This is a genomic window from Paenibacillus sp. FSL H8-0048, assembly GCF_038002825.1.
Taxonomy (GTDB): domain Bacteria; phylum Bacillota; class Bacilli; order Paenibacillales; family Paenibacillaceae; genus Paenibacillus_AQ.
This window is the reverse complement of sequence record NZ_JBBODF010000001.1, coordinates 3,917,663-3,975,333: the sequence shown is the minus strand read 5'-3', so window position 1 is coordinate 3,975,333 and position 57,671 is coordinate 3,917,663. Positions and strand designations below refer to the sequence as shown.

The 57,671-nt window shown below is 54.5% G+C and carries 53 protein-coding genes and 1 pseudogene (2 of these 54 running past the window's edge); 44 read left to right on the top strand and 10 right to left on the bottom strand.

What is annotated here, in order from left to right; all coding sequences use genetic code 11:
• From NSU18_RS16825 to NSU18_RS16815, 3 genes are all read left to right on the top strand, one after another.
• A protein-coding gene (locus tag NSU18_RS16825; protein WP_341149600.1) for a lipoate--protein ligase family protein crosses the window boundary here: on the top strand, positions 1 to 41 show its end. The gene continues 883 nt to the left of window position 1, outside the view; 41 of the gene's 924 nt are visible here — the last part of the coding sequence; its start codon lies off the left edge, out of view; it ends in the stop codon at positions 39 to 41.
• A 114-nt stretch (positions 42 to 155) separates the two neighbouring features.
• Positions 156 to 302 carry a hypothetical protein gene (locus NSU18_RS16820; RefSeq protein WP_341149599.1) on the top strand — a complete coding sequence of 49 codons (147 nt, stop codon included), beginning with the start codon at positions 156 to 158 and terminating at the stop codon, positions 300 to 302.
• Between the two features lie 257 nt (positions 303 to 559).
• On the top strand, positions 560 to 1,792 hold the full coding sequence (locus tag NSU18_RS16815; protein ID WP_341148273.1) for an IS110 family transposase: 1,233 nt from the start codon (positions 560 to 562) through the stop codon (positions 1,790 to 1,792).
• A 356-nt stretch (positions 1,793 to 2,148) separates the two neighbouring features.
• Here NSU18_RS16815 and NSU18_RS16810 read toward each other — a convergent pair whose 3' ends face one another.
• Positions 2,149 to 2,931, bottom strand: coding sequence for a carbon-nitrogen family hydrolase (locus NSU18_RS16810; protein ID WP_341149598.1), 783 nt, complete (start codon positions 2,929 to 2,931; stop codon positions 2,149 to 2,151).
• A gap of 107 nt (positions 2,932 to 3,038) precedes the next feature.
• Between NSU18_RS16810 and NSU18_RS16805 the strand changes: the two genes are divergently transcribed.
• The 7 genes from NSU18_RS16805 to NSU18_RS16775 all read left to right on the top strand — a co-directional run bounded on the left by NSU18_RS16805 (position 3,039) and on the right by NSU18_RS16775 (position 9,062).
• Positions 3,039 to 3,467 carry a MarR family winged helix-turn-helix transcriptional regulator gene (locus tag NSU18_RS16805; protein ID WP_341014820.1) on the top strand — a complete coding sequence of 143 codons (429 nt, stop codon included), beginning with the start codon at positions 3,039 to 3,041 and terminating at the stop codon, positions 3,465 to 3,467.
• Between the two features lie 39 nt (positions 3,468 to 3,506).
• Entirely contained in the window at positions 3,507 to 4,142 is a 636-nt protein-coding gene (locus NSU18_RS16800; protein WP_341014819.1) for a nitroreductase family protein, read from the top strand.
• A 31-nt stretch (positions 4,143 to 4,173) separates the two neighbouring features.
• Positions 4,174 to 4,470 (top strand): putative quinol monooxygenase, encoded by a 297-nt coding sequence (locus NSU18_RS16795; protein WP_209993686.1) that lies wholly within the window; start codon positions 4,174 to 4,176, stop codon positions 4,468 to 4,470.
• Between the two features lie 187 nt (positions 4,471 to 4,657).
• Positions 4,658 to 6,286: a phospholipase D-like domain-containing protein gene (locus NSU18_RS16790; protein WP_341149597.1), complete on the top strand. Its 1,629-nt coding sequence runs from the start codon at positions 4,658 to 4,660 to the stop codon at positions 6,284 to 6,286.
• A 68-nt stretch (positions 6,287 to 6,354) separates the two neighbouring features.
• Positions 6,355 to 6,735 carry a hypothetical protein gene (locus NSU18_RS16785; RefSeq protein ID WP_341014817.1) on the top strand — a complete coding sequence of 127 codons (381 nt, stop codon included), beginning with the start codon at positions 6,355 to 6,357 and terminating at the stop codon, positions 6,733 to 6,735.
• A 115-nt stretch (positions 6,736 to 6,850) separates the two neighbouring features.
• Positions 6,851 to 7,177 carry an ArsR/SmtB family transcription factor gene (locus tag NSU18_RS16780; protein ID WP_036700195.1) on the top strand — a complete coding sequence of 109 codons (327 nt, stop codon included), beginning with the start codon at positions 6,851 to 6,853 and terminating at the stop codon, positions 7,175 to 7,177.
• A gap of 106 nt (positions 7,178 to 7,283) precedes the next feature.
• Positions 7,284 to 9,062, top strand: coding sequence for a SulP family inorganic anion transporter (locus tag NSU18_RS16775; RefSeq protein WP_341149596.1), 1,779 nt, complete (start codon positions 7,284 to 7,286; stop codon positions 9,060 to 9,062).
• 114 nt (positions 9,063 to 9,176) lie between these two features.
• On the opposite strand, the gene NSU18_RS16770 is transcribed toward NSU18_RS16775, so the two are convergent.
• The gene (locus NSU18_RS16770; protein ID WP_341018473.1) at positions 9,177 to 9,488 is read right to left on the bottom strand and encodes an ArsR/SmtB family transcription factor; all 312 of its coding nucleotides are present in this window, start codon (positions 9,486 to 9,488) and stop codon (positions 9,177 to 9,179) included.
• Positions 9,489 to 9,779: 291 nt separating this feature from the next.
• Here NSU18_RS16770 and NSU18_RS16765 point away from each other — a divergent pair, with 291 nt between their 5' ends.
• Both NSU18_RS16765 and NSU18_RS16760 read left to right on the top strand, forming a co-directional pair.
• Positions 9,780 to 10,091 carry a nuclear transport factor 2 family protein gene (locus NSU18_RS16765; protein ID WP_341014814.1) on the top strand — a complete coding sequence of 104 codons (312 nt, stop codon included), beginning with the start codon at positions 9,780 to 9,782 and terminating at the stop codon, positions 10,089 to 10,091.
• Positions 10,092 to 10,338: 247 nt separating this feature from the next.
• Positions 10,339 to 11,046 (top strand): DUF1361 domain-containing protein, encoded by a 708-nt coding sequence (locus tag NSU18_RS16760; protein ID WP_341014813.1) that lies wholly within the window; start codon positions 10,339 to 10,341, stop codon positions 11,044 to 11,046.
• On the opposite strand, the gene NSU18_RS16755 is transcribed toward NSU18_RS16760, so the two are convergent.
• Positions 11,043 to 11,408 carry an MGMT family protein gene (locus NSU18_RS16755; protein ID WP_341014812.1) on the bottom strand — a complete coding sequence of 122 codons (366 nt, stop codon included), beginning with the start codon at positions 11,406 to 11,408 and terminating at the stop codon, positions 11,043 to 11,045. The genes NSU18_RS16760 and NSU18_RS16755 overlap by 4 nt on opposite strands.
• Before the next feature lie 279 nt (positions 11,409 to 11,687).
• On the opposite strand from NSU18_RS16755, the gene NSU18_RS16750 reads away from it, so the two are divergent.
• The 10 genes and pseudogenes from NSU18_RS16750 (at position 11,688) to NSU18_RS16705 (ending at position 21,663) form a co-directional block, all read left to right on the top strand.
• Positions 11,688 to 13,235 carry a spore germination protein gene (locus NSU18_RS16750; protein ID WP_341149595.1) on the top strand — a complete coding sequence of 516 codons (1,548 nt, stop codon included), beginning with the start codon at positions 11,688 to 11,690 and terminating at the stop codon, positions 13,233 to 13,235.
• The gene (locus tag NSU18_RS16745) at positions 13,151 to 14,389 is read left to right on the top strand and encodes a Ger(x)C family spore germination protein (RefSeq protein WP_341149594.1); all 1,239 of its coding nucleotides are present in this window, start codon (positions 13,151 to 13,153) and stop codon (positions 14,387 to 14,389) included. Before NSU18_RS16750 ends, NSU18_RS16745 begins: the two co-directional genes overlap by 85 nt.
• Before the next feature lie 3 nt (positions 14,390 to 14,392).
• Complete coding sequence (locus tag NSU18_RS16740) at positions 14,393 to 14,596, top strand: hypothetical protein (protein ID WP_341149593.1); 204 nt, start codon at positions 14,393 to 14,395, stop codon at positions 14,594 to 14,596.
• A 27-nt stretch (positions 14,597 to 14,623) separates the two neighbouring features.
• Positions 14,624 to 15,748, top strand: a complete 1,125-nt coding sequence (locus NSU18_RS16735; protein WP_341149592.1) for a GerAB/ArcD/ProY family transporter — start codon at positions 14,624 to 14,626, stop codon at positions 15,746 to 15,748.
• A 142-nt stretch (positions 15,749 to 15,890) separates the two neighbouring features.
• Positions 15,891 to 16,490: a hypothetical protein gene (locus NSU18_RS16730; protein ID WP_341149591.1), complete on the top strand. Its 600-nt coding sequence runs from the start codon at positions 15,891 to 15,893 to the stop codon at positions 16,488 to 16,490.
• Between the two features lie 14 nt (positions 16,491 to 16,504).
• A pseudogene (locus NSU18_RS16725) lies at positions 16,505 to 16,801 on the top strand (antibiotic biosynthesis monooxygenase family protein).
• Between the two features lie 15 nt (positions 16,802 to 16,816).
• Positions 16,817 to 17,617: a phosphotransferase family protein gene (locus NSU18_RS16720; protein WP_341149590.1), complete on the top strand. Its 801-nt coding sequence runs from the start codon at positions 16,817 to 16,819 to the stop codon at positions 17,615 to 17,617.
• Positions 17,618 to 17,658: 41 nt separating this feature from the next.
• Entirely contained in the window at positions 17,659 to 18,204 is a 546-nt protein-coding gene (locus NSU18_RS16715) for a DUF1697 domain-containing protein (RefSeq protein WP_341014802.1), read from the top strand.
• Between the two features lie 174 nt (positions 18,205 to 18,378).
• Complete coding sequence (locus NSU18_RS16710) at positions 18,379 to 20,595, top strand: glycosyltransferase family 39 protein (protein ID WP_341149589.1); 2,217 nt, start codon at positions 18,379 to 18,381, stop codon at positions 20,593 to 20,595.
• A gap of 84 nt (positions 20,596 to 20,679) precedes the next feature.
• Entirely contained in the window at positions 20,680 to 21,663 is a 984-nt protein-coding gene (locus NSU18_RS16705; protein ID WP_341149588.1) for a glycosyltransferase family 2 protein, read from the top strand.
• Between the two features lie 192 nt (positions 21,664 to 21,855).
• Here the strand turns inward: NSU18_RS16705 and NSU18_RS16700 are convergent, their stop codons facing one another.
• From NSU18_RS16700 to NSU18_RS16690, 3 genes are all read right to left on the bottom strand, one after another.
• Positions 21,856 to 22,422 carry an FAD-dependent oxidoreductase gene (locus tag NSU18_RS16700; protein WP_341014796.1) on the bottom strand — a complete coding sequence of 189 codons (567 nt, stop codon included), beginning with the start codon at positions 22,420 to 22,422 and terminating at the stop codon, positions 21,856 to 21,858.
• 104 nt (positions 22,423 to 22,526) lie between these two features.
• On the bottom strand, positions 22,527 to 23,996 hold the full coding sequence (locus NSU18_RS16695; protein ID WP_341149587.1) for a sensor histidine kinase: 1,470 nt from the start codon (positions 23,994 to 23,996) through the stop codon (positions 22,527 to 22,529).
• Positions 23,993 to 24,679, bottom strand: coding sequence for a response regulator transcription factor (locus NSU18_RS16690; protein ID WP_341149586.1), 687 nt, complete (start codon positions 24,677 to 24,679; stop codon positions 23,993 to 23,995). The genes NSU18_RS16695 and NSU18_RS16690 overlap by 4 nt, the downstream gene beginning before the upstream one ends.
• A 423-nt stretch (positions 24,680 to 25,102) precedes the next feature.
• Here NSU18_RS16690 and NSU18_RS16685 point away from each other — a divergent pair, with 423 nt between their 5' ends.
• From NSU18_RS16685 to NSU18_RS16675, 3 genes are all read left to right on the top strand, one after another.
• Positions 25,103 to 26,266 (top strand): glucose-1-phosphate adenylyltransferase, encoded by a 1,164-nt coding sequence (locus NSU18_RS16685; protein WP_341014793.1) that lies wholly within the window; start codon positions 25,103 to 25,105, stop codon positions 26,264 to 26,266.
• 24 nt (positions 26,267 to 26,290) lie between these two features.
• Positions 26,291 to 27,394: a glucose-1-phosphate adenylyltransferase subunit GlgD gene (gene glgD / locus NSU18_RS16680; protein ID WP_341014792.1), complete on the top strand. Its 1,104-nt coding sequence runs from the start codon at positions 26,291 to 26,293 to the stop codon at positions 27,392 to 27,394.
• A 107-nt stretch (positions 27,395 to 27,501) separates the two neighbouring features.
• Positions 27,502 to 29,934, top strand: coding sequence for a glycogen/starch/alpha-glucan phosphorylase (locus NSU18_RS16675; RefSeq protein ID WP_341014791.1), 2,433 nt, complete (start codon positions 27,502 to 27,504; stop codon positions 29,932 to 29,934).
• A 329-nt stretch (positions 29,935 to 30,263) separates the two neighbouring features.
• Here the strand turns inward: NSU18_RS16675 and NSU18_RS16670 are convergent, their stop codons facing one another.
• A complete protein-coding gene (locus NSU18_RS16670) occupies positions 30,264 to 30,743 on the bottom strand; it encodes a GAF domain-containing protein (RefSeq protein WP_341149585.1) in 480 nt (159 codons plus the stop codon).
• 230 nt (positions 30,744 to 30,973) lie between these two features.
• Between NSU18_RS16670 and NSU18_RS16665 the strand changes: the two genes are divergently transcribed.
• The 3 genes from NSU18_RS16665 to NSU18_RS16655 all read left to right on the top strand — a co-directional run bounded on the left by NSU18_RS16665 (position 30,974) and on the right by NSU18_RS16655 (position 33,556).
• Positions 30,974 to 31,273 (top strand): hypothetical protein, encoded by a 300-nt coding sequence (locus NSU18_RS16665; RefSeq protein ID WP_341014789.1) that lies wholly within the window; start codon positions 30,974 to 30,976, stop codon positions 31,271 to 31,273.
• A gap of 180 nt (positions 31,274 to 31,453) precedes the next feature.
• Positions 31,454 to 32,032, top strand: coding sequence for a GNAT family N-acetyltransferase (locus NSU18_RS16660; protein WP_341014788.1), 579 nt, complete (start codon positions 31,454 to 31,456; stop codon positions 32,030 to 32,032).
• A 9-nt stretch (positions 32,033 to 32,041) separates the two neighbouring features.
• Positions 32,042 to 33,556, top strand: a complete 1,515-nt coding sequence (locus NSU18_RS16655) for an MDR family MFS transporter (protein WP_341014787.1) — start codon at positions 32,042 to 32,044, stop codon at positions 33,554 to 33,556.
• Positions 33,557 to 33,863: 307 nt separating this feature from the next.
• Here the strand turns inward: NSU18_RS16655 and NSU18_RS16650 are convergent, their stop codons facing one another.
• Positions 33,864 to 34,331, bottom strand: a complete 468-nt coding sequence (locus NSU18_RS16650) for a MarR family winged helix-turn-helix transcriptional regulator (protein WP_340757330.1) — start codon at positions 34,329 to 34,331, stop codon at positions 33,864 to 33,866.
• Positions 34,332 to 34,621: 290 nt separating this feature from the next.
• Here NSU18_RS16650 and NSU18_RS16645 point away from each other — a divergent pair, with 290 nt between their 5' ends.
• Positions 34,622 to 35,464: an ABC transporter ATP-binding protein gene (locus tag NSU18_RS16645; RefSeq protein WP_341149584.1), complete on the top strand. Its 843-nt coding sequence runs from the start codon at positions 34,622 to 34,624 to the stop codon at positions 35,462 to 35,464.
• A complete protein-coding gene (locus NSU18_RS16640; protein ID WP_341149583.1) occupies positions 35,461 to 36,711 on the top strand; it encodes an ABC transporter permease in 1,251 nt (416 codons plus the stop codon). Before NSU18_RS16645 ends, NSU18_RS16640 begins: the two co-directional genes overlap by 4 nt.
• A gap of 135 nt (positions 36,712 to 36,846) precedes the next feature.
• On the opposite strand, the gene NSU18_RS16635 is transcribed toward NSU18_RS16640, so the two are convergent.
• Positions 36,847 to 38,106 carry a BaiN/RdsA family NAD(P)/FAD-dependent oxidoreductase gene (locus NSU18_RS16635; RefSeq protein ID WP_341149582.1) on the bottom strand — a complete coding sequence of 420 codons (1,260 nt, stop codon included), beginning with the start codon at positions 38,104 to 38,106 and terminating at the stop codon, positions 36,847 to 36,849.
• Positions 38,107 to 38,267: 161 nt separating this feature from the next.
• Between NSU18_RS16635 and NSU18_RS16630 the strand changes: the two genes are divergently transcribed.
• The 3 genes from NSU18_RS16630 to nadE all read left to right on the top strand — a co-directional run bounded on the left by NSU18_RS16630 (position 38,268) and on the right by nadE (position 41,560).
• A complete protein-coding gene (locus NSU18_RS16630; protein WP_341149581.1) occupies positions 38,268 to 39,989 on the top strand; it encodes an ATP-binding protein in 1,722 nt (573 codons plus the stop codon).
• A 182-nt stretch (positions 39,990 to 40,171) separates the two neighbouring features.
• Complete coding sequence (locus tag NSU18_RS16625; RefSeq protein ID WP_341149580.1) at positions 40,172 to 40,606, top strand: BrxA/BrxB family bacilliredoxin; 435 nt, start codon at positions 40,172 to 40,174, stop codon at positions 40,604 to 40,606.
• A gap of 144 nt (positions 40,607 to 40,750) precedes the next feature.
• Positions 40,751 to 41,560, top strand: a complete 810-nt coding sequence (gene nadE, locus NSU18_RS16620) for an ammonia-dependent NAD(+) synthetase (protein ID WP_341014780.1) — start codon at positions 40,751 to 40,753, stop codon at positions 41,558 to 41,560.
• A gap of 299 nt (positions 41,561 to 41,859) precedes the next feature.
• On the opposite strand, the gene NSU18_RS16615 is transcribed toward nadE, so the two are convergent.
• On the bottom strand, positions 41,860 to 42,678 hold the full coding sequence (locus NSU18_RS16615; protein WP_341149579.1) for an alpha/beta hydrolase family protein: 819 nt from the start codon (positions 42,676 to 42,678) through the stop codon (positions 41,860 to 41,862).
• A gap of 290 nt (positions 42,679 to 42,968) precedes the next feature.
• Here NSU18_RS16615 and acpS point away from each other — a divergent pair, with 290 nt between their 5' ends.
• The 11 genes from acpS to NSU18_RS16560 all read left to right on the top strand — a co-directional run.
• Entirely contained in the window at positions 42,969 to 43,373 is a 405-nt protein-coding gene (gene acpS / locus NSU18_RS16610) for a holo-ACP synthase (protein ID WP_341149578.1), read from the top strand.
• A gap of 31 nt (positions 43,374 to 43,404) precedes the next feature.
• Positions 43,405 to 44,724: an A/G-specific adenine glycosylase gene (mutY, locus tag NSU18_RS16605; RefSeq protein WP_341149577.1), complete on the top strand. Its 1,320-nt coding sequence runs from the start codon at positions 43,405 to 43,407 to the stop codon at positions 44,722 to 44,724.
• A 322-nt stretch (positions 44,725 to 45,046) separates the two neighbouring features.
• Positions 45,047 to 45,283, top strand: coding sequence for a hypothetical protein (locus tag NSU18_RS16600; protein ID WP_341149576.1), 237 nt, complete (start codon positions 45,047 to 45,049; stop codon positions 45,281 to 45,283).
• A gap of 219 nt (positions 45,284 to 45,502) precedes the next feature.
• Positions 45,503 to 46,540 (top strand): LacI family DNA-binding transcriptional regulator, encoded by a 1,038-nt coding sequence (locus NSU18_RS16595; RefSeq protein ID WP_341014774.1) that lies wholly within the window; start codon positions 45,503 to 45,505, stop codon positions 46,538 to 46,540.
• Positions 46,541 to 47,103: 563 nt separating this feature from the next.
• Positions 47,104 to 48,519, top strand: a complete 1,416-nt coding sequence (locus NSU18_RS16590) for an extracellular solute-binding protein (RefSeq protein ID WP_341149575.1) — start codon at positions 47,104 to 47,106, stop codon at positions 48,517 to 48,519.
• 175 nt (positions 48,520 to 48,694) lie between these two features.
• On the top strand, positions 48,695 to 51,604 hold the full coding sequence (locus NSU18_RS16585) for an extracellular solute-binding protein (protein WP_341149574.1): 2,910 nt from the start codon (positions 48,695 to 48,697) through the stop codon (positions 51,602 to 51,604).
• Positions 51,605 to 51,676: 72 nt separating this feature from the next.
• Positions 51,677 to 52,582: a carbohydrate ABC transporter permease gene (locus tag NSU18_RS16580; RefSeq protein WP_445321864.1), complete on the top strand. Its 906-nt coding sequence runs from the start codon at positions 51,677 to 51,679 to the stop codon at positions 52,580 to 52,582.
• A 5-nt stretch (positions 52,583 to 52,587) separates the two neighbouring features.
• Positions 52,588 to 53,451, top strand: a complete 864-nt coding sequence (locus NSU18_RS16575; protein WP_341149573.1) for a carbohydrate ABC transporter permease — start codon at positions 52,588 to 52,590, stop codon at positions 53,449 to 53,451.
• A gap of 19 nt (positions 53,452 to 53,470) precedes the next feature.
• On the top strand, positions 53,471 to 54,913 hold the full coding sequence (locus NSU18_RS16570; RefSeq protein ID WP_341149572.1) for a tetratricopeptide repeat protein: 1,443 nt from the start codon (positions 53,471 to 53,473) through the stop codon (positions 54,911 to 54,913).
• On the top strand, positions 54,900 to 55,523 hold the full coding sequence (locus NSU18_RS16565; protein ID WP_341149571.1) for a Yip1 family protein: 624 nt from the start codon (positions 54,900 to 54,902) through the stop codon (positions 55,521 to 55,523). Before NSU18_RS16570 ends, NSU18_RS16565 begins: the two co-directional genes overlap by 14 nt.
• Before the next feature lie 18 nt (positions 55,524 to 55,541).
• Positions 55,542 to 57,671: the 5' portion of a DUF5696 domain-containing protein gene (locus NSU18_RS16560; protein WP_341149570.1), read on the top strand. Its footprint extends 411 nt past the window's final position; only the first 2,130 of its 2,541 coding nucleotides appear in the window; its start codon is at positions 55,542 to 55,544; the stop codon falls past the right edge of the window.

Below are 57,671 nucleotides of genomic sequence, written 5' to 3'. Positions count from 1 at the left end.
TTGAAGCAGCGCGTATGCTGCGCGAGAGGTACGCCCGCTGAGGCGGGCGGCTTCTGGCGGCAGCTGGTGGCGGGCTGTATGCTGAAAACAGCATACAATGGGCAGGCTGGGGTGCGCGCGGCCCGAATGTAATCGAAAAACCGATCACATTCGGCGTGCCGGAAGCGCGTGGGGCAAATGTAATCGAAAAACCGATCACATTCGGCGTGCCGGAAGCGCGTGGGGCAAATGTAATCGAAAAACCGATCACATTCGGCGTGGCGGAGGCGCGTGGGGCAAATGTAATCGAAAAACAGGCATGACAAGACAGAGACCTTGTCACCCCCAGGAATGAAAATAAGTGGGTGGCATCCGTCGCATCCATTCTAAAAGAGGCTGTAGTCGTCAACACTACATATACAAATCAAAGGGCGGAAACGGTTACTGGGATACACCCCGTGCGAAAAACTGTTCTATTGCGCTTTTCGAGCATCGCCTATTGTAGCCCCCAAAAGTACGTGTATTAAATTACACTCACTCGAGCGCATGATTTGTAAGCTGACGATGGAGGATGATTGGAATGGATGCTGTACGTATGTGTTGCGCCGGTCTGGACGTGCACCAGGAAACCGTTGTGGCCTGCGTGTTGAAAGGACCGATCGAACAGAAACCCCAATGTCACCTGAAAACCTTTGGGACGACAACCAAAGAATTGCTAGGCCTGCAAGATTGGCTGAGTGAACAAGGCTGTCGGGAGGTGGTGATGGAGAGTACGGGCGTGTTATGGAAACCGGTATGGAACATCTTAGAGGGCAGTTGTGATCTGGTCTTGGCCAACGCCCAGCGGGTAAAGAATACGCCGGGTCGAAAAAGTGACATGCAAGATGCGCGCTGGTTAGCGCAATTGCACCGTTGCGGGCTCATTGAAGGCAGTATGGTGCCCGAACAAGACATCCGGGATTTGCGAGACTTGACCCGTTACCGGAGTAAGATGGTGCAGGCGGTGACGGCGGAGAAAAACCGCATTCACAAAATCCTGCAGGATGCCAACATTAAGCTAACCACCTTTATGTCCGATCTATATGGGGTTTCGGGACGGGGCCTGCTCCAGAAGATCATGGACGGCGAGGTCATCGACGAAGGGACCGTTAAAAACCTGGTCAAAACCCGTTTGAAAAAGAAAGTTCCGCAGTTGCTAGACGCGCTCAATGGCAAGTTGCGCCGTCATCACCGCGAGATGATTCGAGACCACTGGGACCACTTGGTCTATTTGGAGAAAAGGATCACGGAGCTGGAAGCTCGAATCGAGGCGAAGGCAGAACCGTACCTGGAGGTGATTGAACAAATTGACTCCATTCCAGGAATTGAGCGGACGTCTGCCGTGACCATCTTTGCCGAAGTGGGGCCGCATGTCGCGGAAATGTTCCCGAGTGATGCGCAGTTTGCATCATGGGCGGGGGTGTGTCCAGGGAACAACGAAAGCGCGGGAAAGCGAAGAAAGTCAAAAACGATGCAAGGGAACAAGCATCTGAAAGGGGCCTTGTGTCAGGCGGCTTGGGCGAACTCTCGCTCCTCGAACCGGATCGGCCAATTTTTTCGACGAATACGTAAGAGAAGAGGCGATAAAAAAGCAAACGTCGCCACCGCGCATTTGCTGATTCGAATCCTCCATGCCCTGATGCGGGAGAAGAGGTCATACCAAGAAATAGACGTCTCACTAGGCGATGAGACGTCCAAGAAAAACACGTTAGATAGGTACGTGAACTATATCCAGCAGTTAGGATATAGCGTGCAATTAAATCCTATCCAATAGTCTTCCCTTTTTCAAAAAAAACGAAACGTTTTTTTGGGGCGGTGGGTCTTTTTTTGTCAAAACCCGTTCTGCTGCGCATTTTCCGGTACTTTTATTTTCGTATTAAACCGATCACATTCGGCTTCCCGGAAGCTCGTGGGGCAAATGTATGCGAAAAACAGCATACAATGGGGAAGTTGGGGTTTGTGCGGCCCGAACGTATGCGGAAAACAGCATACAATGTGCAGGCTGGTGTGCACGCGGCCCGAACGTATGCGGAAAACAGCATACAATGTGCAGGTCGGGGTGCGAGCGGCCCGAATGCATGCTAAAAACAGCATACAATGTACAAGTCGGGGTGCGCATACCACCCCCACCTACATATACAAGTCCGGACGCCGGTCCGCAAAGACCGGGATTTGCTCCCGTACCTCATGGACACGGGCGAGGTCAAGCTCTCCGCTGAGAATCTCTTCGCCGCCGGAGGCCTCGCTGACAATCTCGCCCCACGGGTCGATGATCAGGGAATGTCCAGCGAAGGTATTCGCCGGATCAGCGCCCGCCCGGTTACAGGCCACCACGTAGCACTGGTTCTCAATCGCCCGGCTGATCAGCATAGCCCGCCAGTGAGAGAGGCGGGGCAGCGGCCACTGCGCGCTGATGAACAGGATCTCGGCCCCTCCCGCCATATGGACCCGGACCCATTCCGGAAACCGGATGTCGTAGCAGATCAGCCCGGCACAGAGAATGCCGTCCAGCGTGAACAGTCCTTTCGCACCGCCGGGCTGGAGGTAGAGATGCTCCTCCATCAGCTTGAACAGATGCAGCTTGCTATACTCGCCCATGCACGCCCCGCTGCGGTTGAAGACATACATACTGTTCGTAATACCGCCGTTCTCCTGCCTGACGGCAATGGAGCCGGCAACAATATTCACGCCGTATTCCCGGGCCAGACCTGACATCAAGGCGCCGGTGGTATGTCCGCGGGGGTCAGCGATTTCGCCCAGCCGGGTCAGATCATATCCTGTTGTCCATAGCTCGGGAAGAATAATGCAGTCCGGCCGTCCAGCGGCAGCCTCGCGAATTTTGCGCCCGGCGGCAGCATAATTTACCTCCGGTTTGCCGAATGCTATATCAAGCTGAATCAGGGCTATTTTCATACAGCAGCCTCCTCCAATAATTATTAGTTGACGGGTCAATGAATTCGGTGTAAAGTATGTTTTGTCGAAAAGGTTTTGCACAATTTACTTGCGTGAGGGGGTTAATCTTGAGCAAAGTTCAGCCGGATGAACATAAGATTTTTCAACTGCTGCAGGCCCTGCACAAAGACATCGGTCCCAAATTCGAGCGCTGCGCCGGCATGACGCCAACCCGCTTCAGGCTGCTGCAAGAGCTGTACCGGACTTCCGAGATCAGTCAGATTGCACTGCAAAAGCTTCTGGAAATCGACGCAGCAGCAGTTACCCGCCATCTGAAGGGACTTGAAGAGAACGGGATGATTGCCCGCCGCAATAATCCATCCGATAACCGGGTGACGCTTGTCTCCCTGACCGGTCAGGGCCGCGATCATATCCATGACTACTGGGAGAGCAAGACTGAGTTCATCAGCGATCTGCTGAAAGGATTCAACGAACAGGAGCGCACGGTGCTCGCAGAGATGCTTACCCGGCTGCGGCATAATATCAATGTACTGTAGCCGTAACCTATAATCAAACCCATAAAGGAGCAATTTCACATGAACACTACCAAAAACAATGATTTCACCAGCATTATTACAGGACGTCGCTCGATCCGCAAATATGATCCATCGGTTAAAATCAGCAAAGAGGAAATGACAGAGATTCTTACAGAAGCTACGCTGGCTCCTTCATCCGTGAATATGCAGCCTTGGCGTTTTGTGATCATCGAAAGTCCGGAAGCGAAAGCCAAGCTGGCTCCTATTGCCAAGTTCAACCAGCTTCAAGTTGAAACCTCTGCAGCCATGATTGCTGTATTCGGTGATTTGAAGAACTTCGATTATGCTGAGGAAATCTTCGGAACTGCAGTAGAACGCGGCCTTATGCCTGCTGAAGTTAAAGAAAGACAAATGGCCGCTCTAGGCCCCCACTTCGCCAATCTGCCGGCCGATATTAACAGAGAGACTGTGATGATTGACGGCGGTCTGGTCTCCATGCAACTGATGCTGGTTGCCCGCGCGCACGGATATGACACCAATGCCATCGGCGGATTTGAAAAGGATCAAATTGCTGAAGTGTTCGGTATGGACAAAGAACGCTACATTCCGGTTATGCTGATCTCGATCGGCAAAGCGATGGATGAAGGCTACGCCTCCGTCCGTCTGCCAATCGACAAGATCGCCCAGTGGAAATAAGCTCAAGCCTAAACTTAGGAGGAATACACCAATGTTAATTATCCATGCGCTGCTTCATGTGAACCCTGCACGGGAGGAAGAGTTCCTGGCCACAGCGAAGCCGCTGATTGCCGCCACGCACGAAGAAGAAGGGAACTTGTCCTACGAGCTGTATAAGCATGCAGCAGACGGAAGTCTATATATTATGGTTGAGACCTGGCGTGACCAGGCCGCCGTTGCCGCTCACAACACAAGTCCTCACTTCACCGGCTTCGCCGCCAAAGCGGGCGAGTTCCTGACCGCGCCGCTTGATGTTAAGGTGTACAGCGCTGAGGAATTGAGCAAATAATGGAATCCGGGGATGCCCCGGCAGTCTAATGACTGCTGCGGCATCCTTTTTTTGTTTTGTGGGGGGATTTTGCAAGAGGTCATGCCGTTTATAAAACCTGCAAGCCGGGTATCTTACCTTACCCTGACTTGACTTGTCATTTGCTGGCGATACAAGGCGCGGGAAGAACGAAGGAGATGAAGACAGCATGACAAGTGTACATAACAATCACCGGTTAACCTCAATTCCTGCTGCTGCGGACCAGGACAAGCAGCTCCAGCAGGATCTAATGGACTACGTGAATTATCATATTTCGGGCGGCTCCCTGGCCTCGCTGACCGAAGGCACGGAGGAGGCTGAGCCGGCGTTTGCCCCTCTTTTGCAAAGTGATGCTGCGCGCGCTTACCGCCAGGAATGCGGGGGCGTCATAACGGATATGCAGCAGCTCAGGCAGCTGCCGGGTATAAGCCAGGAATGGCTTGATCAGCTTGCGGATACAGTAGCGGGACTCGATTCCGGCAAGCTCAGAGCCCTGGCCCCGCAGACCACCCGGCATAACCGGGTAGATCCTTATGTGAACGGGCCGCAATGTCTGGACATGCTGCTCGGCGAGATCCGCAAGGCTGAAAGTTATATTCATCTATCCGTGATGCTTTTCTTCAACGACCATTCGGGGAACCTTATCGCGGATGAGCTGCTTCATGCGCTTGAGCGCGGGGTCCAGGTCAGAATCATGGTGAATTATACGGTCACTGCGCTTGGATACGGACAGAATCTGGAGGTGGGGCAATTCTCCGGCATTGCCGGGCGTCTGGAGCAGGCGGGTGCGAAGCTCCTGGATACCTTCCACTCCTATTACGGTGCGGAGGAATGGGCTGCGAAGCGCAAGGTGCTGAAGTCGCAGGGCGTGCCTGAGAGCATCCTTTTTCTGCAGGATAAGGTTCAAGAGGATGTGGAGGTGACCGGACTGAATGTGATTGACCACCGCAAATTCATGATCATAGACGGAATAACTTCCGTTATCGGCAGTCTGAATATCGGGGACCAGTATACCTTTGCCACTCCCATTAAGGAATCCCCGGATCAGCAGGTGGATGGACGCCCGCTAGGTATCCCTGTCAAGGAAGAGGAATGGCATGACGGCTGCTTCCGCATTCAGGGGGCTGTGGCCCAGTCGCTGAACGCTGTTTTTCACTCCAGATGGCTGCTGCTTGGGGGAGATCACTTTGACCTTGCGTCACCCTTCTATCGTCCTGCGGTGGACTATGCGTTCGGGGAGGAGGAGTGTACGCTCTTCGCGAGCTTTCCCGGCAACCCGGTGAATCTGATTCAGCAGTATATTCTGGATGTGATCACCTATGCGGCGGATGAGACTCTTATTGTAAATCCGTATCTGATCGATCAGGCCTTCTGGAACCGGCTGGGTGAGGTGGGGCCGGAGCAAGCCAGCCATCTTGTCATTTGCAATCCGCTGGAGGTTAATGACCATCCGACGAACCGGGCGGCGGTGCGCAGCAATATGTACATCCCCTTTTGTAACGGCGTATCCTTCTATGATTATAGTGCGACAGAACACTTCTCCCACTGGAAAATCATCTACGACCACAGAGCGCAGGCGGTATTTCACGGCTCTTACAATATTAATGAACGGAGTGCCTGCCATGATTATGAGCTGGGCCTGCTGGTGAAGGGCAGAAAGCTCGCGGAGAAGGTGAAGCGCATGATTGATTATGACCTCAGCGTCTCCCGCAAGATCACCGATAAACACGAGTTCTTCAAGCATCCCTGGCTGCATCCCAGCACGTATCTGAATAAAGCAACGCAGAACTACACCTGATATCCTCATCCTACGTCCGGTCATGTATAATGACGTTATACCAATGAACGAAGATGGAGCTAATGAAGATGAACATACACATTCTTGGACAAGGCCCCCGGACCGGGGAAATCAGATTCGCGGCAGCGGAGTGGGGGGAAGCCAGAGCCATCTGGTGCGGGCCGCCTGTACAGACGGGAGAGGTCTGGGAAGCTGAATGGGAGCTGCCGGCGCTGTTCATGAGCTGGGTCGATATTGTGCCGGCTCCCGGCGGTTCTTTCGGCCTGCGTATCGAGGGAGACACGGTTATCCTGACGGGCGTGCTGGAAAATATTGAGGAGGACGGCGCGGGTTATCTGCGGATCGGCCGCGACCTGATTATGTTCGAATGTCTGGGTGAACCCATGGCACTGGGCGGGTTCGTTGAGCTGAGGACCCGTGAAGCGAGGCTGTATCCCGTGAATCTGTAAGGGCCGCAGGCCCCCCGGCTTACGAACGATTTCCTGCCCCGGCATAGCCACCTTCAGGCAAATGCGCTAATATATATAGATTGAAACAAGTAACAGCATAAGGAGCAGAAGTCTGATGAACAGCGATATTCAACAATTTAAGACGGAATTCTTCAAGGCGCTGGCTCACCCGATGCGAATTCGGATTCTGGAGCTGCTTAGCGAAGGCGAGAAGAATGTGAACGAGCTGCAGGCGATCCTGGGCTCCGAGGGCTCTGCGGTATCCCAGCAGCTGGCCGTCCTCCGGGCCAAAAATGTGGTCACCAGCGTCAAGGAAGGGACCACTGTCATCTATGCTCTCCGTGATCCTCTGATCAAGGAGCTTCTGGCTGTAGCCAGACAGATTTTCGACAATCATCTGGTGAGTACCATTTCCCTGCTTGAAGGCATCCGCAGCGAATAACCCCGGCTTCCGGGGGCGGATTACCCCGTTGACAAGAGCAGCGGGCAGGAGTAATGTGGGTATTATATTCAAATAATCAGATATTCAGAGAAAAGAAGGTTATAGGATGACAGGGTGGGGCCGATTCAAAGGCTATAACATTGCTTCGCTGCGCAAAGATATCATTTCAGGGACAATCGTCGGCGTTATTGCCATCCCGCTCGGGATGGCATTTGCTATTGCTTCCGGTGTGAAGCCGGAGTACGGAATTTATACAACCATTGTGGCCGGAATACTGATTTCCTTATTCGGCGGGTCCAGGTTCCAAATTGGCGGGCCTACGGGTGCATTCATTCCTATTTTGTTCGCCATTGCGATGCAGTACGGGTATGAGAATCTGCTGATTGCCGGAATGATGGCCGGGGTGATTCTTGTCTTGATGGGTGTTCTGCGGCTGGGGGTATTGATTAAGTTCATTCCGAAGCCGGTGACCATTGGTTTTACGGCCGGGATTGCCGTTATTATTTTCAGCGGGCAGATTGCGAACTTCCTTGGCCTGAGGGATATGAAGCGGCATGAGAGCTTTATCGATAATATGAAGGAGGTCGGGGCGCATCTCTCCACAATCAATCTGTATAGCATTCTGACTGCGGGGGTATGTCTCGCCGTAGTGGTGCTGGGGTTGCGGTTTGCCCCGAAGGTGCCGGGCTCTCTGATCGGACTGTTGTGTGCCACGGTTATCGCTGCCCTGTTCTTCAGCGGCAAGGTGACGACCATCGGCTCTGCCTACGGAGATATTCCGAATACACTCCCCAGCTTTCACTTCCCGGTCATTACGTGGGAGAAAATCAAGCTGCTGATCCGTCCGGCCTTTGTCATTGCGCTGCTGGGGGCCATTGAGTCGCTGCTCTCCGCAGTCGTGGCCGACGGCATGTCGGGCAGCCGCCATGACAGTAACCGGGAGCTGATCGGCCAGGGGGTCGCCAATATCGCTGCGCCGCTCTTCGGCGGGATACCGGCTACGGGTGCGATTGCCAGAACCGCTACCAATATCCGCAGCGGTGCCGCTTCTCCACTATCCGGGATCATTCACGGCGTGGTCGTGTTCCTGATCCTGCTGCTGTTCGCCCCGTACGCCTCCAGCATTCCGCTGGCAGCGATGGCCCCGATTCTGATGGTCGTAGCCTGGAATATGAGTGAACGCAAGGAATTCCTCCACCTGCTGAAGCTGAAGACCGGGGATTCGCTGGTGCTGGCGATTACCTTCCTGCTGACGGTATTCGCCGATCTGACCGTGGCGGTTGAGGTGGGGCTGATTCTGGCTGTTGTCCTCTTCGTGAAGCGTATGGGCGAGGTACACAGAATCTCCAAGGTGCTGCCTGACCCGTCTTCCGTCAAGGTTGAGGCCCATATGGTAACCGAGAGCCACGACTGTCCGCAGATCGGAATCTACAATGTGGAGGGACCGCTGTTCTTCGGAGCCGCTTACCGCTTCGACCACACCATGCCCGGGCTCGGCCCGGATCAGCCTAAGCTTATCCTGCTGCGCATGGGCAAGGTGCCGCTGATGGATACGACAGGCGAGGCTAATCTGGCAGCACTGGTGAAGGAATTGCAGGCGGCAGGCGGCAGGCTGATGATCTCAGGTATCCAGAGCCAGCCGCTGGAGCTGCTGAAGAGAACAGGACTGTATGACCGGATCGGTGCCTCACAGTTCTATGATCATACCGGCGAAGCGATCAATGATGCGCTGGGCAGCGTGAATCCCAGCCGTTGCCGGGGCTGCGCGCATGCGGCCTTCAGAGAATGCAGCGCCCTCTCGGGGCTGGAGGAATCTTCTTCGCGCAGCGCTGCTTTCAAGGGCCGCACTCCGGCAGTGGCCCGCAAGCTGAGCGGCGGGGTATAACCCTTATAATCAGCACAAAGAAATCGCCTTTTTGGTACAATGGAGGGTCACCTTCCATCCCCAAAGGAGCGATTTCTTTGTCGTTTACTATACATGTCCCCACTGTATCCTATATTATCCTAAGTCTCCTGTGTGCAGAATCATATCGACCAGACCTGGGAAACGGGTATTTAAATCATCTTTTCTGAGCGAATAAAAGTGTTGTTTGCCTTCTATGCGCGGCTGGATGATTCCAGCTTCACGAAGCATTTTAACGTGGTGGGACAATGTTGATTTTGAGATGTGGTCGACTTCGAAGGCGGAGCAGTGTCTCTCGCCAGAACTGGCTAAACAATAGGCAATCTTCATGCGCAACGGGTCACCTAATGCATTACAGACCGTGGTCAGATGCATCTCTGAAACTGCAGGTATCGGTAAATGTCTCATAAGGTAGATACTAGCATATTCAATATCTTCTTTCAATGTTCGATAATTTTCGAATTATTATTTACGTTGCTTTAGAAGTGTGATATAGTTCTTCTTGTGTTGAATAGTTCGAAAATATTCGAACTATAAAACCCGACTAAGTATAACACTACAGAAACTTCAGGAGGTAACAAAATGTCTAACACAACAACTGCCGGTAATACCACTAACGCTCAACACACGGATAAGAACATAACCATGTTAAATAACTATTTCCGTTTGTATGATGCCTCTCGCACCGACGATCGGGCTATGCAAGACTTATTGTCACTGTTCACGCCGGATGCTGAAATTGTGTCGGGCGGGAGAAGCCGCACAGGATTCGAGATAGTGATTAAGACTTTTTATGAACATAACAAAGACATTAAACATATGTGGGACGCATGGGTACTTCAGCCTGACGGCAGCTACCTGACCAACTGGGCAGTATGCGGACAAGCTGCCGACGGCACGGTCTATGCGAAGGCGGGTATAGATATTATGCGTGTGAATGATATGGGGCAGATTACGTATCTGAAGAACGTGCAGACGACTGAGGATGAGTACAGTCAATATAATTCGTAAGCGAAAAGTAATTCATATGAGGGTTGCTGCATAAGCCTGCGGTTAGGCAGTAACAAATTAGCTCAAAGCAAAAACCGGCGGGGAATTTACAGACGTAAATTTCCCGCCGGTTTTATTATGTCTTGTCCAATTGTCACCAGATTCCCCGTGAACCCTCCCGTATTAAACCCTCCCATATTGGACACTCCTGCCCCATATTTGTACAATTACATCATTCGACTATATCAAGGTAAGGGGATTATCCTTCATGAAAGAACTGAATTACACCAAGGTCTTCATCCTACTGGCTGCTATGACGGGGGCAACGCTTGCGGTGTACCGGGTAGTTTCGCTGCAGACGGATACGTTCTATGCCTTTCTGCTCTGGAATCTGTTTCTGGCCTGGGTGCCGTTCTTCTTCTCCATGGCCGCGCATGAGCTGGATAAGCGGAAGATCGGGGGACTGCTGATTCTGCCGCTGGGCGTAGCCTGGCTGCTGTTTTTTCCGAATGCGCCTTATATTATGACTGATCTGATCCATCTGACCGTCCGCAAAAGCAAGTATATCGTTGGCGGAACGATCCAGAACCGGTACTGGTATGATCTGACCACCCTCCTCCTGTTCACCTGGAGCGGCTGGCTGACCGGCTTCTTCTCCCTGTACCAGTTCCAGCACGTGATCTACCGCAAAAGCAACATGCTGCTCTCATGGATATTCGTTCTGTTCGCCTGTGTCATGGGCGGCTACGGCGTCCTGCTCGGCAGAGTCTACCGGCTGAACAGCTGGGATGTGCTGACGGACCGCCATCAGCTCTACCGGCTGGTCATGGACAGTCTGAACCGGCAGTCTGTGTTCTTCAGCCTGTTCATCGCCTTTGTGCTGCTGGTGATCTATGCCACGATGTATTGCCTGCTGAACGGGCTGGCGGGCGGGAGCCGCAGGAGTTATTCCGAGGGCAGGAGGAAGGCAGGTTAAGCTTCCCCTTCATCGCCGGAGTCAGCCGGAAGCTCCAGTTCCATGTCCAGCTCAAGAGCAGGAATATACTGGTAGCGGTCCAGGTCAACCACCCCCCGTTCATCAAAGACAATGCCCTCTCCGGTTAAGTACAGCCGCTGCAGGGAGGCGGATTCGTCTTCGGTGAGCGAGATCATGCCTTTGGCGTTGATGACCCTGTGCCACGGCAGTTTGTACTTCCTGCTCATGGAGTGCAGAATGCGCACGACCTGCCGTGCTGCCCGGGGGCTTCCGGCTGCCCGGGCAATTCCGCCGTAGGTCATGACGGAGCCTTCCGGGATCGATTGAATGATGAGGATAACCTTTTGCGTGAATGGTGTCATCTTACAGGCTCCTTTATTGTTCGTTCTCTGCTAATAACATACTGTACTAACCATAACATAAAGCGGCTGCTGTAAGGAGCTTTGGCACTAGTGGAGCAGCAACTGACGATCTTATATGAAGCTTGGCATAAGCCGGCCCCTCTGTTACAGAGCGGGCTTACTTGCTGTGCCGTTCAAGGGCGGGCGGCTTCTGCTCTTTTATCCAGCAAATTCTGGCGAATAGGAGTTAGAGAGACGGGGGATAATCAGAGCAATAGATCTCTGACAGGAGTGAGAGCGGTGAAGAACAAGCATTCTGCACTGAACAGTGAAGCTGCCGGTACCCTGTCCGCGCATCCTCCGCTAAGCCCTTTGCTGGAGGAGACGGTGGAACGGCTGCGGAAGATTTTCAATAACGACGGGACACTGAGAGTAAGGATCATAGAGAATAGCCAGGGAGCTCCCGTCCGCTGCGGATTAATCTATGTCGATGGAATGGTAGACCGGAATCTGATTCAAACAGGGATCATCAAGCCGGTACTTGCTTACCAGCCCGCAGAAGAAGAGTACCGGGACCCCAAAGTTCTGATGGAAAGAATCCGGATGACCGTTATTGATACGCCTGATGTCACGGCCACCGGGGAGCTGGAGGGATTGATCGGAGCGGTCGTCAGCGGGAAGGCGGTGCTGCTCCTTGATGGCTATGCCGGAGGGCTGGTTATCAATGTTCAGGGATGGGATTCCAGAGCGATAGAAGAGCCTACTACAGAAAAAGCAGTGCGCGGCCCCCGTGAGGGGTTCACCGAATCGCTGCTTGTCAATCTGACCCTGATCCGCCGCAGAGTGCAGGACCCGGATCTGAAATTTGAATTCACGCAAATCGGAACACGCAGCAGGACACAGACCTGTATCTGCTATATGGAGAGCCTGACCTCTCCTGCCATTATTAAGGAGCTGTATGACAGGCTGGAGAAGGTGGAGCTTGATCTGATTCTGGATACGGGTTATTTGTCCGAGCTGATCCGTGACGAGCCGTACTCTCCGTTTGAAACTGTCGGAAATACCGAGCGGCCGGACACACTGGTAAGCAAAATCCTGGAGGGCCGGGTTGCGGTTCTTATCGAAGGCACTCCTTTTGCGCTGACTGTCCCTTATGTATTCGTAGAGAACTTCCAGGCCAGCGAGGATTATTATATCAATTATTATTTTGCATCGTTTAACCGTGTGCTTCGAGTGATGGGCGCCTTCATGTCGATCAGTATCCCGGCCGGGTATATTGCCCTCGTGACCTATGCCCAGGAGATGGTCCCCACTCTGCTGCTGCTAAGCATTGCGACTGCGAGGCAATCGGTGCCGTTTCCAACCATAGTTGAAGCCCTGCTTATGTTGACCATCTTCGAGGTGCTGCGGGAAGCGGGGGCGCGGATACCGACTTCGATTGGGCAGGCGGTAAGCATTGTCGGAGCGCTGGTGCTGGGCCAGGCTGCTGTGGATGCACGGATTGTCAGTGCGCCGATGGTCATCGTGGTGGGCTTGACAGGGATAACGACTCTGCTGAATCCAAGGCTGACCGGCCCGCTGATCATCGCCAGACTGGCGCTGCTGGGCGCCACCTTTTTCCTCGGTCTCTACGGATATTTCTTCGGTCTGCTCGGTCTGGTCATTCATCTGATGAGTCTGCGCTCCTTCGGGGTCTCTTACATGCTGGGAGTCGGCTCGATCCGCCCGCAGGATATTAAGGATACAACGATCCGTGCCCCCTGGTGGGATATGAATCTGCGGCCGGCGATGATTGGAATGCGCAACCGGAGACGGAAGCCGCCGAAAAGACCGGCGAAGCGGTCATGAGGTCTCTGCGAAGAGGGGGCGCCTCTCTGATCTCGCTACTGCTGCTGCTGAGCCTGGGACTCACCGGCTGCTGGAATTATGCCGAGGTGGATGATATGGCGATTGTAGCCGGGGTGGCCATTGATAAGGATGAGGATGGGAAGCTGCTGCTTACAGCAGAGATCGTAGATACTGGCGGGGCAGCCGACAAGGCTCAGGCGGGCTATAAAATGGTCAGCCTCAGCGGGAATACGATGTTTGAAATCGTCCGCAATATGATCTCTATGACCGGCAAGAAGCTGTTCTGGAGTCATGCCAAGGCCATAATCATCAGTGAGGAAGCCGCCAGAGAGGGGCTGGTGAAAGTCATTGACTGGTACAGCCGGGACACGGAGACCCGTTCAGATGTGTTCATCTTCGTGTCAGGAGAGAAGACGGCCCGCGAGGTGCTCAATCTGAACAGTACCACGGAAGCGATCCTGTCTTTTGAATTGGCCCAGATGATGCGTGACGAGAAGTATACGAACATCGCTCCGGCTGTGGAGATCTGGGATTTCATTGACAAGCTGGAGACTTCGGGGATTAATGCAACGGCCCCAATCATTCATATTCACCGGAAAAATGGTGAGAGGAGCGAGAGGGTGGCAGGCACCGCCTTATTCTTGAAGGACCGGATGGTGGGCAAACTGAGCGGCGATGAGACGAAGACGATGCTTATGATCAAAAATGTACTGCAGGGAGGGGTGCTGGTTGTGGATGATAAGCGGGGGAACCCGGCGTATTCCCTGGAGATTGTCTCCAATCAGACCAAGCTGAAGCACCAAATGGTAGATGGCAGGCTTCGGATGGAGATTCGAACGGAAACCAAGACAGGGCTGGATGAGGTGATGACCACGGACGGATTCTTAGAAAATGAGACGATTCATGATATTGAGCAAAGGGCGGCTGAGGAGCTGCAGGCAGATATTCTTACGTTAGTTCATAAGATGCAGCAGCAATATGACGCTGATATTTTTGGCTTTGGCGAGAGCCTGTACGAGAACCAGCCCAAGCTCTGGGCGGAGGTGAAGGATCACTGGCCAGAGGTCTTTGCCGGTCTTGAAGTGAACGTCAAGTCCAAGGTGACGATACAGAGCAGTGCCAAGACATCGCGGGCCATCCGGCTGGGGGATTAAGCTATGGTTATTTACGTGGTGTTGATCTATGCCTTGATCGCTGTCATTGATCCATATGGGCTGCGGAAGAAGGGAATGAAACGGGATTTCCTGGTCTGCTCTGCCCTGTACCTGATCTCCTTCGCGCTGGCCTTCGCACTCTCGATGAACTGGGAGATACCCAGTCCGTCCCCGCTGTTTGTGGATTGGATCAAAAGGTTATATTAGCGCGTGACACTGAAGGAGGAGGAGAGTGTGAGCAAAGAGATTATCCCGGCTGGCCAGTCGATCAGCATCGCTGTATTATTTATCACCGGCGCTTCCCTGTTCCTGGGCACCTCGTCACAATCCGGCAACAGCAGCTGGATTGCCCAACTGCTGGCGATTATGCTGGCCCTTCCGCTTATGATGATCTATGCGAGACTCCATGTCCTGTTTCCGGGCAAGGATCTGTATGATATGTTGATTGCAGTGTTCGGCTCCGTCCTGGGACGGATGCTCTGTTGTCTGTATATCTGGTATGCTTTACATCTGGGAGCGCTGGTGCTGCGTAATTTCGGGGAGTTCAGCAAGACCGTGGCTTTAACTGCAACTCCGATGCTCGCACCCATGCTTATGATTGGCCTGCTCTGTATCTGGGTGGTCCATGCCGGGATTGAGGTGCTTGGAAGAAGCGCCAAATTCCTGCTGCTCTTCTCGCTGATTGTAATTGTGGTCCTACAACTGCTCTCTGTACCCAAGTTTGAGTACCATCATCTGAAGCCGCTGCTCCATACCAGATTTGGCCTTATTCTTGCAGATACAGCTGGCTCGTTCACCTTCCCTTTTGCCGAGATTGTAGTCTTCCTGGGCGCGTTCAGCGCCATTCCGGCCAAGGGCTCTGCCAAGCGGGTGCTGGTCAGCAGCACACTGATTGCCGGGGGGATCATTATTATGATTACACTGCGCAATCTGCTGATGCTGGGTCCTGATATTCTGTCCGGTCTGTACTTCCCGTCTTATGTGGCGGTCAGCCGGATAAATATCGGCGATTTCGTTACGAGGATCGAGGGCTCGGCGGCCATTGTGTTTGTTACCGCGCTCTTCGTCAAGGTCAGTCTGTGTCTGTATGTAACCTGTAACGGGGTAGCGAAGGTATTCAAGCTTGGGAGCTACCGGTCTGTAGTGCTGCAGATGGGACTGATCATGATCTATCTGTCGGACTTCATCTATTCCAATATTATGGAAATGGAAGAGTTCGCGTATCACATCTACAAGGTATATGCCCTTCCGTTCGAAGTGGTGATTCCTGTGCTGCTGTGGCTTACAGCTGAGCTTGTTGTCCGCAAAAGGAGCAGCATTCACAAGGCTCTTCCAGAGCAGCAGCCGGATGGTTCATAGAGTGGCGCCATCTTCAGACCCGCCCTGCGGGGCTGTCCGGTTTTCAACCTGTGCTGAAGTTAGCTATAATGAGAGGCAAGAGAGAATCTCATAGAACAGGTAAGAAAGGCGTGGATTATAGATGAGCGTATCAAGCATTGTAATGTCCTCACATTGGGGCAGAGAGGTCAGACATAAGCTTATTACGCAAGGCTCCAAGGTGCTGGCCGTGGTGTTTCCGGGACAGAATTATTCCGCCGAGCGGCCGCTGCTGGATTATGCAGGCAAGCTGGCTCGGGAATACGGCTGTGACCTGCTGCTGCTCGAATACGGATATCAGGCTGCCAGAGTAGCCTTTAAGCGCGAAGAGATTGATATTGTTGCCGAGGAATGCAAGATTGCGCTTGCTTCGCTTCCCGACTACGAGCAGTTCCTGTTCATCAGTAAGAGTATGGGCACGATTATTGCCGTTAAGGCGGCGTCGGAGCCTGGAATGGGCGAGAAGGTCTCGCATCTGTTTCTTACGCCTGTTCCCGAGAGCCTTCCGTTCATCAGGCAGAGCCAAGGCAGTGTAATTTACGGCGGAAGTGACCCGATGTTCACCGGGCAGCATCCTGCTGAGCTTAGCAGCATGAAGCAGGTAAGGGTCTACAGAATTGACGATGCCAATCATGCGCTGGAAGTGGATAGCGTCAACGAATCGCTGGCTGTGCTGCTGGTTATTATTAATTTCTATCATGAGTTTTTCCGGGATTCACTATAAAAGGAGATGGGAGCATGATTACAGAAGCGGCAATGCTGCAGGTAAAGCCGGGTTCAGACTGATTCCTTCGAGCAGACTTCAGGGAGGCTTCCCCGCTGATTGCTTCGATTGACGGGTATTTGGGCCATGAGCTTCAACACTGCATGGAAGATGACCACAAGTATCTGCTGATCGTCAGATGGCGCAGCCTGGAGGATCATACCGTAGGCTTCAGGGAATCGCCCCAGTATCAGGAGTGGAAGGCGCTGCTGCATCATTATTACAGCCCTTTTCCTATAGTAGAGCATTATACGAAGGTTAGTCTGGATTAGTGGAGAGGGTACGATATGCAGGGGAAGGTAATCGGTCAAGGCAGAACGGCTGAAGTGCTGGAGTACGGGGAAGAGACAATTCTTAAGCTGTACCGCGAGGATGTTCCGGAAGGGCACGTGGACTTGGAATACCGCATCAGTAAATGGGTCTATGAACAAGGTGTTGCTACTCCGCAGCCCCATGAGCGGGTAGTTGTAGAGGGTAGACAGGGAATTGTATATCAGCAGATCGCCGGTCCTACCCTGCTGCAGCAGATGAACCGGAAGCCATGGCTGAACTTCAGCGGCTTCAAACAGATGGCCGGCCTGCATTACAGCCTCCATCAGCTGGGTGGCATGGGCGAAGCCGGGGCGCAGAAGAAGCGCCTGGAGCAGCATATTATCGCCGCACCCATGCTTGAGACAGACGAGAAAACACAGATTCTGTCCCGGCTTGCCCGGCTGCCGGACGGGGACAAGCTATGCCATGGCGATTTCCACCCGGATAATATCCTGATGGACGATAAGCTATGGGTCATTGACTGGATGACCGGCGTCCGCGGCAATCCTGCGGCAGATGTGGCACGGTCAGTAATCATGTTCAGTATCGGGGCCATGCCTCCGCAGGCTTCCGTGTTCGCTAAGGGGTTCCTGGGTTTCGCCAGAAAACGGCTGACCGCCCAATATGTCGGCAGGTATCTGAAGCTGTCAGGCTTGACGCTTGCGGAGATCGAAGCGTGGATACTGCCGGTAGCGGCGGCACGGCTGGTAGAAGGCCTTCCGGTTCCCGAGAAGGAGCTGCTGGTCCGTGAGATCCGCAGACGCCTGAGAGCATAGACCTGCGGGTAACAGATTGTACTTGGGAAGGCGGAACACAGATGAATACATACATTGCATGGTTGCGCGGCATCAATGTCGGCGGCAACAAAGTGATCAAAATGCAGGATCTGAAGGCCACCCTAGGGACGCTTCCATTCAGGAATGTACGCACCTACATCCAGAGCGGCAATGTTATATTTGAGAGTGAAGCATTAACCGGCGGCGGGCTGGCGGAGATGATTAGCGGGAAGATTCAGGAGACCTTCGGCTTTGAGGTTCCGGTGATGATCCGGTCTCTGGAGGAACTGGAGGCGGTGATTGCCGGCAATCCGTTCCCGCAGAGTGAACCGGAAGCCTACAAGCGCCTGTACGTCTCGTTTCTGGCAGCGGAGCCAGCCGCTGAAGCGCTGGAGAAGCTCCGCCCCTATGAGAATGGAGCCGATAAGCTGCGGGTGATCGGTAGGGAGCTATATGCCCTCTATGAAGTGAGTGTAAGCGAGTCGCCGCTGTTCAAGGTGCCGTTCGACAAGCTGCTGGGAACGGCGCTTACCGCGCGCAACTGGAACACCCTGAACAAGGTAGCAGCGCTGGCCCGTAAGCCGTAAAGGAAATAGTAGCTCTACCAAATACCCCGCTGGGATAATCTCCTGGTGGGGTATTTGTCATGCTGTCCCTTGCTTCCGGCACGTTCAGCAAACATTCAGCGGGCATTCATTACGGGTTAAGGTACGGATGCCATAATACACCTAAGAAATGAACGAATCGGAGTGGATCAAACGATGAAATTACTGAAGAGGCCGGGTACCGATGTTGTCCTGCTAATGATTATGCTGCTGGCAGCCGTCCTGTACGGATACGGAATCTGGAATGACCAATATGCCAATACGTACTATACAACCGCAGTAGGCAGCATGCTGCAGAGCTTTCATAACTTCTTCTTCGCTTCCCTGGATTCAGCAGGTTCTGTAACGGTCGATAAGCCGCCGGTAACCTTCTGGATACAGACCTTAAGCGCGCTTGTCTTCGGCCTGCATGGCTGGAGTGTCATTCTGCCGCAGGTGCTGGGCGGCATGGGCTCGGTACTATTAGTCTACCTGCTGATGAAGCCAACCTTCGGACGGGCGGCGGCACGGCTTGCAGCGCTCGTTATGGCCGCTACTCCGGTAGCAGCGGCGGTAAGCCGGACGAACAATATTGATGCGCTGCTGGTATTCACACTGCTGCTGGCGGCATGGTTTCTCTTCCGAGGCACCCGAACCCACCGGCTTGGCAGCCTGCTGGCAGCCTTCGGGCTCATCGGTGTCGCCTTCAATGAGAAGATGCTGCAGGCTTATATGGTTCTTCCGGCCTTCTATCTATTCTATCTTCTTGCAGCCAAGGTGAACTGGAAAAAGAAAGCCGGCACCCTTGCCGCTTGCACCGCTGTACTGCTGGCAGTGTCTCTGTCCTGGGCGGTCATTGTGGACTCCATTCCGGCGGATAAGCGACCATACATCGGCAGCAGCGGCACCAACTCTGTGCTTAACCTGGCTTTTGGCTATAACGGGGTATCCCGGTTGACCGGCGACCGAAGTACTGGCGGCGGTGGGGGCGGCTTCGGTGGCTTTGGCGGTGGCGCCATGCCAGAAATGAACGGGGAAATGCCGGACGAAAGCGGCCAATTCCCGCCCATGGATGGAGCTGGCGGACAAGGGGGCGCTGACGGGCAAGGGATGATGAACGGCCGTGATTCCGCCGCCGGGGACAATCAGAGCCGTGACAGCGGCGGGACTGCTTCAGGCCAAGATGGACGCGGTGGCGGAATGGTGCCGGGTGGTCAGGACGGCGGACGGCGCGGAGAAGGAGAGAACGGCGGCTCAGGCGGGTTCGGAAGCCCGAACGGACGCGGCGGGATGGGCGGTGGCGGCATGTTCAACACAGGCACTGCCGGTCCGCTGCGGCTGTTCCAGCAGGAGCTGTCCGGCCAGGCGAGCTGGCTGCTGCCGTTTGTACTCTTCGGCAGCATCGGGATCTTGGCCAGCCTGCGGCGCAGGAATTTTACCGGGCAGCATAAGGAGGCCTTGTTCTGGCTGGCCTGGCTGGTTCCGGTCATGGGATTCTTCAGCATCGCCGGCTTCTTCCACCAGTACTATCTGATTATGATGGCTCCGCCGGTGGCGGCGCTGGCAGGTGCAGGCTGGTCTCAGCTCTGGAGCTACTATAAGGAGCGGAAGACCTGGCTGTCCTGGTTGCTGCCCGCAGCTGTGCTGGCTACAACGGCGCTTGAGGTGTACATTATCCGTCCGTATGACGATACCATCGGCAGCGGGTGGTCCGCGGGCATACTGGCAGCAGGTATTGCAATGACAGTAGTGCTAATCATTCTGCGGCTGCTGAAGGCGGTACGGGGTAAGCATTCCTGGTTACATGCTGCTGCGGTAACAGGGTTCCTGGTGCTGCTGATTGGCCCGCTCTACTGGGCATTCACACCGATTGTCTATGGCAATAACAGCATGACGCCGGCAGCGGGACCGGATAGCGGCAGCTCCTTCGGGAGGGGCGCAATGGGCAACATGCCCGACATAGCCAATATGCCGGGCATGTCAAATATGCCCAACATGGGCGGCATGGGGGGAAGAAATAACGCCGCTGGTATTAATGAGTCTCTGCTGGGCTATCTCAAGGAGCATAATACCGGCGAGAAATATCTGTTCGCAGCGATGGATTATGGAACAGCAGGCCCGTATATCATCGACGAAGGGGAGCATGTTGTTATCCTGAACGGCTTCAATGCGTCAGATACACCTTACACCCCGGACACCCTGAAGGAGCTTGTAGAGAGCGGGCAAGTGAAGTACTTCCTGGTTAGCGGCGGAGGCATGGGCGGGATGAGAGGCGGCAGTTCGGAGATTACGGAATGGATCACCAAGAACGGCACAGAGGTTCCGGCCGCAGACTGGCAGGGAACGCAGAACAGCGGCAATGCCGGAACCCTTTATGAGATAACCCTGAACTAACCTGCGGAGGCAGGAGATCGGGAAGCGCGTGTATCCGGCCGTGTGCCGGCGCGCTTCCTTACTACTTTTGAGGAGGAGCTGCCCATGAGTGTTCAAGTGCGCTATTCCATTATTATACCGATGTTCAATGAAGAGGCTGTTATTCAGGAGACTTACCGGCGCATCAAAAAAGTAATGGGCACAACAGGCGAGCCCTACGAGCTGATCTTCGTCAATGACGGCAGCACCGACAACTGCGCACAGATGATCGAGGAGTACAGCTATTGGGATGAAAGTGTAAAGCTGATCGATCTGTCCCGCAATTTCGGGCATCAGGTTGCTATTACCGCAGGGATGGATTATGCGCTGGGCGATGCGGTTGTGATCATTGACGCGGATCTCCAGGACCCGCCCGAGCTGATTCCGGAGATGATTGCGGAGTGGAAGCAGGGCTACCAGGTCGTGTATGCCAAGCGGATCAAGCGAAACGGAGAGTCCCTGTTCAAAAAATTGACGGCCAGCTTATTTTACCGGGTGCTGCGTTATTCGACAGATATCTCCATTCCGGTGGACACCGGCGATTTCCGCCTGATGGACCGCAGGGTCTGCGACGAGCTGAAGCGTCTGCCGGAGAAGAACCGCTTCGTCCGCGGTCTCGTCAGCTGGGTTGGATTCCGCCAGAAGGCGATAGAATACGAGCGGGAGGAGCGTCTGGCCGGAGAGACCAAATATCCGTTCAGAAGGATGCTGAAGCTGTCGCTGGACGGCATTACCTCCTTCTCTTATAAGCCGCTGAAGCTGGCGGGTGTTCTTGGAGCGCTGCTGTCCGTATCCGGTTTTCTGTACCTGATGTATGTACTGTATCTCGCGCTCTTTACGGATGCGGCCGTGAAGGGCTGGGCATCGATGATTGGAATCACCTTGACCTTCAACGGGTTCGTGCTGCTCATGCTGGGTATTCTGGGTGAGTATGTCGGACGGATCTATGATGAATCGAAGGGCCGCCCCCTCTACATCGTTCAGGAGCTCTACAGCGGCAGGCCGCAGCAGAGCGCGCAGGAGCAGAGAGTCGCCAGTCTCAACAAGTAACTATTTAATACAACTGAATGCTTTAGGGCGAATTAAAGTGAAATCTATTGTAGAAAATGCAATTGGAGTTAGTATACGCACTTCAGCCGCAGAGTTTACTCAAATAGAAAAGCATGTCTTACTCAAGTAAAAGGCTGTCCCAAATAGTCATGTAATGACCATTGGGACAGCCTCTTGGTGAGCAGCCGCAACCTAAGCCTTCAGCAAATCATGATCGACATAACGTGCGCCGTTCAGCTCACTGATAATGTTGACGGCCACCTTGGCTCCGTCCCCGGCAGTGATAATCGCGTGAACACTCATCCCGGCAACGGTTCCGGCAGCCCAGATCCCGTCGATATTGGTTCTGCCTTCCGGTGTGGCGGCAATCACCGTCTTGATTCTTGGCTCCGTCCCCTCCTTGGTCGTTACCCCGGCTGCGGCAGCCAGATCCGTCAGAACACCTGTCGCCAGCACGACATGCTTAGCTTCATAAGCAGCCCCGCTCTCCGTCCCGATGACGAAGCCCTCACTGCTGGCTTCAAGCGACGTCGCCTGTCCGGCAACCAGCTCGGCCCCGAACTTCACGGCCTGCTTATGGCCGGTTTCTACCAGCTCAGGTCCGCCGATCTCGCTAATTCCGTAATAATTCTCATACCAGCCTCTGCGGGTCATACCTTTGTCATTGTCAATCAGCAGTGTTTTTTTGCCGGCCTTGGCAGCGAACAGGGCGGCGCTTGCACCGGCAGGACCGGCACCGATAATGGCGATTTCGTACATGAGATACCCTCCTAAAAGTTTTGATAGCATACACTTCATTGAATCACTTCGCAAAACTCGCTTCACACCTGCCTACTATTATATCGCTATTAACAGCTCATTGGCTAATCCCGCAGGCATGGGAGAGAGACCTTGAAGGCAGCGCCCTCACCCGGAGTGCTGGATACCGTCACTTCCCCCTGATGCGCTTCGGCAATGGACCTCGTAATCGATAATCCAAGCCCGGAGCCGCCGTATTTGCGCGTACGGGAGGAATCGCTGCGGTAGAAGCGGTCGAAGACATGCGGCAGATGCTCCGCAGAGATGCCGGAGCCGTTATCCTTCACAGTCAGCTCTGCCAGTTCTCCCTCAGCGTGCAGCGATATATGGATGATGCCCTTGAGCGCATCGGTATGCTGAACCGCATTGTGGAATAGATTAAGGAGAACCTGTCTGATCTGGTCCGGATCAACCAGGCACCGGATGCCGTAGGCCAGGTCGAAGACAACCTGACGCTCTCCGGCCAGCACCCGGAGCTGCGCCTGCATGTCATCGATCAGCTCAGCCAGCAGTACCTGCTTGACCCGCAGCCGGGGCGCGCCGTCCATCCGGGCGAGCAGAAGCAGGTCCTCCACCAGCTTGTTGATCCGCTTGGCTTCACCGTGCATGCTGTTCAGCGCGCTGTAGAGCTGTTGCCGGTTATCGGCAGCTCCGCGCAGCAGCACCTCCAGGAAGCCGTAGATGGACGTCAGCGGCGTCCGCAGCTCATGGGAAGCATCGGCGGCGAACCGGCGCATCTGCTCTTTCGCCTCCCGCTCATTCTTGAACGAAATCTCCAGCCGCTCCAGCATGCCGTTGAAGGACTGGGCGAGCTGGTCGATCTCAAGCTGGCCCTGCTCCTCAGGGAACCGCACATTCAGGTTGCCGGCATCGATAATCTGGGCCGAATGCCCCATGTTGGATAAGGGGACCAGCGTTTTGCGCAGCGCAGGTAAATACAGCAGCAGCCCGGCCAGCAGAGCCGTCACCGACAATGCGCCGAAGATAAGCAGCTGCTGCAGGATGACATCCTTCAGCGGTCCGGTCTCCACCGTCATCTGCAGGAGCATCCGGGCAGCACCCGGCCTGCCCAGATTCATGAAGACCGCCAGCTGCTCCTTGCCATCCCCGGCGGTAATCAGCTGGTAACTCCCGCCTTTCTTGTTCTGGGGGAGCTTCAACAGTTGGTCATAGGCCTCATTACTCATTCTTGGTGCAGGCGAAGCGGACAGAGTCTCTTCCTTCAAATCCACGAAGCCGCCGTCCTGATTGTAGATAGCGAGGGTAGTATGGGCGTCGAGCAGGAGGGGACGCCGGTCTCCCCCGGGCCGTCTGTTACCTGAATTATTGAAGATTTCAAATGGCACAGAACGTATCTGGGTCTCCATCGCCTCTGCCCGGTTGCTGTATATGAAATTCCGCATGAGTACATACTGGAGTACACCGATCAGTATAAGCAATCCTGAGAGAATGAGCAGCGAGGCGGCGAGCAGCTGCTTGCGCAGGGAACGCGGAGCATGGAATCTGCCCGTGAATCTCCGGGGCCGGGCAGTCATACCAGATCCACCCGGTATCCCGCCCCGCGCAGGGTGCGGATAATCCGGTGCTCCTTGTCACCGAGCTTCTCCCGGAGAGAGCGGATATAGACCTCCACGATATTCTCTTCTCCGCCGAAGTCATAGCCCCACACCTTGTCGAGAATCATCGGCTTGCTCAGGACCAGTCCGTGGTTGATCACCAGATACTGCAGCAGCTCATATTCGGTCGGAGACAGCTCCAGCACCTCCTCCTTATGGCGGATTTCCTTACGGCGGCCGTCAATCCGGAAGGGGCCGCACCGGACCTCGCCGAGCAGACCGGGGAACTGGTTGCGCAGCCGGGCCTGAATCCGGGCCAGCAGCTCCTCGAAGCTGAACGGCTTCACCATGTAATCATCTGCGCCCAGAGACAGGCCCGCCACGCGGTCGTCTACCTCATCCTTGGCAGTCAGCATGATGATCGCCACCTCCGCTTCCTCGGAACGGAGGCACCTGCAGACCTCAAAGCCGTCCATGCCGGGCATCATCACATCAAGGATAACAACATGCGGCTTGAAGTCGGCTGCCGCTAACACGGCTTCAGCGCCATCTGCGGCGGTTTGTACCTCGAAGCCTTCATTCATTAGGCCCAGCTCCAGAAACTGAAGGATATGAGGCTCATCATCCACCAGGAGTAGCCGGACACCTTGTGGCGCTTTCATTAGCATTTCCTCCATTTTAAGTAAGTGTAGTTAGTGTAGTATGTCCATAGTATGAATTCCCCGGTTGAACGTTTGCTGAAAATAGGCCTTTGGAGCCACGGATTCGATTCATCCCGGCTGTTTGCGGTTAATCATAATGGTTAATCTAATTATAGTGATTTATCGCGCCATGAATATGAAATATAGTTATAAATTTAAACAGTTTAGTTCAGGTAATAAAGGGTTTTTGACGGCGGGTATAGAACACTAATAGAATATAAGGATACAATATATCCGTTCAGCTGTTATCCTCCCCGAATAACCCGTATTCATCCTGTCTAGGCATTTCTTTAGGGCTACATCATTTCATTACACTTCACAGCATCACTCATTCAACCTAATTTATTACATGTTCCATTACCCATAAGTCAAGGAGGCTCTTCCATGAAGAAAAAAGAGATGGTAGCCATGCTATTGGCGGGAGGCCAAGGGAAAAGATTGAAAGGATTGACTAAATCAATTGCCAAACCGGCTGTTTATTTCGGAGGAACGTACCGGATTATCGACTTCCCCCTGAGTAACTGCTCGAATTCAGGCATTGATACCGTGGGTGTGCTGACACAATATGAACCGCTGGTGCTGCATTCGTATATCGGAGTCGGCAGCGACTGGGATTTGAACCGTAAGGATGGCGGCGTATTCGTCTTGCCTCCGCATGAACGGGAGAACGGAAGCAGCTGGTACCGGGGAACGGCAGATGCCATTTACCGCAATCTGAAGTTCGTGGACCAGTTCGACCCGGAGCATGTGCTGATCCTGTCGGGAGACCATATTTACAAGATGGATTATCATGCCATGCTGCAATATCACAAATCCAAGAACGCGGACTGCACCATCTCGGTCATTGACGTTTCGCTGGAGGAAGCAAGCCGCTTCGGCATACTGAATACAGAAGATGATCTGAAGATCTATGAGTTCGAAGAGAAGCCTGCCAAGCCTAAGAGCACACTTGCTTCGATGGGTGTATATATTTTCAAATGGGATGTTCTGCGCAAGCATCTGCTGGAGGACGGAGAGAACGCCGGCTCCTCACATGACTTCGGCAAGGATATCATCCCGATGATGCTGGATGAAGGCCAGTCCCTTTACGCTTATCCATTCGAAGGCTACTGGAGGGATGTAGGTACGGTTGACAGCCTGTGGGAAGCGAATATGGATCTTCTGAGCGATACGCCTCCGCTGAACCTGAATGATACCGGCTGGAGAATCTTCACCCGCAATCCGAATCAGCCTGCACAATATGTGGCGCCGGGAGCCAAGGTGTCGAGCTGCATTATTAATGAGGGCTGCATCGTGCATGGCGAGGTGAAGCACTCCGTTCTCTTCTACGGGGTAGAGGTGGGCGAAGGCAGTGTCATTACCGATTCTGTCATTATGCCCAAGGTGAAGATCGGCAAGAACGTGAGAATTCACAAGGCGATCATCAGTGAGAACACGGTCATTGAGGATAATATGGAAATCGGCGCCGACCGGGAGAATGAGAACGAAATTCTGCTGATCGACAAACGAAGCAAGAAGCTCAAATCTGTAGCAGCCAAAACCATATAACCACAAGAGGGCGGGGGATTAACGATGAAAGAGCTTATGGGCGTAATTAATCTTGATCATGAATTGGATAATCTAAATGAATTGACCTATTTCCGCTGCGGGGCAGCGGTCCCATTTGCCAGCCGTTACCGGCTGATCGATTTCGTCTTGTCCAATATGATGCGTGCGGAGCTGGAGAGCGTTGGGCTGTTCGTCCGCCGCAAGTACCGTTCACTGATGGATCATCTCGGCGACGGCAAATCGTGGGATATGAACCGCAAGCATGGCGGATTGTTCATCCTGCCTCCGGACTGGAATGACCCTACAGATACCTCTCTGGGTGATCTTCAGCATTATCATAACAATCTGGATTTCTTCAAAAGGGCTTCGGCCAAATACATCGTCTTCTCCGGCAGCCAGCATATTAACACGGTGGATCTGCAGGACCTCTATCAGTATCACCTGGAGCAGGGTGCGGATGTAACGATGGTCTACAAGCAGATTGACGAGCTTCAGCCGGAGCATGACCCGTGCCTGCGGGTCGAGCTTAATGACGATAACATTGTGACGAATATTCACCATGAGAAGCATCACCCGAATGTGTATCTGGACATCTTCATTATGGAGAAGAAGCTGTTCCTGGAGCAGGTGGAGCATTGCATCGCTCATGGCGAGAGCTATTTCTTCCGCGATGCCATTCAGAAGAACCGCCACAAATTCAAAATCTCCGCCTATGAATATAAGGGTTACCATGCCGTGATCAATTCGCTGGAGAGCTACTATAAGAACAGCCTGGAGCTGCTGAAGCAGGAGAATTACTTCGGCCTGTTCAAAGAGAATCCGGTGCAGACCAAGATTAAATACGAGGCGCCTACCCGTTATCTGGACAGCTCGTCGGTCAGCAACTCGCTGGTAGCCAACGGCTGTGTCATCGCCGGGACGGTGGAGAACAGCGTTATTTTCCGGGGTGTACAGATTCGTAAGGGTGCCAGAATTATTAATTCTGTGATTATGCAGAAATGCGTCATCGAAGAGAATGCCGTGATTGAGAATGTGATCATGGACAAAGATGTGCATCTCAGCAAAGACCGGATTCTCGTTGGAGACAGCAGGCGTCCATTTGTCATAGCCAAGAGCAGCAAGATATAATATCTGGATCAGAGGAAATGTGCCGCTAGGGGCATTTCTTCTGATCCAGTGTTGTAATAGGCATTATTATCAACCAATACATGCACCCTGTAAGGAGGAACCTGCTGTTGTTCAACGATAAAGAGACTTTCAAACAAGTGTTCCGTGAGAAACTCATCGGGAAATTAGGCAAGCCGCTGGAAGAAGCTTCGAACGCTGACATTTATAATATTCTCGGCAACATGATCCGCGAGAATGCCGGTAAGGACTGGGCGGACACCAATCAGAAGTTCAAGATCGATAAGGATAAGCAGGTATACTATTTCTCCATGGAATTCCTGATCGGCAGGCTGCTGGGCAATAACCTGCTGAATATGGGCGTGCTGGAGGTTGTCCGCGAGGGTCTCGCGGATCTGGGATTCTGTCTGCAGGATATCGAAGAGGTGGAGGCCGATGCGGGTCTTGGCAACGGGGGCCTGGGCCGCCTTGCCGCTTGCTTCCTGGATTCGCTCGCTTCCCTGCAATATGCAGGACACGGCTGCGGCATCCGTTATAAATACGGCTTGTTCGAGCAGAAGATTGTAGACGGCTATCAGGTGGAGCTGCCGGATTACTGGCTGCAGAATGACAACGTGTGGGAAGTCCGCCGCGAAGATAAGCAGGTAGAGGTGCACTTCTGGGGACATGTGGATACCCGCTGGGAGAATGATGAGCTTGTATTCGAGCACAAGGATTATGAAGCCGTACGGGCGGTTCCGTATGATATCCCGGTGATCGGTGCAGACCGCAGACATGTCAACACGCTGCGGAACTGGAGTGCCGAGTCCATCACCCAGCCATCGAGAGTCTTCGGCACTCAGGGCGGTACGGATTATCACAAGTTCCTGGAATACAAGCGTTCGGTGGAATCCATCTCTGAATTCCTGTATCCCGATGATTCCCAGTACGAAGGCAAGCTGCTTCGTCTGAAGCAGCAGTACTTCATGTGCAGTGCCGGCCTGCAGAGTATTATCCGGACCTTCGCCAAGACAGGCCTGCCGATTGACAGCCTGCCTGACAAGGTAGCCCTGCATATCAATGACACTCACCCTACGCTGGTGATCCCTGAGCTGATGCGCATTCTGATGGATGTCTATAATCTGGGCTGGGATCAGGCCTGGAGCATGACTACCCGGATGGTGTCGTATACCAACCATACCATTCTGAGCGAAGCCCTGGAGAAGTGGCCGATCAGCATGGTCAGAGAGCTGCTTCCGCGCATCTTCCTGATTATTGAAGAGATTAACGCCCGCTTCTGCGGCGAACTGATGAGCAAATATCCCGGAGACCAGGACCGGATTAATCAGATGGCGATCATCCACGACGATCAGGTACGGATGGCACATCTGGCGATTGTCGCCAGCCACAGTGTGAACGGTGTAGCAGCGCTGCATACGGAGATTCTGCAAAAGCGTGAGATGCGGCTGTTCAATGAGATGTATCCGCACCGCTTCAATAACAAGACCAACGGCATTACGCACCGCCGCTGGCTGCAGCATGCCAATCCCGGGCTTGCCGGACTGATCAGCGAGTCGATCGGCACCCGCTGGATGCATCAGCCGCAGGAGATGATCGGACTGATCAAATACAGTGAGGATGCCTCCTTCCAGGAGCAGGTGGCTGCCATCAAACGCCGCAACAAGCTGCATCTGGCTGAATATATCACGAAAAAACACGGTATTGCGGTAGATCCCGACTCGATCTTTGATGTACAGGTCAAGCGCCTGCATGCCTATAAGCGTCAATTGCTGAACGTGCTTCATATTATGCATTTGTATAATCAGATCAAGGATAATCCATCCATTAATATCGTGCCGCGGACCTTCATCTTCGGGGCCAAGGCTGCTCCGAGCTATCATCTGGCCAAGCGGATCATTAAGCTGATCAATACGGTGGCTGATGTAGTCAACAAAGACCCGGACATTAACGGGAAGATCCGGATCTTCTTCCTGGAGAATTATTCGGTATCGCTGGCGGAGAAGATTATTCCGGCCGCTGATGTCAGCGAGCAGATCTCCACGGCGAGCAAGGAAGCCTCCGGTACCGGCAACATGAAGTTCATGATGAACGGTGCGCTGACGATTGGAACCATGGACGGGGCTAACGTGGAGATGCATGAGATGGTAGGGGACAATAATATGTTCCTGTTCGGTCTACGGGCGGAGCAGGTACTTGATTATTACCAGTACGGCGGATACCACGCCCGCGATATCTATAATGGCGACGGCCGGGTAAAAGAGGTCTTGGATCAGCTAATCGTCCCTGGTCCCTTCAGCTCCCATGCCCAGGAGTTTGATACGCTCTTCCAGTCGCTGATTGACAACAACGACGAATTCTTCGTGCTTAAGGATTTCGCCAGCTATGTGGAGACCCATGTCAAGATTGACCTGGCTTACCGGAACCAGAAGGAATGGCTGAAGAAGTCGATCATCAATATTGGCCATTCCGGCAAATTCTCCAGCGACAATACGATTAGCCGCTACGCCGCCGAGATCTGGCATATCGATCCGATCCGGCTGTAACACCATAGGTACGGGCTGCAGCTTCATAGCCGCATGTCCGGGCGGTGTAATCAGAACAGCAAAGCCGCTCCATCCAGGGATCATTCCTGCGGTGGGGCGGCTTCTTTGATTAAGAATTGATATGTTTTGGGGTCCCCGCAAAGCACCTGAGTCATCATCAAAGCTAAGCTCCACTTTGCGGGGTTATTTTGAAAGATAAGAATTTATATGCTTTGCGCTATAATTATCCTTCTCTTTCTCGCTGAAACGGTACCGTCCTTTAAAAGGACGGCAATGCCGTTTCCACTTGCGGTTCAGGACTTACTTGCTGCTGATGACGAAGGCTAGCCTTAGAGCACCTCGGATACCATGGCTGCGAACCGTTCGAGGAAGCGGCGCTCCTCGTCGTCGAAGCGGTGCTTAAGCGGGCTGTCGATATCCAGTACGCCATAGAGGGTGTCCCCTTTGAGCAGCGGAACAACGATTTCACTGTTGGAGGCAGCATCGCAGGCAATATGTCCGGGGAAGGCATGAACATCGCCGACCACTAGCGTGCGGCGTTCAGCGGCTGCTGTTCCGCAGACACCGCGGCCCAGCGGAATCCGGATGCAGGCCGGAAGTCCCTGGAAGGGGCCGAGCACCAGCTCTTTGCCGTCAAACAAGTAGAAGCCGGTCCAGTTGGTGTCCGGCAGAGAGAGCTTTAACAGCGCCGAAGCGTTGGCCAAGTTGGCAATGGCGCTGGGTTCACCCTCCATCAGTGCCCCGAGCTGGCTGAGAACGGCTTCGAACCGTTCGCTGCGGGTGCCATCATAAGGCATGGCTTGAAACATGAAGCATCACCTTCCTGTACCTTGAGTCAGTATGAATCCCATAACTGTTAACTATCAAGATAGTACAGGGAAGCGCGATACGTCAAGTACAATCAAGGATTAACAGGTTTTCCCGCTTAGTGGAAGAAGAGGAAGAAGTAAGAACCCTGGAAGTGAGGATGTTTCCGGGAACTCAGGGCAGGGTAATGCTTTTATAAATACAGCAGGCTAGTAGCCAGAAGGAGTGAAATATGCGCGCCGACGTACAGAACTTGTTTATTGGAATCCATATGCTATATTGTGCACATGAGAAGGATCTGACACTAACGGAAATGCTGCCGGAGCTGGAGAGCCTGGGGTACCGGGTGGCGGAGCGCGAAGTGAAACAGGAGCTGGAACGGCTGACCCAGGAGAATTTCCTCACCGCCCATGGCGACGCTTATAGTGTCACGGGAACGGGAATCGAAGAATTCAAAGCTATTCAGGCCAAGCTTGGCGTGCTGTGCACCGAGGTGCTTAAGCCGGTTAAGGCAGCGGGTGCTTCAGGTTAATTCTGAATGCTGCTGCACGGAATATAACATAACACTTGGGTATAAGGTACAGCGTCTGACCGTGTGGCGGGAAGCCATAGGGTCAGACGCTGTTTGTGATGGATAAGCGGGAGTGACAGGTAAACGCGCCGCCCGGGCAGAATAAGATGTATACTGGTAGGGTTGAAAGGGGACGGGGACATGTATGTGTGCGGAGGGGTTATCCCGGAATTAAGCGGACGGAGGGTGCGTCTGCGGGCGATGCTGCCTGCGGACGCGCAGGCGCTGTTCGGGATTTGGAGCCATCCGGCGGTAGCGCCCTGGCTGGATGGCCCGCCTCTGTCCTCTGTGGAGGATGCAGAAGCACTGATTGCCCTGCTGGCGGAGTGGGCCGTGGAGGAAGAGAGCCTGCGCTGGAGCATTCTGGACCCGGAAGGCAGTGTCATCGGCAGCTGCGGCTATAACCACTGGCAGCTGCAAGGCGCTTACCGGGGAGAGATCGGCTTCGAGCTGTCACCGGCAGCCATGCGTCAGGGGTATATGCGGGAAGCCCTGGAGCTGGTGCTTGCGTTCGGCTTCCAGAGCATGGGGCTGAACCGGATGGAAGCCCTGTGCCATCCGGACAACCTTCGCGCAGAGCGGCTGCTCACGGGACTTGGCTTCCGGCAGGAAGGGCTGCTGCGGCAATACCGGCATACGGCATCCGGCTATCAGGATGTAGTGATGTATTCCCTGCTGCAAGGAGATACGGGCGTAGAAGATAGAGCAAAGAGAACATAGAGAGAAGGTATGGATTCATTGAGTTCACTGGGGGAAAAGCAGCGGAAGTTAATATTGACAGGCGTACTGCTGGCAACATTTCTGGCAGCGATTGAAGGGACGGTAACGGGTCCGGCGGGTCCGGCTATCGTAGGGGATTTTCAGGGGATGCAGTGGCTGAGCTGGATCTTTACAGCTTATCTGCTGGCGATGGCAGTGACCACGCCGATTTTTGGCAAGCTGAGTGATCTGATCGGGAGGAAGCCTGTGTTCATAGGCGGCGCTGTAGTCTTCCTGGCAGGCTCGCTGTTATGCGGAGTCTCGCAGAGTATGCAGCAGCTGATTATTTACCGGGGTATTCAAGGGATCGGTGCCGGGGCACTGATTCCGATGACTTTTACCATTATCGGAGATATCTACAGCCTGAAGGAACGGGCGAAGACGCAGGGGCTGCTTAGCTCGGTGTGGGGGATTTCTTCGCTGGTCGGACCGCTGCTAGGCGGTTATGTAGTTGATTATTTAAGCTGGCGCTGGGTATTCGTGTTCAATCTGCCGTTCGGCCTGCTGTCGATTATCTTCATCTCACGGTACCTGAAGGAAGAGAAGGTCCGCCGTAAGACGAAGATCGATGTAGCCGGAGTGCTGCTGTTCGCTGCAGGGATGGGAGCGCTGCTGTTTGGCCTGACAACTGGGGGTCAGAGTCTGCCTTGGACTTCTCCGCTGCTGCTGGCCATTCTCCTCGCGGCTGTCCTGCTGCTGGTGGTGTTCCTGGTCGTGGAGCGCCGGGCCGCCGAGCCCATGCTGCCGCTGGAGCTATTCTCCATCCGTAATATTGCAGTCTCTACAGGTGCGAATCTGCTGGTCAGTACGCTCATTATCGGGCTGTCTACGTATGTTCCGCTGTGGGTGCAGGGTGTATTCGGCAAAAGTGCCGCGCTCTCAGGTCTGCTCCTGGCGCCGATGTCAGTCGGCTGGATGCTGGGCTCCATTGCGGGCGGGCGGATGATTCTGCGTGCAGGCACGCGCCGCACGGGGATGCTCGGCCTGTTGCTGATAGTTATCGCGGCTGTGGGGCTTACGCTGATGAATGCAGACTCCTCGCAGCAGCTGCTTCTGGTGCTGATGCTGTGCTGCGGGGTGGGCTTCGGCTATGCCTCGACCGTCTTCACCATTATCGCCCAGTCCTCGGTGCAGCATGAGCAGCGCGGTGCGTCTACTGCACTGAACACCTTCACCCGCTCACTCGGGCAGACCGTCGGGGTGGCGATCTTCGGCTCGTGGCTGAACTTCAGTATTGACCGCAAGCTGGCGGAACAGCCTGAAGCTGCCGCCTCCGGCGCAGATATTAACCAGCTGCTTAACCCGCATAGCGGAAGCGTGCTGCCCAAGGAAGCCTGGAGCAGTCTGCAAGGTGCGCTGGAGGGCGGTCTGCACTCCCTGTTCATCGTAATGGCGGTGTTCGCTGTGATCTCTCTGGTGATCTCGGTGCGTCTTGACCAAGGGGTGCCTTCCATACAGGAAGCAAGCATACCGTCGAAGCGTTAAGCTATAAATTTTATTCGGAAAAAACGCTCCTTTGGGCATGGATGGCGGACCTTCCATTTACCAAATGAGCGTTTTTTTGAAAGCATACAACCGAATACAATGGGCGGGTACGCGGCATATGGACTAAAGCAGGTACACGGCCCGAATGCGGTACGTTCACGCAGCGTCCACCCGGGTGCTTACGTTAATCCTGCTCAAAACAAAGGGTTGTTCCAAGCAGCCAGTTCATGCTCTTTGGAACAACCCTTATTCTGATAACCGGCCAGATTAGTGAATATATTCACAATCCCCGATTCCTCAACTACCCTTATTTGCGCGGGAGCGGGGAGAGCTTCTCGGCCTGCAGGCCCATCTTCTTCAGCAGCACAATCATCTGTTCCTTCTCTTCGTCGCTGAGTCCGCTGAAGGCCAGATGCAGGCGCTCCGAGTACTTCGGATACATCTCGTTCATCAGGCGTTCGCCCTCTGTAGTCAGCTCGGCAAAAATAACGCGGCGGTCACTTGGGCAAGGCTTGCGCTGCAGGTAGCCGCGTTCTTCCAGCTTGTCGATCACATAAGTAACGTTGCCGCTCTGAAGCAGCAGCTTGGCACCGATCTGCTGGATCGGCTGCGATCCTTTGTAATAGAGAACCTCCATGACTGCGAAGGCGGTCGGGTTGAAGCCTTCGATCTTGCTGCCGGTTACAGCATGCTCATTAATGCTCTTGAAGGACTTGGCAAAAACTCTGTACAAATGCAGGGTCAACTGAGTATCGCGTTCATAGGATTGTATCATGCTTCTCCACCTCTATTGTTAATCGTACGGGGTTATCCGCACGGTTTGGAATACTTGCTTCCTGATATCTAGTTTTACAATACGTCAAACAAAGATTGAAGAACATGTCATTTGTCACAATAAGCACACTTTTAATAATAAAAAATTGAACAATCTTTTGAAGGTGCATAAAAAATGTATACCTGCACGAAATTTGAAGTCAGTCACTGGTTATCCGTATAATGAAAGCTACAGACCGGGGGACAGGTGAAGGGTGAAAATTATTGCAGCAAAGGCTCGTCTATGGTGCTATGATCGCATTATATTTAATGATGATACAGGGGATGGAGATAGAGATGGAAGAGACAGAAGGCTCAGAGGAACAGAAGGCTCCGAAGCAGCCGGAGGACCGGCTCAACAACTATTACGACGACGATGATGACTACGATGAAGAGGATACCGTGCTTGATGTGGTGATTGAGGAAGCGGGCTATGAGGCAGGCGACATCCGTATCTCAGGAATCTCCTTCCAGGTGCGGAAGGGCGAGCTGCTGGGACTGATCGGACCGAACGGGGCCGGCAAAAGCACTACAATCAAGACGCTGCTTGGTCTGCTGAAGCATGCCAAGGCCCGGGTGAAGCTTGGCGGCGAGAATCAGTCCTACGCCTACGTACCGGAGCAGCCGGTATTCTACGAGGACCTTACGCTGTGGGAGCATCTTGATCTGGCTGCCGCTGCCTATGGCTTAAGCTATGAAGCCTTCGAGTCCACGGCCGAACAGCTGCTGGTACAGTTCAGCATGACCCATGTGCGGGATGATCTGCCGGCGGGCTTCTCCAAGGGGATGAAGCAGAAGATGATGCTCATGCTTGGCTTCCTGGTACAGCCGGATGTCTATATAGTGGATGAGCCGTTCATCGGGCTTGATCCCAGGGCGACCAAGGATTTCCTGCGCCTGCTGGAGGCGGAACGGGAACGCGGTGCCGGGGTGCTGATGTCCACACATGTTCTGGATACAGCGGAGAAAATCTGCGACAGCTTCATTCTGATCTCCGGAGGCAAAATTGCCGCCGAGGGGACACTTGCGGCGATACGCGGGGAAGCGGGGCTGCCGGAGGGATCGCTGTTTGATTGCTTCGACGAATTAACATGAGCCGGAATTCATTTGCGTTCCCGGCTGCAAGAAATCTTTTAAGACGAAGACTGTTCTCCCATTTCCGGGAGCAGACTGCTATTATCCGTACGGCTGTAGACTGGACAGTACTGCTGTATATCCTCATCCCGGGGGGCTTACTCGGCGGCCGCTTCTATTATGGCTACTGGAACGGCAATCTTCCGGGCTGGTTCAGCCATGTACCCTTTGTGGTCGTGCCTTCGCTGCTGGCTATTCTGCTGGCTACGGGAGGCATCGTGCTGCTGCTCCAGGAAGGGGATCTGCTGTTCCTGCGGCAGCGGCAGAACTGGATCAGCACGATCCTCAAGGGCGGCATGGTCTATAGCCTAGCGGTAACTGCGCTGAAGATGGCGGCGGTGTACGTCATTCTGCTGCCGTTTCTGATCCGCGGCTATGAGCTGAGCGCGGCAAGCGCCTATGGCCTGCTGGCGCTAACGATGGCCTGCAGCTGGGCCGTTAAGCTGCTGGGCCATATCGTCAAGGTGCAGCGGCAGGGCTTCCGCCGCCGGCTGTGGCTGATCCTTGCGGTGGCCGTACCCTGTGGGATCTACCTGCGTCTCGCGCTCTTCTGGAAGGACAGCCCGGCCCTTCTGTTCCTTGCGGCTGCCGCCTACGCGGCAGTGACCGTCCTGGCCTTCAGAGCCCGCCTGCGCCTGCGCGGCACGTTCATGAATGATGTGCGCGAAGACTACAAGCAGCGGATGAGCATTGCAGCGATTCTGCTGCGCCGTGTGCTGGATAAGCCGCGCCCGACACGCTACAAGCCCTGGATCTTCCGCAAGTCACAGCCGCTGCTGGCTTCGAAGTTGCCCGAGAGCCGCTTTGCCGCCGCAGGGATAAAGGCGATGCTGCGCAATCCGGCCCATCTCAAGCTGTATTTGCAATTCACCGGGGTGTCGCTGGTAGCCATTCTTATTGTGCCTGTAGTACTGAAATGGCTGCTGTACGCCACCTTGACATGCCTGATGGCCTACTGGCTGACCTCCTTCTGGAATCTGTTCTCCGGGGATGATTATATCGGCATTCTGCCGTTCACCAAGGCGCAGAAAGCGGACGCCGGTTCCAAGGCGATGCCCATTCTGCTGACGCCCTTCGCCGTCCTGTGCTCCGCTATGGTCTGCATTCCGGCCTACGGCTGGTGGGGCCTGCTGATCTTTATCCCTGTCGGGGCTGCCGGCGGAATCTGGATCGGCCGTATATTCAGTGTCATAAAGTTTGCAAGATAACAGCAAAGAGCCTTCCTCCGTAAGCCGGGGAAGGCTTTTTGCTGTTCCGGCTGTTCCGGCTGTCACTGGCAGCATCCGGGATGCTCTCGGATCACAGGCCAGACAGAAGCTGACTATCTGCGCTGCTTATCAGCCTTATTGCTCCGCCGCATGCTTGCCGGCCGTATAGCCGGTGGAGAAGGCAGCGGTAATATTATAGCCGCCGGTATACCCGTGAATATCAAGAATCTCACCGCAGAAATAGAGGCCTGCGGTCAGCTTGGACTGCATAGTCTTGGGGTCGATTTCCTTGAGCGCAACTCCCCCGCCGGTCACAAAGGCTTCCGCCAGGGAACGAGTCCCATGAACCTGAACGGGCATCCGCTTCACCAGGGAAGCCAGCGCCCCCAGGCCAGTTTTGGGCAGATGATGGCCTGTAATCTCCCCGTCAAGCCCACCCTTCGCCAGCAGCAGCGGGATCAGGCGCTCGGGCAGGAGTCCCTTCAGCGAGTTGCGGATAGCCTTCTTAGGCTCCAGATCGAGCTTATTCTGGAGCATAGATTCCGCCTCCTGGAGGGACAGGTCCGGGAACAGGTCGATGGACATCTCCACGGTATCGGTTCCCGACTTCTGCTGAACCTGGCGCAGGAACTGGCTGCAGCGCAGCGCAATCGGGCCGGACAAGCCGAAGTGGGTGAAGATCATATCTCCCCGGTGGGAGATCACCCTCTTGCCCCTCAGATTCCAGACGGTAAGCGTGACATCGCGGAGGGACAAGCCCTGCAGCTCCCCGGATTTGATCCACGGCTCCCGGGAGAGAATAGGGACTTCAGTCGGGAACAGCTCCGTGATCGTATGTCCGGCAGCGGCAGCCCAAGGGTATCCGTCGCCGGTAGAGCCCGTCTGCGGCACTGACTTGCCTCCGGTGGCGATGATGACAGCCTTCGCACTGAAGGCTTTGCCTGACTCCAGGCGGATGCCCCGGACGGCTCCTTCCCCGTAGAGAACCTCCCGGACCGGACTGTCCGTCATGATCTGCACGCCAAGGCTCCGTACTTTGCCGATCAGAGCGGATACTACGCTTGCAGCCTTGTCCGATACGGGGAACATCCGCCCGTTATCCTCCTCTTTCAAGGCGATGCCCAGCCCCTCGAAGAAATCTATAATATCCCGGTTGTTGAAATGGTCAAACGAGCTGTATAAAAAGCGGCCGTTGCCCGGAATATGGGCGATCAGCTCCGAGGTCTCCTTTATATTGGTAACATTGCAGCGCCCGCCTCCCGAAATCCCCAGCTTGCGGCCCAGCTTCGCCCCTTTGTCGATCAGAAGTACGGACGCCCCGTGTCCGGCTGCGGCTACGCTGGCCATCAGCCCGGACGGGCCGCCTCCAATGACGATTACATCATAGCTATTCATTCATTTGCTCCTTTTGCTTATTGCGGTACTCTATTAACGGCATCATACCATTCCAGGCGGAGTGTAGCCAGGTCCAAGCGACCGAAACCTGATTATCGTTGTCAGGAATGCGCGGGTATGCTTTAATCTAAGTGGAAAAGGAATTTTAACCAATTTGAGGAGTGATTGCAATTATTTATGCGGTAAAGGATATTTTATTGCAAATATCGGCTGCCTGCATGTTCCTGTTTCTTTTTCAGTGGAGGCTGGACCGGGGCGATCCCCTGCGCCGGAACATCAGGTTCCCCGATGACCATACCTTTCTGATAATCTGCTGCGCGCTGGGCATTACGCTGTGCATGGCGCTATCGGCTACGATGTTTGGAGTGGTCTATTTGAATCTGGCGATTCTCCCGGCCTATCTTGGGATCTTATATGCTAACCTGCCCTCCAGCGTGTACCTGGCACTGTATTTCTTCTTCTGTACTGCATTATTCTCGATGCCGTCAGGGATAGAGCATCTTTTCTTGAATACAGGGGTGCTGATGTATCCGCTGCTCTTCGGTATGTCCGGACTGTTCAAGAAATCCGCGATTCCCGGCAAAATCGGCATTCTGTGGGGCGCGCTTTTTCCGAGCATGCTGTTCATTGTCATTGTACCGAATATGCAGGGCCGAAGTGTCCTGGATATCCATCCTGCTGAAGCCGCCTTGGCCGGGCTATATGCCTTGACGGCTTTAATTCTGGGCGCCTTGTTTATCATCTATATCGATAAGTCGTGGGACAAGCTGCAAGTCAGGATACAAATGCAGGGGATCTCGGAGAAATTCCAGTGGGAGTCGGAGAAGCTGCAGCAGATCACGAATGTAGTTCCGCTGAATATTATGGAATTCGATGACAACGGGTATGTGACAGAGCTGAATGAATACATGCTGAGCCTGATGCAGCGTCATTGCCCCCTGTTGACCAGAGAGATTATTTTGTCCAGTCCGGCCAGTGAGCTCTTCGGCAAAAGCATGGATGAGGCCGCCCTCACCCGGTTACATGAGGTTCTGCGCAGCAGGCAGCGTTCCAATACCAAGATCAGGGTTGATTCGATGACCTATCATATTTTTACTGCGCCGCTCCAGCATGAATCGGGGCAGCCGGGCGGAATCGTCATGATTATTCAGGATTTGACGGAAGAGGAGAAAATCCGCAGTGAGCTTGATAATGTCGAGCGTCTGTCGCTGGTGGGGCAGATGGCTGCGGGAATTACGCATGAGATCCGTAACCCGATGGCGGTAGTACGCGGCTTTCTGCAGCTGATGCGGGAAAAGAGCCCGGAGGATCTCCACTCCTATTATCATATTGTCATGGAGGAGCTGGACCGGGCCAACAGCATCATCAATGACTTTCTGTCGCTGGCACAGACCCGTGTATCGTACAAGGAGCCGGCCGGGCTCCAGCCTATTCTGGAGGAGCTTGCGCCGCTGATCTGGGCAGATGCCAATCTCCGCGGCCAAAGTGTTGAACTGAAGATCAGTCCGACGATGCCGCTGCTGCAGCTCAATGTCCGGGAGATTAAGCAACTGATTCTGAATCTGGCCCGCAACGCCATGGAGGCGATGGAGGCCAAGGGCGTACTGACGCTGGCTGCCTGTGAGCATGAGGATACCGTGCTGCTGATTATAACGGATACAGGAGGCGGCATGCCCGCGAGCCAGCTAGAACAATTGTTCACCCCGTTCTTCACCACCAAGAGCCAGGGGACAGGTCTTGGGCTGTCGCTCTGCCTTAGCATTGCAGAGCGGCATAACGGGACGATCCGGGTAGAATCGGAGGTAGGGTGCGGGACCTCGGTCATCGTTACTTTCCCGGTGGAGTCCAGAGAGGGAGCGGTCCAGAGCCCTGTATATATGTAGCGATTCCGGGGTGACGGGCACCGTTTCGGGGCTGTTCAGCGGCAGGCTGGAGCAAGGCCGCTTCTCTTGCTTTCGCAGAGTATGTATGTATAATAAAGTTAGCAAGTAGTGCTGGAACGCGGTAACGTTATCCGGGTTCAGGGCCGTATCTCAATTCAAGTGATGAAGGAGAGTGCAGAGAAATGTCCATGTCTTTTAATCAATATATGAGAGATTCTATTCAACCTATGCGCGACGATCTGACAAGCATCGGATTTCAGGAGCTATTGACCCCGGAGGATGTGGAAGCAGCCCTTCCGGCAGCCAAGGGAACTTCGCTGGTTGTTGTTAACTCCGTATGCGGCTGTGCCGCCGGACAGTGCCGTCCAGGGGTAGCGCAGGCGCTGCAGAACGAGATTCTGCCGGATCACCTGTTCACCGTATTTGCCGGTCAGGAGAAGGAAGCTACCGCCAAGGCGCGTGAATATTTCGCTCCGTATCCGCCATCGTCCCCGTCCATCGCCCTGATGAAAGACGGCGAACTGGTTCACTTCATCGAACGTCACGGTGTGGAAGACCGTTCGGCCGCCGAGATTGCTGCGGAGCTGAAGGAAGTTTTTGACCGCGTGTGCAAGTAAAGAATGTCCTGCAGCCTGAGGGCAGCAGCATCAATAAGTAATGATCCCGCATCAGCCAGCCGTCAGCCGGAGGCTTGGCTCATGCGGGATTTTTTTTCTAATATTAAGGGCAGGGAATACAATTCTAAGAAACGGGGTGGTCCTGTGAGTCTGCAGGAAGAGATTATTGCTACGCTTGGAGTGAAGCCGGTAATTGATACGGATGCGGAGATACGTAAGCGTGTGGATTTCCTGAAAGCGTATGCGCTTCAGGCAGGGGCCAGAGGTCTGCTGATTGCAATTAGCGGTGGGGTGGACAGTGCGGTGGCTGCGGGTCTGTGCAAGCTGGCTACGGACGAGCTGACGGCGGAGGAAGGCAAGGAGTATATGACACTCGGGGTGTTCCAGCCTTACGGGGAGCAGGAGGATATTGAGCACAGCTATGCGGTGGCCCGGGCTTTTGAGCTGACCCATACGGTGGAGACCAATATTGAAGAAGCGGTGAACGAGATCGCCCTGGAGGTCGAGCATAGCCTGAAGGCCCTGGGACAGCACAAGCATATCACCCATCAGGGCAAAGGGAATGTAAAAGCGAGAACGCGGATGGTGATGCAGTATGCGCTTGCTTTTGAGAACAATCTGCTGGTGGTGGGTACCGATCATGCTTCTGAAGCCATTACAGGATTCTATACGAAGTGGGGCGATGGCGCCGTCGATATAACACCGCTGTCATCCCTGAACAAACGGCAGGTGCGGCAGCTGGCTGCGGCGCTTGGCGTGCCGGCGGATATCGTAACCAAAGCGCCGACGGCCGGACTCTGGCCGGGCCAGACGGATGAGACAGAGCTTGGAATCACCTATGAGGAGAACAGCGATTATCTGGAAGGGAAGACCGTCAGCCCTGAAGCGGCTGAGAAGCTGGAGCGCTTCTTCCGGAGAACGGCGCATAAGCGCGATCGTATTCCGGGGATCTAAGCAGGTTATGCCGGGGCCGCCGGAGCGCTGCGTTTGATGCAGACGCTCCGGCGGTTTTTGTTCAAATATAAGAATTTATATGCTGCACACGATACATTATCCTTCTATTTCTCGCTGAAACGGTACCGTTCTTTACAAGGACGGCAAAGCCGTTTTCACCTGTGAAAGCAAGAATCTGAATGGTCTGGGCTCCTCCAAGGCAGTGGGCTGGTGCGAAGGAGCATGGGCCGGATATATGCGGAAAACCGAACACATTCTCAAGGCAGCCATGTATGTGGGACTAACTATAAACTATGCTGTTATTCTGCCAGCACCCGGTCGATGAACTCTCTGGTAGCGGATATCGCCTGTTCTAACTGGGGGGTCGTTCCGGCAAAAGGATGAATGGTGCCAAAGGTATGATTGCCGCCGGGAATCTGCAACCATTCAATATCCGGCCGCAGCCGGATCAACTGCTCGGAGCCGCGCCGCAGATGCCCGCCGTCCTCACTGCCTTGAATCAGGACAACGGGGAAGCGGGCCTGCTTCATCCGCTCCAGAATCTGGTAACGCTCCGCCTGCTGCTCCAGGTCCTCTATAATGATGGCATCCAGCGGCATTTGCTGTCCGGTCCGTCCGTTGAGCACATGGGTCCGGCCCTTTTCCCGCATCTCCCTCTTCTGCTGCTCTGTGAACAGATCCAGGTTAGTGATCCCGTTCCAGGAGATGACCCCGGTGATTTCTCCCGGATGATCCAGTGCGTAGAGGAGCGAGTCGCCCCCGCCGCGGCTATGCCCTAGCAGGAAGAGCGGGAGGCTGCCGAACCTGTGGTGCTGGCTCAGATAAGAGAGCAGAATCTCCATATCCTTGATCTCGCGCTGGTAGGTGTTGCGGGCGAATTTGTCCAGCTCGGTGAAATTCTGCAGATCCTCGCCGATGCCGGCATGGGAGAAGTTGAAGGTGATCACTTCATGCTCGCCGCTGAGCGCCTGTGCCGTATACGGGAACATCCCCCAATCCTTGAAGCCTTTGTAGCCGTGAGCGATAACTATCACACTGCGGGCCTCTCCCTGGGCGGGAAAATGGGAACAGCGAAGCACCGCATCCTCTCCTGCGGGTAATTCAAAATTACGGGACATAAGGTATTCTTCCTTTCCTGGATATCTTGGAACTTCTTGTTTTACCTCAATTGCTGGATTTACCTGATATGTGTGTTTAGGTGTATTAGACTTTCAGTTTTTTTTCTTTTAAGATAGCAGAAAGCTGACGCTAAGACTATTATTAATAATACTTGGTCAAGATGCTGACAGGCTTCACTGTTACATGAGATCTGTGGAGTCCTAGCAAGATCATATCATTAGACGCAGGGTAAGGATAGAAGGTAATATAAGAGGGTTAAGGAATGCTGAGCCAGGAGAGGTGTGGGAGTGTGATTTACGGAATCGGGCATGATGTGCTGGAAATCGGCAGGGTTGCCGGGATAACGGAGGGCAGCCTGGGCAGCCGCTTCTCCCGGAGAATTCTGACCCGGCAGGAGCTGGCGCTGGCTGCAGGCAAAGGCGCAAAGACAGCGGAATTCATTGCCGGGAGATTCTCGGCCAAGGAAGCGGTTGTGAAGGCGCTCGGCTGCGGAATCGGTCAGATGGTGGGCTTTCAGGACATTGAGATTCTGCCGGATGCACTGGGCAAGCCAGTAGCCATACTGTCGGAGGAGTCCTGGTCCCGGCTGGGTCTGCCGAAGGAGGCGTATGTTATTCATCTCACTATTACGCATAGCCGCGGGCTGGCCTCGGCCTTCGCGGTGGTAGAGCAGATACCCGGTTACCGCCTGTAATTATATCAATTGAACGGCAAGGAGAATAGCGATGACCACAGATGAGAAGCACATAGAAGCGCAGCAGGAAGCCAAGTTATTCTTCAGCCGGTTCCTGCTGGAATGGTACCACCTCCAGAAGCGGGACCTGCCGTGGCGGCGCCACCGCAACCCGTATTACATCTGGATCTCAGAGATTATGCTGCAGCAGACCCGGGTAGATACGGTAATTCCTTATTTCAACCGTTTCATTGAGCAATTTCCAACCGTGGAGGCGCTCGCAGATGCACCGGAGGAAGAGGTGCTGAAGTGCTGGGAGGGACTTGGCTACTACTCGCGTGCCCGGAATCTCCAGCATGCCGCGAAGCAGGTCAAGGAGCTGTACGGGGGACAAGTGCCGGATGACCGCGATGCCGTATTCGGCCTGAAGGGCGTAGGCCCGTATACAGCGGGTGCTATTCTGAGCATCGCGTTCAACCGGCCGGAGCCGGCGGTGGATGGCAATGTGATGCGCGTCTTATCCAGGTATTTTCTGATTGAGGATGACATTGCCAAGGGCCCGACCCGTGTGAAAATGGAAAAGCTCGCTGCCGAGCTCATCCCCGAAGGGGAGGCGGGCAGCTTCAATCAGGCGCTGATGGAGCTTGGCGCGCTCATCTGCACGCCGAAATCGCCGCGCTGCCTTCCGTGCCCGGTGATGGAGCACTGCGCCGCGCGGCTGGCGGGCTGCGAGGCCTCGCTGCCCGTCAAGACCAAGGCGAAGCCGCCGCGTCCGGAGGAGCGGCTGGCCGCCCTGGTCGAGGGCCGCGGCGAGCACGCGGGCCGGGTACTGATCCGGCAGCGGCCGGCCAGCGGGCTTTTGGCCCGCATGTGGGAGCTGCCGCACTGGCCTGCGCCGCCTGCTGAGGTGGGCGGCGCGCGCGGTGCGCTGCTGCCGGAAGCGGCAGCGCTGGACCGGCTGCGCCGGTCCATGAGCCAGGCCGGGATTCATGCCCGGCCTGAGGGGCACTGGATGGCTGCGGAGCATACATTCAGCCATATTGTGTGGACCCTGCAGGTGTACCGCTGCAGGGAAGAGGCGGCGCTGCCGCTGGCAGCGGAGAGCCGCGCCGTGTACGGAGCGGCGCCTGCGGAGCGCGGCGACAGCCCGCTGGGCGCTGAAGCGGCACATGCGGAGCGTGTGGCTGCGGCGCTGGGGGCACAGCCAGCGGAAGACGCACCGCTGGCGCTGTTCGACAGCGGGGATGCCGCAGCCGATGCGGCAGACAGCGGAGCACAGCGCTGGATCAGCCGCGAGGACATGAAGAATTACGCCTTTCCGAATGTGTTCCTCAAGCTGCTGAACAGCTATTTCGATGAGCAAGGGATGTAGACTCCCAGCCACCGCTGTGATGCTGTTCCCCGCTGTGCCAGTCCACCGGGATATGAGCAGCACTGCTGCCGGTTGCAGTGTAAAGATTAGTATGTTTATTGCTAAACGGGGGTACTTCTCTCATCCTCTCATCAACGCTGCAACGGCTGCCGTCCTCTTAAAGAGAATGCCGCCGCTTCCGTGTGCTGTTGAGCAAATGTGGGGGCATCGGATGTGGACAAACTGAAATTATAAATTACCTGACCTCAACAGCCGAAAGTATAGTATATGTGCGCCACTAACTAAAGTAAGCCGCATGGCACAATCAAAGGGATAAATCCCATTGAATGTGCCGAAAGTGGAGCTGCATGGCACAATCAAAGGGATAAATCCCATAGAATGTGCCGAAATTGAGTCGAATGGCGCAATCAAAGGGATAAATCCCATTGAATGTGCCGAAAGTGGGCCGCGCGGTGAAATTAGAGGGATAAATCCCATTGAATGTGCCGAAATTGAGTCGAATGGCACAATCAAAGGGATAAATCCCATTAAAAATACCCAAAGTAGGCAGCAGGCCTAAATGAAGAGCACAACTACCCCTGAATTGGCCTGAATTGGCCCAAAGCGGGCGGTGGAGTAAAATGAGTCCAAAATACCCCTGAATTCGCCGCGCCCACCCCCTCGCATCCTGCCAACTCTAACCGCTCTGCCCTATCTCCTGCTCACCCCAACCCCCGCACCCATCCGCCCCGGATATAAGTTGCCATAAGTCAAGAACGCTAGACCAAGGAGGTAAAGGATGAAGACGATTACCATATATGATATCGCTAAGGAGGCCCAGGTGTCCGTAGCCACAGTCTCCCGTGTCCTCAACAATACAGCTCCGGTCAAGGAGAGCACCCGGGAGATCATCATGGCTGTGATTGAGAAGCACCAGTTTCAGCCGAACGCGCTGGCCCGCAGTCTGCTCAAGAAGGAGACTGGCACGATTGCCATGATTTTGCCTGACATCACCAACCCCTTTTTCCCGGAGGTCTTCTGGGGAGCCGAGAATGTAGCCAGAGAGAAGCGCTATACCTTCTTTCTCTGTGATACGGCTGGTGAGCATAGCCGTGAGTCGGAGTACCTTAGCATTCTGCGGGAGAAAAGAGTGGACGGGATTATTTTCCTGGGCGGCAGAATTAACCTGGATCATTGTCCGCCGGCGTTATCGCAGGAAGTCGTGGAGCTGTCGAAGCATGTACCGATTGTGCTGGTCAACGGTAATCTGCCCCGGAGCGGCCTGCACCGCATTTATACCGATGAAGAGGAAGGGGCTGCACTGGCCACCCAGCATCTGCTGGACCTGGGGCACCGGAGAATCGGGTTCCTCGGGGGAATGGAGGAGACCTCCACAACCCAAGTGAAGCTGAAGTCTGTGAGGATGAAGCTGAAAGAGTATGGGCTTACGCTGCGCAAGGATTGGGTCATGTTCCACGACTTCTCAATCGAGGGCGGGCGTGCGCTGATGGACCGGATGCTGGAGCAGGAGGACCGGCCGACAGCGGTGCTGTGTGTGAATGATTTTACAGCCATCGGGGCGTTGAAGTCTGCCACCCAGCATGGGCTGAAGATACCGGAGGATCTGTCGATCGTCGGGTTCGACAATTCGCCCTTGTCCAGAGCGGTAATTCCGGAGCTGACCACGGTATCACAGAACACCAACCAGCTGGGGGAGCTGTCTGTAGAGATGCTTCATGAGCTGATCAGCGGCAGAAATCCCAGGAAACGTACGGTGCTCCAGCCAAAGCTGGTGGTACGCGACAGCACGGGACGCCCGAAAAATCCCGCGAAGTAGCTCACGTAATAGCACGCATAGTAGCCTAACGGAAGCCGCTTGCCAGACAAGCCTGCCGCGCGCATTCAAGTATGCTCATCCAGGAGCGGTCAAGAACTTTCCAGGCGTAGGTGGAGTGCGTCAGCACGAGGGGGCCTGTATTCTGGAAAGTTTTTGGATTGAAGCATGAAATTTGTGTAAAGTAGGATTGACCAGAGGATAACCAGAAGTTATAATGAAATGGATTTCATGAAACCCATTTCATTATTTTTTATATTTTGAGTAAGCGGTTACTCTGGCGGTACATATGGGACAATATGAGTTTGTAAATTTACTGGTAATTTGAAAAGTATAAGAAAATCGCAGCCGTAACCTACCAGTCACTCACTCTGTATCCAAGCTCATTTAATTTCGAGGTTTTCTTTTCATCATCTCAAGGCTTATCTTAAGGGCTTATATGCTGGCATACGCCACTATATAAATATGACATCGTGAAGGGAGCGGGGGACGGACGCAGACAGGCTTGAATCAGTTCAATCTTGAATTGGCTTAACATCACTGAAATTAGGGGAGCGTGGCGAACAGTGAAACAGTTGAAGAAGAAAAGCTCGGCTTGGCTCATGCTGCTGACAGCCGTAGTTACACTTGTAACCGGTTGCAGCGGCGGGAATAATGCGGCTGCACCGGCAACACCGGCGGCGGAGGCGACTCAGGCTCCGGCAGCCAGTGAAACGCCGGCAGCGGCAACGGAAGCGCCCGCGGCAACGCCGGCTGCCAATCTGAACGGGCGGGAGATCCGCATTTCCCACTGGTGGGATGCCACTCCTGTCGGGGATTCAGAGGCAGATGAGCTTGCCCGCGAGCGGATCAAAGCGGTGGAAGAGAAATACAACGTCAAGATTAAATACCTGAATACAGAGTATTGGTCCACCGCTGAGAAGCTGTCCTCTTCCGTTATGGCAAGCGATCCGTTTGCCGAGATTGTCCGGCTGCCGGACGGGTTCATCTGGGGCCTGATGCATGGCGGCTTCCTTACACCGCTGGATGATTATCTGAAGGATTCACTCATCGATCAGAGCGTGATTGACTCCATGCGCTTCGGCGGCGACAAGGTCTATGGCCTGGAGAGCTGGTACAGCCCGAACGACAGCGGCGTGTTCTACAACAAGCGTATTTTCAAGGAAGCAGGCCTGAAGGACCCGCAGCAGCTGATGGATGAGGATAACTGGAACTGGAATACGATGCTTGATGCGGCGAAGAAGCTGACGATAGACAAGAACGGGGACGGGAAGATTGACCAGTACGGTCTGGCCGGAGCCCATTATGTGATCTCAGAGCTGCTGATCGCCAGCAACGGCGGTAAAATCTACGACGAAGCTACCCAGAAGGCGGTCTTTGACTCACCGGCATCGATGGAAGCGCTTAATTTCCTTCATAAGCTCTACACCCAGGATAAGGTGTTCAAGCCTAACGAGGGCAATGACTGGGAAGACCCGGCTAAGTATTTCGGAGAAGGAACGGTGGCTATGTATCCGGGCGGTCTCTGGGAAATCGAAGGGCGTATTCTCGGCAAGATGAAGGATGAATGGGGATATGTCTATATTCCAAAAGGCCCGCAGGCCGATAAGTACTACGATCCGCTGGGCCAGACAGCAGCCTATGCCATTCCCAAAGGGGTCAAGGATGCGGATACCATCGTGAAGATCTGGGAGGATCTGCAGCCGTTCGACAGCTGGCAGGAGAACCGCAGATTGTCGATGGAGAATATTTTGCCGGATGAAGCCTCTATCGCCAATGCAATGAATGATGAAGGTAAGGTAGAGCGGGTCTTCGGCGGACGTTACGGCGGTCTTGGCGTCAAGGATCAGCTGGATAAGGTGACTGAGAAATTCCTGAAGGGCGAGATTACACCGTCTACAGGGGTGGCCCAAGTCATTGGAACGGCGCAGGCCGCAGCCAAGAAGGTACTGAGCGGTGAGCAGGATAAAGAGAAGAAATAGGGGACAGTACAGCTTATAACAAGGGTAATACCTGCTTTCTTGCTTAATACCTGCTTGTCCTTTGCAATACCTGCTGTGTTAGTCCGCAGAATCGGCAGCCGCCCTTATAGGGCGGCGTAGCCGTGTGCACCTGTATCACTCTTAATATGCAAGTCTGCTAGAGGAGGGAACCCGAGTGAGAATATCATTATCCCGGCGGATGATGAACCGGACACTTGTAACCGTCATGCTGATCTCCATGATGGCGCTGCCTGCGGCAAGTGCAGAGCTGCCTGCTGCCCAGGCACAAGGTGTGACGGGGAACGGGCAGGAGATGCGGCAGCCGCCTGAGGGCAGCTATGAGCATTATCTGCAGCAATACGAGGGCGAGGAGCAGCCCCGTGAAGAAATTATGCTGAAGGGAGCCGATTATACCGGGGCCGAGGGAATGAGCCCGGAGGTGCTGACGGAGCTTGGCGGTGAGACGGGAAGATACGTCAGAACGGAGGAGAGCGGTTCAGTGGAGTGGCAGCTGGATGTACCGAAGTCCGGGCTGTACCACATCTCTGTCCGGTATTATCCGGTGAAGGGCAAAAGCTCGGCGATTGAACGTGAGCTGCTGATCGACGGCAAGCTGCCGTTCACCAGCGCACGCAATCTGTCCTTCGGGCGGATCTGGGTCAATGAGAACCTGGAGATCCAGCAGGATAACCGGGACAATGATCTCCGGCCGCGCCAGATTGAGGCCCCGGCCTGGCAGGAGACCCTGCTGAGAGATACGGAAGGCTACTATGAGGAGCCTTACCAATTCTATCTGTCGGCCGGAAGGCACACCTTGACGATGGTGTCCAGCAGAGAGCCGATGGTCATCGACTATATTAAGCTGCACAGCTACGATGCACCCGCTGCCTATGCAGAGGTGAAGCAGAGCTACGAGGCTAAGGGGTATAAATCCACCAGCGGCCACACGGTGAAGGTGCAGGGGGAAGCGGCGGTCTACAAATCCTCCCCGACCTTGTATCCGGTCACAGACCGCTCCAGCCCTTCGACAGAGCCGTACGATGTCTCCAAGATCAGAATGAACACGATTGGCGGCAACAACTGGCGGGTACCGGGCCAATGGATCGCCTGGGAGGTGGAAGCGCCGGAGGACGGCCTGTACAACATCACCATCAAAGGCCGGCAGGAGCTGCTAAGAGGGATATATTCCACACGCTCTATGCGGATTGACGGAGAGGTCCCGTTCCGGGAAATGCTGCAGATTCCGTTCTACTATGATTCGGATTGGCAGATGAACCGGCTGGGGACCGATGAAGAGCCCTATTTATTCTATTTAAGCAAAGGGAAACACGAATTGCACCTGGAGGTCAGCCTCGGAGCCATTGCACCGCTCTTGCGCCAGGTGGAGGCCAGTGTGCTGGACATTAATGCGATGTACCGGAAAATCCTGATGATTACAGGCAATGTGCCAGATCCGTACCGCGATTACAGGCTGGAGGAGCAAATCCCGGATATGACGGCGGTCTTCCGTGAGCAGAGCCAGATTCTATATGGCGTATCGGAAGAGCTGGTCCGGCTTACAGGGGAAAAGAGTGATAAAACCGCAACCTTGAATAAAACTGCCTATCAGCTGGCGGACATGGCCGACAAGCCGGAAACGGTGCAGAAGCGGCTGTCGCAGTTCAAAATCAATGTCGGCAGCGTAGGCTCCTGGATTCTGGAGGTACGGGAGCAGCCGCTGGAGATTGATTATCTGCTGCTGTCTTCGCCGGATGTGAAGCTGCCGAAGGCCAATTCTTCCGTATTCCGGAAGATCGGGCATGAGGTGTCGTCCTTCACCCATTCGTTCTTCGAGGATTACAACACCATTGGCAATACCACGGAGAACGGCGAGACCATTGATGTGTGGATCGGAACCGGCCGCGACCAGGCGCAGGTGCTGAAGGCAATGATTGATGATACATTTACTCCCCTCACCGGCATAGGCGTCAATCTGAAGCTGGTGAGTCCGAATGTGCTGCTGCGTGCTTCGCTGGCCGGAGAAGGCCCGGATGTGGCAATGCAGGTCGGCAATGATATGCCGGTGAACTTCGGAATGCGTAAAGCGGCAGAGGATCTGTCGAAGTATCCCGGCTATGAGGAAGTGGTGAAGCAGTTCAGAGACAGTGCGCTCGTACCGTACCGGTTCGAGAATCAGGTCTTTGCCCTGCCCGAGCAGCAAATATTCAACATGCTGTTCTACCGGAAGGATATTCTGCAGGAGCTGAATCTTGAGCCGCCGCAGACCTGGGATGAGGTATACGCAATGATTCCGGTGCTGCAGAAGCACCGGATGGATATGGCGCTGCCGCTCGCGCAGACGACAGGCGTGCCGGTGCTGGAGGTCAACCGCGCTTATGCTATGCTGCTCTATCAGATGGGCGGGTCCTTTTATCTGAATAACGGAGCGAAGAGCGGACTCGATACAGAGACCGGGCTGGCTGCCTTCAAGAACTGGACCAATTTCTATACCAGCTACAAGCTGCCGCTGATCTTCGACTTCCCGATGCGGTTCCGCACCGGCGAGATGCCGGTCGGCATTCAGGACTATACCTTCTATAACTATCTGACAGTCTCTGCGCCGGAGATTAAGGGGCTATGGGAATTCATTCCGGTTCCGGGGACGAAGCAGCCGGACGGCAGTATCCGCAGGGATGTGGCCAGCGGGGGCACTGCCGCCCTGATGCTGAGGCAGGCCAAGAACAAGGATGCCGCCTGGGAATTCATGAAGTGGTGGGTAGACAAGGATTCGCAGGTCCGCTTCGGACGGGAGATGGAGGGCCTCATGGGTGCGGCTGCGCGGTATCCGACCGCCAACGTTGAAGCACTTAAGGAGCTGCCGTGGCCGACAAGCGATTACCGCCATCTGGAGGAGCAGTGGCAATGGGTGCAGGGTGTGCCTGAGGTGCCGGGCGGTTACTTCACCGGCCGCCATCTGGACAATGCGCTGCGCGAGGTCATCAACAATGGAACGAACACCGCCGATGCCTTGTACGATTATGTGCAGGAGATCGACTATGAGATTGACCAGAAGAGAGCAGAGTTCGATTTGAAACGAAGGGAATAGGGAGGGACTCTTGTGCAGAAAGTGAAAAATACGGCCGAACCCTTGATTCAGCCCCGGCTGTCCCCTTCCGGGCTGCGTAATTACTGGGCATTGTTCGGCAAGGATGTGCGGCGGGATAAACACCTGTATATCCTGCTTGCTCCATATATGGTGCTGTTTCTGTTGTTTACCGTATTGCCGGTGGTGATTTCGATCATCTTCAGCTTTACGCACTTCAATATGCTGGAGATGCCGCGCTGGATCGGCTGGGAGAACTATTCCAAGCTGCTCTGGAACGATGATGTGTTCCTGATCGGGGTCAAGAATACGCTGATTTTCTCAGTGGTCACCGGACCGGTCAGCTATATCGCCTGTTTCCTGTTTGCCTGGCTGATTAATGAGCTGAATCCCAAGCTGCGGGCGTTTATGACCCTGATCTTTTTTGCGCCTTCGATCTCGGGGAATGTATTCTTCATCTGGCAGATTATCTTCTCCAGTGACTCCTACGGGATCATCAACGGTTTCCTGATGCAGCTTGGCGTCATTTATGAGCCGATCCAATGGCTGCAGGACCCGAGGTATATGCTGGGGATCATCATGCTGGTACAGCTCTGGCTAAGTCTGGGGACCAGCTTCCTGGCCTTCATCGCCGGATTGCAGACTGTTGACAAGACACTGTATGAGGCAGGGGCTGTGGACGGTGTCAAAAACCGCTGGCAGGAGCTGTGGTTCATTACGCTCCCTTCCATGCGCCCGCAGCTGATGTTCGGCGCGGTCATTCAGATCACTGCGTCGCTGGCGGTTGCCGATGTGGCTATGGCGCTGGCAGGCTTCCCGAGTGTGCAGTACGGGGCGCATACGATTGTAACCCATCTGGTGGACTACGGAACAATCCGCTTCGAGATGGGCTATGCCTCGGCGATTGCCACCGTGCTGTTCGTAATGATGCTGGGCAGCAATCTGATTGTCCAAAAGCTGCTGAAGAGGGTGGGTGAATAAGCGGGATGAAGCTGGCAATACGTCTGAACAAAAAAGTAAACCGTTCCTGGCAGGTCGACGCCCTGCTGTTCCTGGCCCTGGCCGGATTCGGATCCTTCATGGCGATTCCGTTAATTTATGTCATTAACAATGCGTTCAAGCCGCTGGATGAGCTGTTTATTTTCCCGCCTACGCTGTTTGTACGCAATGCAACGCTTGAGAACTTCGCCAATTTGTTTCAGGTGATGAAGAATTCCTGGGTGCCGTTCTCCAGATATATCTTCAACACGGTATTCATTACCGCCGCCGGTACAGCCGGGCATATCCTGCTGGCCTCGGCCGCAGCTTACCCGCTGGCGAAGCATAAATTCCGCGGCTCTAAGGTGCTGTTCACCGTGGTTGTCCTGTCGCTGATGTTCTCGCCGCATGTCACCGCGATACCGAACTATATGATTATGTCTGCTCTGGGCTGGATGGACACCTACCAGGCGGTTATCGTTCCTGCCTTTGCCTATCCGCTGGGACTCTATCTGATGAAGCAGTTCATGGAGCAGATCCCGGATGCGCTGCTGGAGGCGGCGAAGATTGACGGAGCAAGTGAATACCGCATCTTCTGGCAGGTCGTCATGCCGCTGGTGAAGCCGGCCTGGCTGACGCTCCTCATCCTGATGATGCAGATGCTATGGGGCACGGACGGCGGCAGCTTCATTTACAGCGAGCAGCTCAAGACGCTGCATTACGCGATGGGCCAGATTATTCAGGGCGGGATCGCCCGTGCAGGAGTCGGGGCCGCGGTAGCGGTGATTATGATGACCGTGCCGATTGTGACGTTCATTCTGTCACAGAGCCAAGTGATTCAGACGATGGCTTCGTCCGGCATGAAGGACTGAAGCGATGGAGGCGTTAGGGTTGAGAATAAAGTCATCGATACTGGTGCTTGTATCCGTGCTGCTGCTTGTGAGCCTGTGTCCAAGGCCGGCCGGGGCTGCGCCGTATGAAGGATATACCTACTCCTACTGGGGCGGGGCGGTTCAGTCGCCGATTGCCTATCTTCCTTCGAGGGCCATCACCGGGCTGGAGGCAGGGACGGGAGCCTGGAACGCTCCGGGAGACCTGTTCGTTTCGGCGGAGGGGCTGCTCTACGTGCTCGATTCCGGGAACGGGCGGATTGTGGTGCTGGATAAAGAGTGGAACACACTCCGTGTTATCGAAGGCTTCCAGAACGGGGAGAAGAAAGACAGCTTCAACAACCCGGAAGGACTCTTCGTTACGGACGGCGGCCGGATCTACGTGGCAGATACGGAGAATGGGCGGCTGGTCGAGCTGGACGGCACAGGGACCTTCGTGCGGGAGATTGGACCGCCGAAGGCGGATGTGATCGGAGCGGGTTTTGAATATTTTCCGCGGAAGGTGATTGTTGATAAGGCAGGCCGCATCTATGTCGTTGGCAGAGGGGTCTATGAAGGGCTGATCGAGTTCGACAGCGACGGGCAGTTCACGGGCTTCATGGGCACGAACAAGGTGCAGTTTGATCCGGTGGATCTGTTCTGGAAGTCGGTATCGACCAAGGAGCAGCGCGAGAAGATGGTGCAGTTCATTCCGCTGGAATTCAATAATACGGATGTCGATGAGGATGGCTTCATCTATACCACTACGGTGGATAAGAAGACCTTTTCTCCGGTAAAAAGACTGAATCCCTCCGGCATCGATGTCCTGCGGCTCAGCAAAGAGATCCCGCCCATCGGCGATCTGAGCCGGGACCGCTCCGCCTTCATTGATATTGATGTGACCGGAAACGGAGTCTACCGGGTACTGGACTCCACGCGCGGGCGGGTGTTCACCTACAATGAGGACGGCAAGCTGCTGTATGTCATCGGTCAACTAGGCAGCCAGCTCGGTACCTTCAAGAACCCGGCGGCGGTGGAGAGCTATGAGAATGCAATCTATGTACTAGACCGTGATCTGGGGAGAATTACCGAGTTCACAGTGACTCAGTTCGGCAGCATGGTCAATGAAGCCAACACCCTGTACAGCTCCGGTAAGCATGATGAAGCCGCTAAGCTGTGGCGGGAGGTGCTGAAGCTGGATGCCAACTATGAGATGGCGTATGTCGGCATCGGCAAATCACTGCTCCGCCAAGGCGAATATAAGGAGGCTATGACTTATCTGAAGCTGGGCAATGACCGCGAATATTACTCCAAGGCGCTTGGGAAATACCGCAGGGAGTATATGCGCGATTATTTCAGCCTCTATATGACCGGAATAATAGCCGTGCTGCTGGGCGGCTACGTAATCGTCCGCCTGGTGAAGCGGCCGAGAAAGGAAGGGAGGGTTCAGGATGCCGTTTCTTAAGGACATTAAATATTCACTGCATGTAGCAATGCACCCCTTCGACGGATTCTGGGATCTGAAATACGAGAATAAGGGCAAGCTGCGCATGGCACTGGGCATTCTTATGGCCCTTACCCTGACCATGATTGTGAAGCGCCAATACGTAGGCTATGTGGTCAATTATAATCACCCGCTTGCATTGAACAGCATCAATGAGCTCAAGTATATTATTTTCCCGTTCCTGCTCTGGTGCCTGGCGAACTGGTCCCTGACGACACTGATGGACGGGGAAGGGAAGTTCTCGGAGATCGTCATTACGACCGGGTACACCCTGCTTCCGCTGATTCTGATCAACATTCCCAATATCCTGCTCAGCAACGTGATCACGCTGCGGGAGGCTTCCTTCTATCATCTGCTGGATGCTCTGGCTACGCTGTGGTTCGTGTGGCTCTTGTTCATCGGAACCATGACGGTTCATCAGTACACGGTGCTCAAAACGATTACAACCATGCTGCTGACGCTGGCCGTGGTAGGCATCATCATCTTCCTGGGCCTGCTGTTCTTCAATCTGATCCAGCAAATTGTCAGTTTTGTCTACACCGTCTACCAGGAGCTTTCACTTCGCGGATAAGAAAGGAGGAGCCAGGCTTTGAAGAAGAAGCTAACCATCATTGCAATTGTGCTTATGCTCAGCGGCGCAGCCGTCCTGCCGTACGCGGACTTGGCGGAATCCGCACCTGAAGCAGAAGCGGCGGTACAGTCTGAAGTGCAGAGCGGGCAGGATACCCGCACCCCGGAAGCGCCGGGGCTATCCGCAGATCTGAAGCAGGCCCTGGACAATGAGTATTTGACCCTGTATCTGAATCAGACGACCACGGAGATTGCCGTTAAGGATAAGAAGAGCGGAGCGATCTGGTATTCTAACCCGCAGGACCGTGAACAGGACGCTGTTGCCACCGGCTATAACAAATCCAAGCTGAATGTGCAGGTAGAGCTGACCTACTATGACAGCAAGGGTAATCTCATGAACTACGATAACTACACCCACAGTGTGCAGAGTGGCCAGTTCACCATCGAGGAATCGAAGGACAGCCTGAACATCGTGTACACGCTGGGGGAGGTCAAGAGCAATATCGACGGCATTCCCAAATACATCAGTGAAGAACGCTTCCGTACCCTCATCATCGGCCGCCTTGAGAAGGACAGTGACAAGAAGGAGATTGAGAAGCGGTTCAGGTACGATGAATCGAATAAGCGGTATGAACGGAGAGATACCTCCTTCAAGGGAGTGGGGCTGAAGAAGGTAACCACCCTGTTCGGGCAGATCGGCTATGATGAGGCGCAAATCGCCATTGATAAAGCGGCCTACGGTGAAGAGGATGACGGAGCCGCCCTGGTGACGCTTCCCCTGGAATACCGTTTGGACGGGAAGCAGCTGAAGGTAAGCATCCCGGGCGGTAAGGTCCGTTATCCGGATAATATGCATATTCAGAGTTTGTCGCTGCTTCCGTTTTTTGGGGCGAGCGGTACAAAGGATGAAGGCTACAGCCTGGTGCCGGACGGCTCCGGGTCACTGATACACTTCAATAATAACAAGCTCTATGCTACCCCTTACCGCAGCGCGATGTACGGGCCGGATGCTGCGCTGACCCAGCTGGGGCAAGTGCAGAAGGAGGAGACCGCGCGGCTGCCTGTATTCGGCATGAAGGTTGAGGACCGGGGCTTCCTGGCGGTGATCGAGAGCGGGGATGCGATTGCTGCCGTGGAGGCAGATGTCAGTGGACGGCTGAATCAGTATAACAATGTCTTCTCCAGCTATACGCTGGGCAGTCTGGAGGAAGTGACACTGACCAACGGCTGGCGCTCCAGTACAGTGAAGCAATTTCAGGCGGGGATCTACCCCGGTGATATCACTGTAACGTACAGCTTCCTTGATCAGGAGGAAGCCAGCTATTCAGGCATGGCCGCACATTACCGGGAGTACCTAATCGAACATACCGGGATGGCAAGGCTGGACGGGACAGAGAACGTTCCCTTCTACCTGGAATTGATCGGAGGCATTCCGAAGAAGAAATTCTTCCTGGGCATTCCTTACAGCGCTTATGAGCCGCTTACCTCCTTCAAGGAGGCCAAGGCTATTCTGGAGCAGATGCAGGATAAGGGAATCGGGGATATTCAACTGCGGTATACCGGATGGTTCAACGGCGGCATTAATCATAATTACCCGAAGGGCGTATCTGTGGACAGCAAGCTTGGCGGGACCAAGGGGCTTAAGGAGCTGCAGGCCTACGCACAGGATAAGGGGATTACACTGTATCCCGATGCTTCGTTCCTGCAGACCTTCCCGGAAGCCAAGGGACTCCGCAAGTCACAGGCCTCCCGGCTGATTACGGGTAAGCTGGCGCATACGTATCCCTTCGACTTCTCCATGCTGAAGCTGGATGTGCAGGAGCCCTCCGGTTATGTCGTCAGCCCCCGGGTATTGCCGGGTGTGGTAGACGGCTTCCTCGGAGACTATGCAGAGCTTGGAGTAGACGGCTTGTCCCTGCGGGATCTCGGCAGCGGGCTGAATTCCGATTTCAATGCGGAGGAGCTGGTTGACCGCCAGCAGGCCGAGGGAATCGTCAAGGAGCAGCTGGAGCGGATGAAGAGCTCTGTGCCCCGCCTGATGGTGGAAGGCGGCAATGCGTACGCGGCTCCCTTCGCCCGTCATATAGTGGCTGCACCCATGCAGAGCAGCGGGTTCAATATTACGGATGAGAGCATCCCCTTCTTCCAG

Excerpts from the sequence above, each read along its gene's own strand:
- NSU18_RS16815 (WP_341148273.1), top strand. The coding sequence starts at position 560 with ATGGATGCTGTACGTATGTGTTGCGCCGGTCTGGACGTGCACCAGGAA.
- NSU18_RS16810 (WP_341149598.1), bottom strand. The coding sequence starts at position 2,931 with ATGAAAATAGCCCTGATTCAGCTTGATATAGCATTCGGCAAACCGGAG.
- NSU18_RS16800 (WP_341014819.1), top strand. The coding sequence starts at position 3,507 with ATGAACACTACCAAAAACAATGATTTCACCAGCATTATTACAGGACGT.
- NSU18_RS16795 (WP_209993686.1), top strand. The coding sequence starts at position 4,174 with ATGTTAATTATCCATGCGCTGCTTCATGTGAACCCTGCACGGGAGGAA.
- NSU18_RS16790 (WP_341149597.1), top strand. The coding sequence starts at position 4,658 with ATGACAAGTGTACATAACAATCACCGGTTAACCTCAATTCCTGCTGCT.
- NSU18_RS16785 (WP_341014817.1), top strand. The coding sequence starts at position 6,355 with ATGAACATACACATTCTTGGACAAGGCCCCCGGACCGGGGAAATCAGA.
- NSU18_RS16780 (WP_036700195.1), top strand. The coding sequence starts at position 6,851 with ATGAACAGCGATATTCAACAATTTAAGACGGAATTCTTCAAGGCGCTG.
- NSU18_RS16775 (WP_341149596.1), top strand. The coding sequence starts at position 7,284 with ATGACAGGGTGGGGCCGATTCAAAGGCTATAACATTGCTTCGCTGCGC.
- NSU18_RS16770 (WP_341018473.1), bottom strand. The coding sequence starts at position 9,488 with ATGAGACATTTACCGATACCTGCAGTTTCAGAGATGCATCTGACCACG.
- NSU18_RS16765 (WP_341014814.1), top strand. The coding sequence starts at position 9,780 with ATGCAAGACTTATTGTCACTGTTCACGCCGGATGCTGAAATTGTGTCG.
- NSU18_RS16760 (WP_341014813.1), top strand. The coding sequence starts at position 10,339 with ATGAAAGAACTGAATTACACCAAGGTCTTCATCCTACTGGCTGCTATG.
- NSU18_RS16755 (WP_341014812.1), bottom strand. The coding sequence starts at position 11,408 with ATGACACCATTCACGCAAAAGGTTATCCTCATCATTCAATCGATCCCG.
- NSU18_RS16740 (WP_341149593.1), top strand. The coding sequence starts at position 14,393 with ATGGTTATTTACGTGGTGTTGATCTATGCCTTGATCGCTGTCATTGAT.
- NSU18_RS16730 (WP_341149591.1), top strand. The coding sequence starts at position 15,891 with ATGTCCTCACATTGGGGCAGAGAGGTCAGACATAAGCTTATTACGCAA.
- NSU18_RS16720 (WP_341149590.1), top strand. The coding sequence starts at position 16,817 with ATGCAGGGGAAGGTAATCGGTCAAGGCAGAACGGCTGAAGTGCTGGAG.
- NSU18_RS16715 (WP_341014802.1), top strand. The coding sequence starts at position 17,659 with ATGAATACATACATTGCATGGTTGCGCGGCATCAATGTCGGCGGCAAC.
- NSU18_RS16710 (WP_341149589.1), top strand. The coding sequence starts at position 18,379 with ATGAAATTACTGAAGAGGCCGGGTACCGATGTTGTCCTGCTAATGATT.
- NSU18_RS16705 (WP_341149588.1), top strand. The coding sequence starts at position 20,680 with ATGAGTGTTCAAGTGCGCTATTCCATTATTATACCGATGTTCAATGAA.
- NSU18_RS16700 (WP_341014796.1), bottom strand. The coding sequence starts at position 22,422 with ATGTACGAAATCGCCATTATCGGTGCCGGTCCTGCCGGTGCAAGCGCC.
- NSU18_RS16695 (WP_341149587.1), bottom strand. The coding sequence starts at position 23,996 with ATGACTGCCCGGCCCCGGAGATTCACGGGCAGATTCCATGCTCCGCGT.
- NSU18_RS16690 (WP_341149586.1), bottom strand. The coding sequence starts at position 24,679 with ATGAAAGCGCCACAAGGTGTCCGGCTACTCCTGGTGGATGATGAGCCT.
- NSU18_RS16685 (WP_341014793.1), top strand. The coding sequence starts at position 25,103 with ATGAAGAAAAAAGAGATGGTAGCCATGCTATTGGCGGGAGGCCAAGGG.
- glgD (WP_341014792.1), top strand. The coding sequence starts at position 26,291 with ATGAAAGAGCTTATGGGCGTAATTAATCTTGATCATGAATTGGATAAT.
- NSU18_RS16670 (WP_341149585.1), bottom strand. The coding sequence starts at position 30,743 with ATGTTTCAAGCCATGCCTTATGATGGCACCCGCAGCGAACGGTTCGAA.
- NSU18_RS16665 (WP_341014789.1), top strand. The coding sequence starts at position 30,974 with ATGCGCGCCGACGTACAGAACTTGTTTATTGGAATCCATATGCTATAT.
- NSU18_RS16660 (WP_341014788.1), top strand. The coding sequence starts at position 31,454 with ATGTATGTGTGCGGAGGGGTTATCCCGGAATTAAGCGGACGGAGGGTG.
- NSU18_RS16655 (WP_341014787.1), top strand. The coding sequence starts at position 32,042 with ATGGATTCATTGAGTTCACTGGGGGAAAAGCAGCGGAAGTTAATATTG.
- NSU18_RS16650 (WP_340757330.1), bottom strand. The coding sequence starts at position 34,331 with ATGATACAATCCTATGAACGCGATACTCAGTTGACCCTGCATTTGTAC.
- NSU18_RS16645 (WP_341149584.1), top strand. The coding sequence starts at position 34,622 with ATGATCGCATTATATTTAATGATGATACAGGGGATGGAGATAGAGATG.
- NSU18_RS16640 (WP_341149583.1), top strand. The coding sequence starts at position 35,461 with ATGAGCCGGAATTCATTTGCGTTCCCGGCTGCAAGAAATCTTTTAAGA.
- NSU18_RS16635 (WP_341149582.1), bottom strand. The coding sequence starts at position 38,106 with ATGAATAGCTATGATGTAATCGTCATTGGAGGCGGCCCGTCCGGGCTG.
- NSU18_RS16625 (WP_341149580.1), top strand. The coding sequence starts at position 40,172 with ATGTCCATGTCTTTTAATCAATATATGAGAGATTCTATTCAACCTATG.
- NSU18_RS16615 (WP_341149579.1), bottom strand. The coding sequence starts at position 42,678 with ATGTCCCGTAATTTTGAATTACCCGCAGGAGAGGATGCGGTGCTTCGC.
- mutY (WP_341149577.1), top strand. The coding sequence starts at position 43,405 with ATGACCACAGATGAGAAGCACATAGAAGCGCAGCAGGAAGCCAAGTTA.
- NSU18_RS16595 (WP_341014774.1), top strand. The coding sequence starts at position 45,503 with ATGAAGACGATTACCATATATGATATCGCTAAGGAGGCCCAGGTGTCC.
- NSU18_RS16575 (WP_341149573.1), top strand. The coding sequence starts at position 52,588 with ATGAAGCTGGCAATACGTCTGAACAAAAAAGTAAACCGTTCCTGGCAG.
- NSU18_RS16565 (WP_341149571.1), top strand. The coding sequence starts at position 54,900 with ATGCCGTTTCTTAAGGACATTAAATATTCACTGCATGTAGCAATGCAC.